Source organism: Acinetobacter sp. MD2(2019), assembly GCF_035615615.1.
GTDB lineage: Bacteria > Pseudomonadota > Gammaproteobacteria > Pseudomonadales > Moraxellaceae > Acinetobacter.
This window is the reverse complement of sequence record NZ_VTDU01000003.1, coordinates 115,343-173,013: the sequence shown is the minus strand read 5'-3', so window position 1 is coordinate 173,013 and position 57,671 is coordinate 115,343. Positions and strand designations below refer to the sequence as shown.

Here is a 57,671-nt window from a genome sequence, read left to right as displayed (position 1 = left end):
TATGCTATACCGTAATTGTCGGTAAAATTCAGCGCTTTCAACTTAAAACCACGGTTTAACATTTAAACGTCAAATAAGATGCTCGCCGAATAGACTTGATCTGTTCGGCGAGTATCTATTTCCATTTAGAATAAACTCGGTATATTTTTTGCTTATCTCTCAAGCACAATGGAGAGTTCGCATGTCAGTTTCAATTTGGATTAAAAATCCCCAAGCTCTTTTTACCGCCAATGATTGTGATGCTCGCAGCAAAATGTTATTCATGGCGCTTTGCTCTGCATTAGTGACCATTTAATTCGATAATCGATTCACGTGTCATTTATAAAAATGGAGCTGATGCAAAATAACTTATCAGCGCAGAGCACTATTTTCTTATTTTTCAATCTTTTTAATTAATTTTAAATGCCCTTTTTCTAAGATATAAAATCTGACTATGGTTTTTACAAGCCGCCCATTGTTCTCAAAATCGTGAACATCCTGTGCCGTCACTAGCAGCTTACTATTGGCTTTTGCATCAATCACATCCTCTTGGTTTCCTTCTCCACCAAAGACTTCTTCCAAGAGTTTTCCGGTACGTTTACTCACAAATGTATAAGAACGGCACATTGCGCCACATCCCCACATCGTCACCACATATTCACCGGCAAAATTTACAGGGGTTTTTAATGCGTCTGATAATCGTGTACGAAACATCCGTGCATTCGGATCAGTTAAATCTAATGCTGCAGTTGAACCGTTATACACTTTGACCGGAAATTGAGAAAATTGTGGAACTGTGCTTGCGGCATGACTTAATGACATACACAGACTCAATCCCAATATCGAACTCATCCATATTCGCTTAGGCATTTGTGACTCCTTTTTTTTAATTTTTTAAATAATTTAATATTGTTTATTTAAAGCATCAATTTAGATATTTTTTTATAAAATACGTTCAACTGTCTGATGTGCATTCAAAATCATATTAGCAAAAAATTCAAATGTAATATACACAGATTGAAAGCTTTTCAGACCAAAAACTGTTCTGCAAGAAAAATGAATTCGGGTATCATTGCAACGATAAAACCTGAGAGAAAAATAAAATATATTTACCATAAAATACATATAGTTACATCAAAACCAGCGAACAATGTAGAAGGTTTTAATTTTTAAAACCCCAATTACAGAACTGGAGTTTTTCTTAGCTTAGTTGTCAATAAATCAATTAAACCTCCCCCAACGTTGCCTCTAAACATAGAGTCACAACTTGGAGGAGGTTTAATCGTTTAACAGCTATGCGAGCACGCCATTAATATTGTAACTGACCAGGCACCCAATTAGTTCCTGCCAATGGCACACGCGCCATTGCTGCAGCTTCAACAGTTAACGCAACCAAATCTTCCGGATCAAGATTATGCAAATGTGACTTACCACAAGCACGTGCCATCGTTTGCGCTTCTAAGACCAACACACGTAAGTAGTTCGCCAAGTGACGACCACCTTCAACAGGGTCTAAGTTTTTTGCCAGTTCTGGATCTTGCGTGGTAATTCCAGCCGGATCACGGCCATTTTGCCAATCATCATAATAACCTGACGCAGAACCGATTTTTTTCAATTCATCGTTTAAACGTGGATGGTTATCACCTAATGCAATGAGGGCTGCTGTACCAATCGCAACAGCATCTGCACCTAAAGCCATGGCTTTTGCCACATCTGCTCCAGTACGAATACCGCCCGATACAATCAGTTGTACTTTACGGTGCATGCCCATTTCTTGGAGTGCCTGAATCGCTTGTGGAATGGCAGACAAAATGGGAATACCGACATGCTCGATAAAGACTTCTTGGGTTGCTGCTGTACCGCCTTGCATGCCATCCAGTACGATGACATCTGCCCCGGCTTTCACCGCGAGTTTCACGTCATAGTATGGACGGCTTGCACCAATTTTCACGTAAATTGGTTTTTCCCAATCGGTGATTTCACGGATTTCTGCAATTTTAATAGCTAAATCGTCTGGACCAGTCCAGTCAGGATGACGACACGCACTACGTTGATCGACACCGACCGGTAAGGTACGCATGCCCGCAACACGTTCAGTGACTTTCATCCCGAGTAGCATACCGCCACCACCTGGTTTTGCACCTTGACCTAAGACAATTTCAATCGCATCGGCTTTGCGTAGATCGTCTGGATTCATACCATAACGTGATGGTAAGTATTGATACACCAACGTTTCAGAATGACCACGTTCTTCAGGTGTCATCCCGCCATCACCGGTTGTGGTTGAAGTACCAACGATACTTGCACCACGACCCAAAGACTCTTTGGCATTGGCAGACAATGCACCAAAGCTCATGCCGGCAATGGTCACTGGAATTTTTAAATGAATCGGTTTTTTGGCAAAACGTGTACCTAGTACCACATCAGTACCGCATTTTTCACGATAACCTTCAAGCGGGTAACGTGACATACTTGCACCAAGTAGAAGCAAGTCGTCAAAATGAGGAAGATGACGCTTGGTTCCACCACCACGGATATCATAAATACCTGTTGCAGCGGCACGTTGAATTTCTTGAATGGTTAAACGATCAAACGTAGCTGATTCGCGTAGTACTGGATCGAATTGAGTAGTTGCTTGTGTCATGGTTATTTCTCCGGTCTACGTTTGATCTTAGTAAGCAGATGCATTGTCTACTTTGAAGTTATAAAGTTGGCGGGCTGAGCCATAGCGTTTGAACGAGGTTGGGGATTCGTCAAAACCAGCTTTGGCAAGCAGCTCCGCCAATTCGGCGAGGTGTTCTTCACGCATTTCTTTTTCGATGCAGTCTGAACCTAAAGATTTCACTGTTCCTTTGACATAAATACGGGTTTCATACAACGAGTCGCCCAGTGCATCGCCTGCATCGCCACACACCACTAAACGTCCAGCTTGTCCCATAAAGCAGCTCATGTGACCAATGCTACCGCCAACCACAATATCGACGCCTTTCATGGAAATACCACAACGTGCGCCGGCATCACCATCAATCACCAATAAACCGCCATGTGCTGTAGCACCCGCCGCTTGTGAGGCATTGCCTTTGATGCGAACAGAACCAGACATCATATTTTCAGCCACACCGACACCAACATTACCATTCACCACAATATCGGCTTCTTGGTTCATGCCTGCGCAGTAATAACCTGCGTGACCGTCAATGGTGACTGAGACTGGTGCTTTAATACCCACGGCAATATTGTGTGCGCCAGCTGGATTTTTAACAGTCCAGTTTGTGACCGCATCTACGACTTCTTTGCTATGTAAGGCCTGATTCAGATCACGCACGCTATCTACGGTTAAATCGTAAGTATCTTTTAATAATGTTTGATTCACTTTATCTGCTAATACAGTGCTGTTCATTGTGTGACTCCTTAATCTTAAACCGTATACTTATGCTGCTTTGCCAGTTTTGGCATTTGAACGTTCCCAGACATATAACGTCGCTGGTTCTGGTTCCCATACTTTGGCTTTGTCGATGTTTGGTAATGATGCTAAGGCTTGATATTCTGACGCCATCGCAACATAGTCATCTGTTTCTGCCAATACTGCAGGCTTGCAGGCAATTGGATCACGAATCACCGCAAAACCATCTCGTGTGCCAATGGCAAAGGTAAAGAAGCCATCTAAATCATCTAAGGCATGATTCAGTGCTTGCTCAAGGTTGTCACCTTGTTGTAAACGCCAAGTCAGGTAACCTGCTGCAACTTCGGTATCATTTTCAGTTTCAAAGCTGATGCCTTCGCGTTTCAATTCTTGACGTAAACGTGCGTGATTCGATAAAGAACCGTTATGTACTAAGCAAAGATCTGCACCAGTTGAAAATGGATGACTTCCTTCCATAGTCACAGCACTTTCGGTTGCCATACGGGTATGCCCGATAATGTGACTGCCTTTCATGTTGGCAAGGCCAAAACGCTCTGAAATTTCAACCGGTAAGCCCATACCTTTTAAAATTTCGATGCTTTGTCCAACGCTCATGATTCTAAGTTCAGGCGCAAGTTCACTAATCGCCGCACGGACTGTATCTTCATCTGCTTCAACTTTAATAACGGCAGCAGTTGCGTTTTGAAACCAGTCAAAACCTGTGTTCAATTTAGCTTGCAGTTTTTCTGCAAAGCCTTGCCAGTTAAAGCTTTCATCAGTAGATTGTAAGGTTAATTTTACCCAACCATCTTTCACTTCATCGCCATAAATCGCAAAGCCTGCGCTGTCAGGGCCACGACCTGTCATAGCTTCTAGCATCGGTTCAAATAATTTGCCAAGCTGAGATTCAAGCGCAGGATTTTTAAGATATAAACCAACGATTCCACACATAGGATGCTCCAAAATTTAATATTTAATCTGTCATTAGCTCAATATTTTAGAAAAATTCGGTATAACGCTGAATTTCCCAGTCCGATACATGGCGGCAGTATTCCACCCACTCCATGCTTTTTTGATCAATAAATTCATTGACGATTTCAGTGCCCATTTTTTCTGCAAATAATGGATCTGCCTTAAGTGCATCAACAGCTTCTTTAAGAGATTGAGGCAAAGTTGCAATACCACGTGCTGCAATTTCTTCCAGTTCTAGACTGTATAAGTTTTCATTACATGCTGGTGGTGGCATCAATTCGCGTTCAATGCCATCTAGCCCTGCTGCAATAATCGCAGCCGAGACCAAATAAGGGTTACAACCTGCATCGGGTAAGCGCAGTTCAATACGACCATACGGGATACGCACCATCGCAGAACGGTTGTTTGAACCATAGGCAATAAATGCAGGTGCCCATGTCGCACCAGACAGCGAACGTCCAACCACAAGACGTTTGTAAGAGTTTACGGTTGGTGCACAGAACGCGCACAGTGCTGGACCATGTTCAAGCAAACCTGCAATAAAGTGATACGCCATTTTCGATAAGCCCATACCACTTGCGTCGCTGGCATCATGGAATAAGTTCGCACTTTCATCACTACCAATGGATAAGTGGAAGTGCATACCATTGCCTGCGCGTTTTGGATCAGGCTTTGGCATAAATGAACAAATCATGCCTAAATCGTTAGCGATTTCACCTGCCGCCATACGGAAGAAAGTAAACATATCGGCAGATTCCATCGCATCTGCATAGGTATAGTTAATTTCAAACTGACCGTTCGCATCTTCGTGGTCAATTTGGTAAATATCGAATCCGACAGGAATTAACGCTTCAGTTAAGTGTTCTAAGAACTCACGTGAACGAGATAAGCCTTTATAGTCATAGCAAGGTTTATCTAGATTATCGGAGTCATCCACCATTTTGAGTTTGCCATCTTCGCTACGGCGGAATAGGCTAAATTCAGGTTCAAGCCCAGTATTGAGTGTCCAGCCTTTGGCTTTTAAACGCTCAACTTGCTGGCGTAAGACATAACGTGAATCATAAGGATGTGGCTGTCCATTCACATAACCTTCACACACCACACGCCCATACCCCGGTTGCCAAGGTACTGGTTTTAAAGTAGATAAGTCGCCTTTTACCATAAAGTCTGGTCCATGCGGCTGCATTCCCATACCCGAGATTGCAAAACCTGCAAAACCAACACCATTCGTTTCAATTGCCTTCAAGCCCGAAATTGGGACTGACTTGGTTTTGGCAGCGCCATGAATATCGACAAATTGTGCCAAAACATATTTTAAATTGTGCTGATCAATCACTTTTTGTACTTCTGGACGATACATGGGTTGATTGGTCAATTCACGATGATCAAACATCTCCTTCACGGCTTGCTGCAACATCATTGACATACTCCTAATATGGCAAAACTGTATTTGGCTTGAAAAATGCATCTAGAGTTATGAACGATTCAGTTTTCAATATAAGAAACTTTCTTTCCTATAAAGAAAGCAATTCCCTTGCCAACTTTGAATATTTTTTAATTTTTCTATGAATGAAGCTAAAAATTCAATATTCTCAATAGGAATATATATTTCATGATAGGATTTTTTTGAAATTTATCCCATCTGTTTTTTGTTTTCAGTAGAATCACCCATTCATCATCATCAAAATAGTGCAGAGTTGAACCATAATGAGACAAACCAAGAACAGCTTGAAGCTGGAACAATATATTGGTATCCAAATTAAACGACATCGCCAAGAACAAGGTCTGAAACTGTCTGAAGTGGCACAGATTGCAGAAATTAGTCAGGGCATGCTCAGCAAAATTGAAAATGCACAAGTTTCGACCAGCTTAGAAACCCTTAGCCGGCTTTGTGAAGTGTTGGGTATTCCAATGTCGACTTTATTTAGCCAATATGACCAGCAAGAAAGCCATGCCATGTTGGTGAAATCTGGTGGTGGCATGGAAGTGGTGCGTAGAGGGACCGAAAAAGGACATACCTATCGTTTATTGACGCATTCTAGAGGTCCAAAAAAAAGCTTTGAAGCGTATTTAGTCAGTATGGATGATGCCAGTGAGGAATTTCCCACCTTTGCCCACCCTGGCATTGAAATGCTGTATTTGGTTGAAGGCGAACTGATTTATCGTCATGGACAAGATGTTTTTCACATGCAACCAGGCGACTGCCTCACTTTAGAAAGTGAAATTCCGCATGGCCCAGAAAAACTCATTCAAGTGCCGATTCGCTTATTGTCGGTGATGAATTATGGAGCCAATGAAGAATAAATGAATTTACTGGTGTCGATCATCGTATTTTCTATTTCTTTTCAACATTTATCTGCTTAACCCGCAGATCAGAAATAGAGATACGACTCGCCTTTTGTCTTTCATTTGCATCAATTAAAAAATCGTGCTTAATCAAGCCAGAATCTGAAAACTTAAGCAGCTCAGCTTAGGTTAGCTCAAGCTTAGAATAAAAGTTAAAAACCTCATTCATCATATCAATGCAGCGTGCACAAAAACTGCGCGCCCCTGCAACCCAAAGAAATTACCATACCAGGTTTAAAGACGGCGCACATTTTTCGTTGTCTTCTTTTTGGTTTCATTAATTGTTCTGATTAATCGCCAACCTTATTTTATGTTTAAGAGAAAAGATCATCTGAGGTATTCAAATCCTATAAATCGGCATAATTATTAGGTTAAAAAATTATCATGGTACAAGAATTGCTTTAACCAAAGTGAAATTAATATTCTTTGAAAGAATAAAACGCTAGCTACTCAAATTCTAAATCTTTTTTTATTTTCGTTTAAGGAGCACGTTATGACCTCCGATTTGCTGAAAAAACTTGGGATCACTCTGTTCATGCTAATGCCTGCCTGTGCATTTGCAGCAGATACCCCCTTTGATGCACCATCTACTGTATGGCTGATGGTATCTGCAATTTTAGTACTGATTATGTTTATCCCTGGCCTTGCACTGTTTTATGGAGGCATGATCCGAGCAAAAAATGTGCTCTCCATCTTCTCGCAATTTTTTGCAGTGGCAGGTGTGGTCGGCATTTTATGGATTGCCGTGGTTTATAGCGTTGTGGCAGATACCACTAACATGACTGAAGGCAGCCTGAATTTTAATAGCTTTGTTGGTGGTTTAAGTAAGGCCTTTATGGCTGGCATTACCGATCAAACTTTAGTTGCGGGTGTGCCTGAGTACGTGCTTTGTATTTTTGGTTTAACCTTTGCCATGATCACGCCATGTATTGCGGTAGGTGGTTTTGCAGAACGCATGAAATTTGGTGCAGTGGTGTTATTTGCTGCCCTGTGGTTGGTTTTGGTGTATGGACCTTTAGCACATATGGTTTGGGGTGGTCCAGGCGCAATTATGCATAATTGGGGCGTACTCGACTTTGCCGGTGGTACAGCAGTTCACATTAACTCAGGTGTTGCTGCTCTGGTGGGTGCAATTGTGCTTGGTAAACGTCGTGGATGGCCAACTACACCGATGCCACCGCATAATTTAGTCTTTACCATGATGGGTGCAGCTTTATTATGGGCAGGTTGGTATGGCTTTAATGTCGGTTCAGCGTTGGCCGCCAATACCACGGCAGGCCTTGTACTCATGACCACAACCATTGCAACTTGTGGCGGTATTGTGGGCTGGATGATGATTGAAAAAATCATGACCAAACATGTTACCTCTTTGGGTCTGGCATCTGGCGTCATTGCAGGCTTGGTCGGCATTACACCGGCTGCCGCATTTGTTGGCCCGTTTGGTGCAATTGCTGTGGGTTTCATCACCAGTATCTGCTGTTTCTTTGCAGTCACTGGGCTAAAACGCAAGTTCGGCTTTGATGATGCGTTGGATGTATTTTCGCTACATGGTATTGGCGGCATGGCAGGCTGTATTTTAACTGGAATTTTCTGTATTCCTGCGCTGGGTGGTAATCAGGACATAAACTTGGTGAAGCAATTCATCGCACAAGTGGCAAGTATTGTATTAACAGTGGTTTACTGTGGTGTGTTCACTTGGATCATTATGAAACTGATTGATAAAACTATCGGATTACGCGCGACACCTGAACAAGAACAACAAGGCTTAGATGTAAGTGAGCATAATGAGCGTGCGTATAACTAAAAGTTTTAAGCCATAAAAAAAAGAGAGCGATTGCTCTCTTTTTTATGCTTCGGTTAATGCTTTGGTTTAAGCATTTTCTGCTTCGTATTCTTTGATTGCTTCTTTGGCAATACGGAAGCTATCGACTGCCGCAGGAACACCACAATAAATCGCAACTTGTAAAAGCACTTCACGAATTTTTTCTTTCGGCACGCCATTGCGTAGCGCACCTTTGACATGCAATTTTAACTCATGCGGACGATTCAGTGCAGAAATCATCGCCAGATTAATCAAGCTGCGTTCTGGTTTAGATAACTCTTCACGCCCCCACACCGCACCCCAGCAATATTCAGTGACCAGTTCTTGTAATGGCAAGTTAAACTCATCTGCATTATTGATCGAGTTATTCACGTATTCTTCGCCTAAAACCTGCTTTCGAATGGCTAAACCCTTGTCAAATTTTTCATTGCTCATTACAAGCCTCCAAATAATGTGTACTTAATTTCCAGATAATCTTCTATACCATATTTCGAGCCTTCACGCCCCAAACCAGAATGTTTAATTCCACCAAAAGGTGCCACTTCATTTGAAATTAAGCCTTTATTAATGCCGACCATGCCGTATTCTAGTTGCTCACTCATACGCCATGAGCGTCCTAAATCTCGGGTATAACAATATGCAGCCAAACCAAATTCAGTGTCATTTGCCATGTGAATGGCTTGCTCTTCAGTTTCAAATTTAAAAATGGCTGCCAATGGACCAAAGGTTTCTTGAGTTGCCACCAACATGTCGGTGGTGACATCAGCAATTAAGGTCGGTTCAAAAAATAACTCGCCTGCGCTCGCCACTTGACCACCTATCACCAGTCGACCTTGTTTAGCCAGTGCATCATCAATATGTGATTGTACTTTGCTAATGGCTTGTGCATTAATCAGCGGACCAATTTCACTACCTGCTTCAAGCCCATTGCCAATTTTTAAAGCTTCAATTTTGGCTTTAAACACCTCGATGAACTTTTCATAAATGCCAGCTTGCACTAAAAAGCGATTCACGCAAACACAGGTCTGCCCTGCATTTCTAAATTTGGCAATCATTGCACCATCAACTGCTGCTTCGACATCGGCATCATCAAATACAATAAATGGCGCATTACCACCGAGTTCCAATGAGACTTTTTTCAGGGTTTTTGCCGATTTTTCCAATAGCAACTTACCAATCGGAGTCGAACCTGTAAAGGTGAATTTGCGCACATGGTCACTGGCAAAAATAGCATCGCCAACCTGAACAGCATCACCGGTAATCACACTGAAAATTTCTGCCGGAATCCCAGCTTGCACTGCTAAATCGACCAATGCCAATGCAGTAAATGGTGTTTCAGGTGCAGGTTTCACAATACATGGACAGCCTGCTGCCAAAGCCGGTGCCACTTTACGGGTAATCATGGCCGCAGGGAAATTCCACGGTGTAATGGCTGCCACCACACCAATCGGCTGTTTATTCACAACAATGCGTGCATCGGGATAAGGACTTGGAATCACATCGCCATAAATTCGTTTTGCTTCTTCTGCAAACCATTCAATAAAGCTGGCTGCATAAACGATTTCACCTTTGGCTTCGTTCAGCGGTTTGCCTTGTTCAACGGTCAAAATCTCTGCAAGGACATCAAGATTGGCTAGAATCAGCTCATACCATTTTTTCAGTAATATTGATCTTTCTTTGGCCGTTTTTGCTTTCCACATTCCCCACGATGCATACGCGGTGTCAATCGCACGATCTGTTTCAGCACGCCCCATATTTGGGACATAGCCAATCAGTTCTTGGGTTGCAGGATTATAAATGGGCGTTTTCTGACCGTCATCAGCATCGCACCATTGTCCAGCCACAAACGCTTGCTGACGAAATAAAGGTTGTTGTTGCAGATCCATGTTTGCCAATCCTATTCAATCTTAATGTCTATACAAACCATAAAATGTTGTTTTATGGCCGTAATTGAAAATGGATACCGTACACTTCACATACGGTATACCACTTAATCAGAGAAAATTTTTTGAGCCTTTTGCTCATCCACATCGCAAATTAAAAATAGTAAAAGAAGGTCAAGTTGAGTAAACGATTTGACTTCGATGAACCATCACCTTGCGCCAGTGAATCACTATCGCCACCAATGAACGGATCATTTTTACTAATGATGTATTCAGCCACCAACGACACTTTTTTATAGTCGAACGACGCACCTAAAAAATTACGCGATGAATTTTTATAGCCATTGGCATCTTTGATATATGCGGTATAGGCAGCATACGGGGTAATATTTAGACCTTTATAGAGATCTTTAAAGCTGTAACGGACATCTGCGGTGTAAAACTGCCCTTTGTTGGCCACATAGTATTCACCATCATACGAACCCATCACAGAATAATCTGGATGTAATGCATCTTTATTCGATACATCGTTTTGACCACCGGTAAAGCTCAGTGCCAAGTCCTTATAATTCAAGCCGGTAAATAAAGCCCAGGTTTTACGATTACCATTTAAACCGGTGGTTTTATTTTTAAGATCAGAATACCAATATGAACCACCCACGTTCAGCGTCATGTCGGGTGAGAGTTGCACATCCTGAGATACCCGCGCAATCCACATATTTTTTTCATTTAATGTCGATTGAGTTGGATCACTGGTTTTGACAAAGTTTGCGGTATAACGTGCTGAATCGCGGCTATCACCCGTATAATTTCCACCATCGGTTGCGAAATAACCCACATCAAATTTGGTTGCACCGAGTTCATGATGATACGTTGCGCCCAAATTATGTGCATCTTCTAATCCCATGGTGTTGTTAATGCCACCATAGAGTGAACTTTCCCAAAAACGTCCAATCCCAAATGGAATAGGTTGTAAACCTACGGTGAGTTTTTGCTGATCGTTAAAACGATAACCGGCATACGCATCGACCAAGGTCGAGAAATCGCACAAGGTACTGTATTGATAACAGCGGTATTCGGCATGACCAAACCATTTTGGCGCATCATAATCTAATGCAATTTTGGCCGCATTAAACTGAAGTTTGTGGTCGTTGTCTGAACCGTAGTTTTTATCCTGATAATTGGCACGCACATAGCCTGAAATGGTCAGTGCACCCGTATCCGTTTTTGCATCTCCAAAAGTGAGGCCTGCAAAACATGGCCATGCCATAGAACCAGTGATCAACCCTACCCCTATTGTTAGATATTGCTTTTTCATGATTTTTTCTCACTATTTATTTCAATTTAGATTTTTTTGGCAGAGATGTTGTAATGATTGGCGCTGATTTTTGACTGGTTCAATGCGAAATAAAGAATCGCAGTCACAATCATGCCGACAATCCATGAGATATCTACATCTTGGATGACATTGGCCCATCGCCCAGTAAAAAACGAATTGGTGAGAAAAGGAATCTGAACCACAATACCGACAAAGTAAGTGATTAAGGTTTTGATATTGTACTTGCCATATTGACCGCCATTTTCATCAAAAATAGAGCTAATGTCGTACTGCATTTTGTTGATGTAATAGAAGTCCATCAGGTTAATCACCACCCAAGGTACTAAAATAAACAACAAGGCAAAAATGAAGTTGAGGAAGTAGCTAATAAAGCTGCTCGATGCCCAAAGTGCAGTACTGGTCGCAAGAATCAATACAAAAATAGAAAGAATAATTCGGGTCGATTTGGTTGGAATCCATTTGCCGGCAAAGGTTTGAATGGCGGTAATAAACGACAGTGAAGCACCATACAAGTTCATGGCATTGTGACCAATAATATTGCATAAGAACAAAATCATCAGCACCATACCAAAGCCGCCAGTGGCAGTTTTCACCGCTTCCATGGCATCATTCATCGTAAACAAGCTGACTGCTAAGGTTCCGAAACTAAATGCAATGACTGTCCCAAGTGCTGCGCCTAAGTAGGTATAAATAAATGGTTTAAAAACACCAATTTCTTTGGGCAAATAACGCGAATAGTCAGAGGTGTATGGCGAGAAACTAATCTGCCAAATTGCACACACACAGAACATCGCAAACCAGCCTTTTAAGTTAAAAGAGCCTTTTGCTAAGACTTCTGTGGTGATATGTGGAATCATCAAGATAAAGCCAATCAGCAAGGCACTGCCCATAAACCAAGTCCCAATCTTGTTAAATTTATGGATAAAGTGATAACCAATAATGCCAATTAGGGTTGCAGTAATTGCACCAATCACAGTCGCTGTAGGTACTGGTATCGATGGAATGACGGTGTGCAAGGTTTTGCCCGACAAAATAATATTTGAAGTAAAAAAGCCCAAATAAATAAAGGTGGTGAAGATCACAACCAATAAAGCACCATAGCGTCCAAACTGCGCACGACTTTGAATCATTTGTGGAATGCCGACTTGTGGCCCCTGTGCAGAGGTTAACGCCAAAATGGAGGCGCCAAAGAAATGACCAAGAATAATCGCGGTCAATGCACTCATGATATTCAAATGAAAGGTTTGTACCGACATCGCGCCAGTAATCACCGCTAAAGGTGCAATATTGGTACAAAACCAGAGCGTAAATAAATCTTTGACATGACCATTACGTTGAGAAGCATCAACATAATCGATACTGTTACTTTCTATTTCAAAAGTTTTGTTTGATGTTGCATTTTGATTCATATCCTTAGTCTCACTTTTAAGACAACTGACCCAGATGACAATCCCAATCATTCTTGATAGGAATTTTTTATTCCTTTAATTCAAAGCAATTTTTAGACCATTTTTATACAAAGTTAAAAATTATTTAAATAAAAGTCGTCATCCACACGCTTCCGTTCTCATCACAAAAAATAGGGATTAAATTAAAATGGATTTTCAATATTTTGTTTTTAAATACTTTTTAAAAATAAAATGCAGCCAAACCGATCTCGACATCGAGTTCAGCCCAAGAAAATCCATTTTCTTGCGTTAATCCGTTTGTTTAAATTACTTAAACAATCAAGTAATTTTTATTTTTTCAAATTCATCCTATTTTGATGTATTACCTCATCACAAAAGGATCATCGATTGGCTGATCTGACATTCTCAGCCACACAGTTTTGGTGGTGGTATATTCAAGTGCAGCACTCATACCGCCCTCACGACCATGTCCTGACAATCCATAGCCCCCAAACGGTGCTAACGGTGAAACCACTCGATAAGTATTAATCCAAACAATGCCCGCGCGAATGGCGCGTGTCATACGATGCGCACGGGTCAAATTACTGGTAAAAACCCCAGAAGCCAAGCCATACGGTGTGCTGTTGGCTTTTTCAATGGCTTCTGCTTCTGTGCTAAAGGTATCGACAGACAACACAGGGCCGAACAACTCAGTCTGGATACTTTCTGCATGCGAAACACCGCTGCAATCCAAAATCGTTGGTGGATAGTAATAGCCTGCGCCTTCAGGCACTTGCCCACCCGTAATGAGTTTTGCACCTTGCTCGACTGAACGTTCAACCACGTGTTGAATTTTTTCACGTTGTTTGAGCGTACATAACGGGCCATATTCAGTTTGCATATCGTCCGGCAAGCCCATTTTGATGCTTTTGACACGTTCAGCCAAACGCTGCAAAAATTCATCTTTGATACTTTCTTCAATCAAAAGACGTGAACCCGCCACACAGCTTTGCCCTGTTGCTGCAAAAATTGCGGCAATTTGGGCATTGAGTGCACTGTTGATATCGGTGTCGGCAAACACGATAAATGGAGATTTACCGCCCAACTCAAGTGATACTTTGGCTAGATTTTCAGCACTGTTACGTACAATATGTTTTGCCGTTTCTGGTCCACCAGTAAAGGCAATATGTGCAACTTTTGGATGTGCACTGAGCACGGCACCACACTCTGGGCCAAAGCCAGTAATCACATTGACCACACCTGCTGGAAAGCCTGCTTCATCAATCAGTTTGGCAAACTCAAGTAACGGTGCAGGTGCTTCTTCAGACGCTTTAAGCACCACGGTACACCCTGCTGCTAATGCTGGCCCGACTTTGACCGCAGACAAAAATAATTGACTGTTCCACGGCACAATTGCAGCGACCACACCTACCGGTTCACGCACCAACCATGCTTGCATATCCGGTTTATCTACCGGAATAAAACTGCCTTCAAGCTTGTCTGCCAATCCTGCATAATAACGATAATACTCAGCCACATAGGCAATTTGGCTTGAAGTTTCACGAATAATTTTACCGGTATCTGCAGTTTCTAAAGCAGCCAGTCGCGGTGCTGCTTTTTCCACCAAATCAGCCAATTTATACAGTAATTTGCCACGTTGTGATGCCGTTAAACCGGACCAACTTGGCGCATAAAAGGCGTGTTCAGCAGCATCTACCGCTCGATTGACTTGCTCAGTGCGTGCTTCTGGCATTTTTGCCCAGACTTCACCTGTGGCAGGATTAATGCTGTCAAATTGCGCAGCACCATCCTCAAATTTGCCATTAATATATAACTGAAATTGTTGCATGACGGCGATCCACTTTATTTAGAAAATGCTGGCATGACTTCATTAATCATACGTTCAAGAGAAGCTTTTTTACGCTCAAAACTCATACCGGTATCAATCCAGAATGAATATTCGTCATAACCCATTGCTTCATAGGCTTTAAGTCGATCAATAACTTCTTGTGCTTGACCAATCACATTGTTTTTACGCATTGCTTCAGCGGTATAAAATGGATGTGCTGCAATTTCTTCATCAGACAGTGGCGCAATCAAACCTTGGTTGATGTCACGTTCATTTTTGAACCATGCCCCAAAATAGTTGTAGAACACATTCATTTCATTGGCAGCAACTTGTGCATCTTCTTCGCTGTCTGCCACATAGGTATGACGCAATAACATGATTTCTGGGCGTTGCACGTCTTGGAATTTTTCACAAGCGCTGTTGAAATGCCCCATCAGTTTTTCAACTTCTTCGTCACCTAAATGCAGTGGCGTCACTTGCACATTACAGCCATTTTGTACGGCAAATTCGTGGCTATTTGGATCACGCGCAGCCACCCAAATTGGCGGATTCGGCTGTTGTAGCGGTTGTGGCGCAGAGGTGGTTTTTGGGAATTGCCAAAACTCGCCATTGTGTTCGTAGTCGCCTTTCCACAGGTTTTTAATCGCTGGAATCATTTCACGTAAACGTTGACCTGCACTCCAAGCATCCATACCTGGGACCATGCGCTCATACTCAAATGAATATGCGCCACGGGCAATCCCCAGTTCTAAACGACCATCGGTGATGATATCAGTCATGGCCGCTTCACCAGCCAATTTAATAGGATGCCAAAATGGTGCTACCACCGTGCCTGTCCCTAAGCGAACATTTTTCGTCTTATTTGCCAAATCGACCAAATTCAGAAATGGATTCGGCGCAATGGTAAAGTTCATTGCATGGTGCTCACCCGTCCAAATCGTGTGCATCCCACCGCGGTCTGCAATCTGACACAGCTCAATCATCTCTTCATAAAGCTGTTTTTGTGTCTCTTGATCTGAAACTCGTTCCATATGTACAAATAATGAAAAACGCATGACTAAATTCCCTCTTTAACAATTTGACGAACTGTGCCGGTGGAGTGATTACCGTAATAAACACCATAGCTTTGAAGTTGGTTTTCTTTGCGATAGCGCATCAACATGCTTTGTAAAGCATTATCAATAAAGGTCAGTTTTTCAAGATCATTTAAATCGACAAACTGGCCTTTATGCGCTGTTGGTTCAGGGGTGTTACATAAAAATGCAATGTATTGTTGCTGGGTGGTGACATCATCATAAACAGAATAAATAAAGCTAGGTGATGCTTCTGGCTGATACGCAGCAAAGATCTTTTCAAGTGCTTTTTCCGCACCCTCTTTTTCAACCATCAAATGTGGTAATGTCCACTTCTGATCTGCATTTTGTTCAAGCAAAATCTGATTTTCATGCCCAATCACTGCCATCATCATGACTTTCATGCTAGAAATAACATCGGTTGATGATTTAGCTGGCGTAAAGTAAGCACCACGATAATAGCCAAGCCCAGCAAAACCAGAAGAATAAAAATTTTCAACTTTACCTATCAAGATGGCATGGTCGCCTGCATCCACCACTTGATGCGTGGTACAGTCAAACCAAGCACTGACACCATCAATCAATGGATTTTGATATTCACTTTTTGACCATGCCAACTGAGCAAAACGATCATCGCTTGGGCGGGCAAAGGTATTGGATACATCTTTTTGTTCTTCAGCCAAAATATTAATGGCAAAGTGTGATGCATCTGCAAAGTTATTATAATTGCTCGATGTCTTGGCAATGCTCACTAAGAGCAAGGCTGGGTCCAAAGACACCGAAGCAAAAGAGTTGGCGGTAAAGCCCAATGGCGTTCCATCATCTTTACACGTGGTCACCACAGTGACACCTGTCATGAATGATCCAAAAGCATCCCGTAATTCACGGATTTTATTCACTGCGTCCATTTCGCTCATTTCAATACTCCTTCAATCTCTGGAACACGTTAGGGGGTCGTTTGCAACCACGCTTGCATGGCCTGATTTACTTTTTCAGGGGCGGTGAGATTCACCATATGCCGTTCATTTTCAATGACGATTGCTGTTCCATGTTGCGCTTGATTTGCCATTTGAATGGTCATTTCAGCGGTTGAGTTTGGATCATCCGTTCCAGTTAAAACTAATGCTGGACATTTAATGTCTGGCCAATGATCTGCATAAACCAAGTCACCGCGTGCAAAGGCACTGTAAGCTGTGGTGTATCCAGACATATTTACCTGTTCAAGCCACGATTTGACTCGTTCAGATGCGATTTTTTCAATTTCACTTTCACCAAACCAGCGTTGTAATGGCGTTTCGATATCCAGATGACCACCTTTTAAGGCTTCTGCACGCTGAATCACAGCGTTTCTTGCAGCATCGGTACGTTTATATACACCATTTAAAACTGCCATACGTTTGATTAAATCTGGTCGAGTGACACTGACACCGGTGGTAATCAGTGATCCCATTGAATGTCCAGCCAAATTCACTGGCCCAAGATTCAACGCAGTAATGCACTCAATCGCCCAATCCACAAAATCTTGCAACTGTGCATCTGGTGCAAGCGCAGTACTTTGCCCATGACCTGGCATATCCAGTGAAATGACATGATAGTGTTTGGAAAAATATTCAATTTGAGGATACCAAGCTTCAGCCTGCATCCCCACACCGTGAATGAGAACCAAAGGTTCTCCTTCACCTTGCTCAAAATAATGAGCTGTACGATTATTTGACAGCTGCAGGGTTTGCGAGATCATGACCTAATTCCTTTAAATCTTGATAACGGTCACCAATACGATGGTGAGGACGACCTGCAGTAGACGCAGCAATCACAACCACTAATTCATCTGCTGCTGGTGCATCAGGAATCGCAAACTGAACGGTTAGATAATGTGAACGACGACCTTCATCATTTTTGTCCATCATCGGCACTAAGATCGGCGCATTGGCTGGACCACGTGTGTTGTTAAATGCCAAATAAGATTTCGCACCTACTGCACTACGGTAGGTATTACCAAAATGTAAGGTGTGAATCAATGCAGATGCATGTTCGAGTTCGCCATCTAGACCAACCACCGCAGATTTACCAAATGCTTCAACTGCTTCGCCAGAACCAATTTCGTCAATGATCATTTTGGTTAAGTGCTTGCTGAGTTCAGGCGCAATGCGGCGGATTTCAGGTGAAAGATCTTCAACATATCCTTGTCCTGCCCATGGGTTTTTAAGCACCGCAGCAGCAGCAACCATCTTTAATGGTGTTGGGGCATCTTTGCCACCATCGACATAAATTGTTTCTACATGCAGTACTGTTTTTCGAATTAGGCTCATGGATTTTCCTCCCTTGTTTTCATTCAATATAGAACACAATATTATGGTATACAATACTACCAACTACTCATTTACGCTTTTTTTTGCTAAAATTGGCTGCTATAAATGTAACCAAAAATTATATAAATACAGTTTGAGTGAGTAATGAATCTTGAATCTAAAAATTGAGCAACCTCCAATTACCCTCAGGGAAATGGCATTGACCAACCTGCGTAATGCCATCATTACCGGCTATTTTCCTGCGGGGAAACGTTTAGTTGAACGGGTACTGTGTGAAGAGTTAGGGGTAAGTCGCACCGTGGTTCGTGAAGCCATTCGCTATTTAGAAGCAGAAGGATTGGTCGAAACCCTTGCCAATAAAGGCCCAATTGTTTCAGTACTGAACTGGCACGTGGCACAGCAAATTTATGATATCCGCTTGTTGTTAGAACAAAGTGCGGTCGCTGACTGTACCCAAAAACTCGATGATACGCACAGTCAAACTCTGCGAGCGCATTTGCAAAAACTGCACGATGCTTTTGAAGATGGAAAAATGCAGGACTTACTCAGTGTATCGCGAGAGTTGTACCGCTTTATTTTTGAAGTAGCCAACCACGATATCGCATGGGAAGTGGTTGAGCGCTTGAACGGTCGTATTAGTCGACTTCGTGCCATGACCATCAATTCACCACATCGTGCAGTGACGGGTTATCAACGTATTTGCACCATTGTCGAAGCGATTTTAGAAAAAGATGTTCGTGCTGCGAAAGCGGCTGTTGCGGCACATCTGCATGAAGCATCTAGCATTGCTCAACACATTCTTGAAAGCCAATCGCAAGACGCATAAGTCTAAGGAGTTAGATATGACCGCTTACTGGATCGCACATGTGACCGTACATGATATGCAACAATATCAAGAATATATGAAACTTGCCCCTGCGGCATTTCAAAAATACGGCGCAAAATTTCTGGCGCGTGGCGGTGAGTCTATGTGTATTGAAGGACAAGCCTATCAACGTCATGTCATTATTGAGTTTCCAGATTTGGCAACCGCACACCAATGCTATGACTCTGAAGAATACAAACAAGCGCGTTTGGCCCGCGAAGGCTGTGCCGAGGTGATGATTAGTTTTGTTGAAGGTTTGCCTACCCTCTAAGCCAATTCTTCATTTCAATGCATAAAAAAGGACAAATATCGTGAATGATATTTGTCCTTTTCAGTTGATCTATCCATGCTTTTAAAGCATGGATAGATCGATTGATACGCCCGCAAAACTACAACAAGCCGTCTATCCCCACAATTTTGCCATCAAACTCTTGAATCGCATCCTGTAGCACCTCCCACAGATACAATGCTGCAGCACGATCGCACAAAATATTAAACTTTGTCGCCTGTTGATCGCTGACATTAGTAACCATGGCATTGATCCGTGCCACAGAAGTCTGTGCAATTTGTCCCACTGGAAATACTTCTGGGCGCAAATCCACCGCACACAACTTTGCCATGATTTCGGCAATATGCGCACTACTAACCAGAATCCATGCGTGGCTGTCTTGTCTTGTCAGTAAATAATTGGCACGTTCATCCATCTGCCAAGCTTGTTCCAATTGACTGACGCGCTCGCCAAAATCTTTGAGCGATCCGAGCACACAGTATTCGGTCAATGACAAACGCATCACCCAACAACCATCGTCTTGTTGTACTGCTTGATTGGGTTGCTGTGGTAATTCAAAGCCATGCGCGCTGAGATAAGCCGCAGCGTCTTGCCCTCGAAAGCCAACGCGGGATAAATTGGTCAAATCGACCATACGACACGCGGCTGTTGTGTCATTTGCAGCAGAACCGCCTTGCAAAAAACGTTTCCCCGAAGCAAAGGTTTGATACGCAACTTGTGATCCACCGATTTCAATCGGACTGCGTTCAGCCTGATATAATGCTTGCATGCTTAAATCTCCTGACGTTGGTTTTGTGGATCATAGAATGGGGCTTTGACAACCGTCGCCTGAACCACGGCACCTTTTTCCACACGGATCGGAAACTGTTGTCCCACTTCGCTTTGTCCAATGCCGACATAAGCCATACCAATAATCTTGTCGAGCGTTGGTGAATATTCACATGAGGTAATGTTTCCAGAAATATCACTTCCTTCCAGAACAATATGTCCCTCCAGTGGTTTTTCCTGTGTTTTATCCAACACGAAGGACACCAATTTACGTTTTAACGGTTGTTGTTCGAGGATGGCAATTGAGCGTTTCCCAACAAACCAAGGCTTGCTACGTGCGACCGCCCAACCTAAATCTACTTCTTGTGGATGGGTCATGCCATCGGTATCTTGACTAATAATGATGTGACCTTTTTCCAAACGTAATAACCGCTGGCTTTCAACACCAAATGGCTTGAGATCGAATGCTTGACCTGCTTGCATTAAATGATCCCACATAAATTGACCATAGCGTGCCGGAAAGTGGATTTCATAACCCAACTCACCGACAAACCCCACCCGTAGCATACGCACAGGAATCCCTTGAATTGTTCCTTCTCTAACGCCTAAATACGGAAAGGCTTCATTTGAAAGATCAATATCGTGACAAATCGTCTGCATTAGCGCACGTGATTTTGGTCCTGCAATGTTGACGGCTGCAAGTGCCGTGGTCACATTGGCAATATCAATACTTAAACGCCATTGGGCATTCCATTTCAGCATTTGTTGGTAAATACGGTCGACACCACCGGTGGTTGCAGTCACATAAAAATGGTTGTCACTGAGTCGAGCCGCAACACCATCATCAATGACGACACCATGTTCATTCGACATTACCGCATAACGGGTTTTCCCGACTGGCAATTTGACAAAACCAAAGGTATACAAACGGTTGATAAATTCAGCACTGTCTGGCCCGCGAATATCTAAACCGCCCAGTGTCGATACATCAATGATGCCGACTTGGTTGCGCACATGTTTCACTTCATTTTCAATATGTTTTAAACGATTGGCAGCATCACCATAAAATGCTGGACGTTGCCAGTTTCCTGCAGGCATCATGCTTGCACCTGCTTTTAAATGCTGTGCATGCATTGGCGTTTGACGATACGGATCAAAACTACGCCCAGCCACATGCGCCAATTTTTCTACGGTAAACGGTGGACGTGCTGTGGTGACACCAGTTTCACTCACGCTGCGCTGGGTCGATTTTGCTACCAAACGTGCAGTCGGTAGTGCAGAATGCCGACCTTGCGATGGTCCCATGCCGACTGTGGAAAAGCGTTTGACCAATTGCACATCGCGGTAACCACTTTTCGTGGCATTGACAATATCGCGAATCTGCAAATCTTCATCATAATCGACAAATTCCTTGCCTTTAGGATGAGCAAAGATTGGCCATGGGAAATTGACGCGCATTTGTTTTTCCACAGCATCTAAATTTGGCTGCGCATCTACGGTGTGTTCTAAGGCAGATTGTGCTGCCAGCGTTCCCGTGTTTTTAGCATGTTGAATCACTTGGTTGATGTCATGCACGCCTTTGACCGAACCTGTCACGTGCAAACCTTTTGGTAATCCCGAAAGATTAAACTCAGCGCTATGGTCGTCATAGCTCAGCTTGCCACCCGCCTGACACAACAGTTGATACACTGGCATATATCCAGAAGACATACACAGCACATCGCAATCGAGTTTCTTTCTGTCTTGCGCGACCTGACCTTCAGAAACAATTTTACGAATATCAACACCGGTCACACGATGCATGGTTTTATCATGCAACGCTTCATAGACGGTACTGCCCAAATAACATGGGATGTTTTTCTCTTTTACCGCACCATAAGCCGCTTTGTTCTGTGGCACTTCACGCAAATCCACCACCGCAGCGACGTGTATACCAGCCTCTAGCAAATCTAATGCAGCCAAATAACCATCGTCATTACCGGTCAAAATGACAACTTTTTGTCCAGGTTTCACGGCATACAGCTTAATCAGACGTTGTACCGCACTGGTTAAAATCACACCCGGTAAGTCATTATTTCTAAACACAACCGGTTGATCAAAACTACCACTGGCCACGATGCATTGTTTAGCACGTACTTTGTACATGCGTTTACCTTGAATGACAGGTAAATAATGGTCGGTAAACCAAGCATTACACACCGCTTGCGTCATGACTTGAATATTTGCATGCGCATTCACCGCTTGGATAAGTTGCTCACGCAGTTGTTCAGCTTTTTTGCCTTCAACATCAAAACGTGCATAATTCAAACTGCCACCGAGCATTTTTTCTTGCTCGACCACGAGAACTTTTGCACCTTGTTCCGCTGCAGATAATGCAGATTGCAAGCCTGCAGGGCCACCGCCTACGACGACGACATCATAAAATAAATAAGCTTTATCGTAATATTCGGGTTCAAAGTTGAGATCTAAAACCCCTAAGCCTGCTTTTTTACGAATTAAAGGCTCCCACAGTTTCCACACGCCTTTCGGTTTGTAAAACGCACGGTAGTAAAAACCAACCGGCATAAATTTGGAAAATTTACCTAAGAAAGCATCAGAGTCTTTCAGCAATGAACCAGAAAAGTTTTGTCCACTGGCGCGTAGCTGAGATTTAATTTCAGTGGTATCTGCCAAAACATTGGCTTCTTCGGGTAATTGAATCAGGGTATTGGCATCTTGACCCGCCATAGTCAGCGGTGCACGAGGACGATGATATTTAAACGAACGTGACATGACCCAACGTTGATTGGCAATCAACGCACTGGCAATGCTATCACCTGCAAAACCGGTATATTTTTGTTGATCAAATTCAAATTCAATCGTTTGGCTACGATCAATCATGCTGCCATACGGAAGTGGAAGTCGTTGTAAAGCTGAATCACTCATGTTAAAGACTCCTTCACTGCTGCAGAAGATGCACGAGATTCGACTGCTGAAAATTCTACACGCTTGTTAAAAATTTCTTTGGGATCAAAGGTTCTGATGATTTCATCGGTGACAGTATGACGCTCTGCAATAAACCAATAGCTGCTTGGCGTATGCATCCACCATTCCAACACTACCCCTGCAATATTGTCGGTATTAAACACATAATCCGCCCACTCTAAATCCGTACAGCTATTCTGATCGGGCATGGTTTTAAACTCACCGCCATAGGTAAATTCGCTGATATTTCGTAGCCCATTCAAAGGACAAGGCATCATTTTCATTTCATATGCTCCTTAATGGCTTGCCGCAGTCGCGCCCATTTCATTGACTTGTTGGAAGCGACTAAAACGTGACAACTCAAATGGCTTAATTAAATCGGGAGTGCGGCCTGTCGCTACCATTTCTGCCATGGTTTTGCCGCAGATTGGTGTGGCCTTAAAGCCCCATGTGCCCCAACCGGCATCTAAGTAATAATTGTCATATGGAGATTCACCCATGATTGGACTATAGTCAGGCGTCATATCGGTCATTCCCGCCCATTGACGCATCAGCTTGGCATTGGCCATAAATGGGAACATTTCAACGGCATGTGCCAATAAACTTTCTTTTAAGTCGAGGGTCGAACGGGTGTTATACAAAGGATATGGGTCAGAACCACCGCCAAAAACAATTTCGCCACGACTGGTTTGCTGCACGTAGCAATGCAATGCAGACGAACTCACCAGAGGATCGATAAACGGTTTAAACGGTTGTGAAACCATCGCTTGTAACGGATAAGTATGAATCGGCGCACGAATATTGAGTTTATTCATTAACAATGACGATGCACCGGCAATCGCTTGCACTACGCAACCGCACTGAATTGTGCCGCGATTGGTCTTCACTGCTGTGACTTTATTGCCTTCCACCACAAAGTCTTGTACTTCAGTCAGTTGATGAATCTCCACACCACGTTTGGCTGCTTCTTTGGCATACCCCCACGCCACCGCATCGTGCCGCGCGGTGCCACCATCGATATGCCACAAACCAGCCAATACGGGTATATGCGCAGGGTCCAAATTCAAACAAGGCACCAATTCTTTAATTTGCTGACGATCGATCATTTCGGTACGTCCACCAAAATGTTTATTCACTTCAGCACGCTGACGAAAGGCACGTACAGTTGAATCGGTATGTGCAAGTGTGAGTTGTCCACGCTCGGAATACATAATGTTAAAGTCAAATTCATTCGATAAGCTTTTAAACATTTGCACCGATTCGGCATAAAACTTGACGCCTTCAGAAGTCAAATAATTGGAACGAATCACAGCGGTATTCCGTGCGGTATTGCCGCCGCCTAAATAGGCTTTTTCTAATACGGCAACATTACGAATGCCATGATATTTTGACAGATAATAGGCAATTGCCAGACCATGCCCACCGCCACCAATAATTACAACATCATAACGAGATTGAAGTTCCTTCGGCGGTGGCAAATCCACTTCCACAGGATACTCATCACTTAATCCATACTTCAGTAGACTCAAAGGCATGGTGTATTCTCCGCGGCGTGTTCGAACGCCTTGTCATCATTTATATATTTGGATACTGCAAACGGACTGCCTGCAAGGTATTTTTCATTAAGTAAGCAATGGTCATTGGGCCAACGCCACCGGGTACAGGAGTAATCGCGCTGACCATCGGTAAAGCATCTTCAAAATCGACATCGCCCACCAAACGGGTTTTTCCATTTTCAAAAATTCGATTAATACCCACATCAATCACCACTGCATCGGCTTTTAAATACGATGCATCGACCATATTGGGTTTGCCCACCGCCACAACCACAATGTCTGCCTGCTGACACACTTGTCCGATATTGCGGGTTTTGGAATGCACAACCGTCACGGTACAATTTTCTTTAAGGAGTAATGCTGCCATCGGCTTACCGACAATATTGGAACGTCCAATCACCACCGCATGCAAACCACTCAAGTCAGAACCTAAGCTATCTTTGAGCAAACGAATGCAGCCTGTTGGGGTACATGGGGTTAATACATCACGCCCCTGACTTAAGCCGCCGACATTTTCACTATGAAAACCATCAACATCTTTTTTAGGATCAATCCGCTCTAAAACACGCGTTTCGTTAATTTGGGTTGGCAATGGCAGTTGCACTAAAATGCCGTGAACACTGTCATCTGCATTTAAGGCATCAATCTTCTCAAGCAAGGCATGTTCATCCAGATCGGCCTCAAAACGAAACTCGAGTGAACGAATACCCACAAAAGCTGCTTTTTGCACTTTATTGCGTACATAGACCTGACTTGCCGGATCTTCACCCACTAAAACCACCGCTAAACACGCCTCAATGCCTTTGGCTTTAAAGTCATCCACTTCTTTTTTGACTTCTTCCAACACCGTTTGGGCAATGGCTTTACCATCAATTATTCGGGCATCGGGATGTTGTAATAAAGTTAGACTCATTTGAACACCACCGTACGACCGTCATTTAAAAACACACGATGTTCTACAAAGTATTTCACCGCTTTAGACAAGGCCACGGTTTCGGTATCACGTCCGACAGAGACCAAATCCTCTGGCATATAGGCATGATCCACACGTTGCACTTCTTGCTCAATGATTGGACCTTCATCTAAATCACTGGTCACAAAGTGTGCAGTGGCGCCAATCAATTTGACACCACGATCGAAGGCTTGGTGATACGGTTTTGCGCCTTTAAATCCAGGTAAGAATGAATGGTGAATATTGATTGCACGGCCAGACAACTGCGCACATAAATTATTTGACAAAATTTGCATGTAACGTGCCAAAATCACTAATTCGGTTTGGGTTTCATCCACAATTTTGACTAATTCTTGTTCTTGTTGTTGCTTGGTTTCTTTGCTAACTGGCAAATAAATAAAACGAATACCTTCACGCTCAGCAACCGCACGTAAATCGAGGTGGTTCGAAACAATGGCAGTAATTTGAAAATCCAGCTCACCTTTATGATGGCGATATAATAAATTTAATAAGCAATGATCAAACTTACTTACCATGATCAACACTTTCATCGGGTTTTTCTTTGCGTAAAAATCTGCAGTCATCGAGAATTGTGCTGTCACCTCAGCAAACTTCTGTTTCAATGCCTCTAAATCCCCTTTGCCGTCATTGAAACGAAATACAATACGGCTAAAAAAACGTCCTGTAATTTCGTCATCGTATTGTGCCATCTCACTGATATAGCAATTGTTGCTAGCCAGGCAACTGGACACAGCCGCCACAATACCTGAAGCGGCAGGACAAGAGATTTTTAGAACATACTGATCGACAAGGTCGTTAGCCATGATATTTCCTCAACGTAGAGATCCAAGACACTTAGCGATGTAGTGAAAGAAATCTAAAGACACCGAAAAGTTTACTATTAGGAAACTTAATTTCCTTAAAGTAATTTATATAAGAATTTGGATAATCCGTCTAGTTATTTTGAAAATATTTTTCCTCTCAGAAAACTAATTTTTATTATATTTATCAATTAATTATATTTCTTCAGATGTGACTCGACACGGGAAATAGCATTTATGGTATTTCCCGTGCTTAAATGTGGATTAGCATAAAACTTCTACTTTGTGGTACTGCTTCAACTGTAAAAGTGAGTCAAATGGATTTTTAGACTGGCACAAATGATTGAGCTGCTCGTGGAACTGATGAATAAAAACGTCATTGCAGTTAATAATCCAACCTTTTACCGAGGCTGTTTCAATATTTTCCATATACAACTCGCAGGTTCGTTGTCCAATCAAGCGTATATTTTTGACTTTAAATACACTGGTTTCAATCATCCTCGCTCTCCTCTATGCAGGGTTTGTATTTATCTATTGAGCAAAGAATGTGCCATTTTTAAAAAGTCATTTTTTTCATTTACTTATAAAATAAAACTATTAAATATTCTTTATAGGAATTTTTTTTGCTTTAAATCGGCGCAATTTTTAACAGGATTGTCTAATTTTAATGCAAGAAAAATAGTCATCGACATACGCCATATTTTTAAATGTATTTTTTGCATTGGCTAAATTTTGACTTAAACAAAAAATCCCCCAAATGCGAAGCATTTGAGGGACTAAATTTAGACAGTCGATGTATTTACGATGGCATGCATTTTATTTTTAAAACATCTGCGATCCGTTGCTTATCTTTATACATACCGACTTTAAAATGCGATTCGCCTTTAATTCATTAAATCATCTTTTTTTGTTTCGCGAATACAAGCAAAGGCCAATAAAGACAACAGTGCCGCAGCACCCAAATAATATCCCACCGCAGCAATACCGTAATTTTGCGCAAGTTTGGTCGCAATTAATGGGGCAAAGGATGCGCCTAAAATACTGGCCAAATTATAAGCCAATGCTGAACCGGTATAGCGTACGGAAGTTGGGAAAATTTCCGACAAAATTGTTCCAATCGGCCCATAGGTTAAGCCCATGATACTTAAACCCGTGCATAAGAAAATTAAGACTGACAGTGCATGGTTGGCAACAAATAAGCTTGAGAAGCCAAAACCAAATAGAATAACGACAATACAAATGGCAATTGAGGTATTTTTGCGTCCAAACTTTTCTGCCAATTGAGCCGAAATTGGAATACACACCCCAAAACATACCGTGGCAACCAACTGCATTTTTAAGAACGCATCACGGCTATACCCTAATACGGTGGTGCCCCAATTCAATGCAAATACGGTCATTAAATAAAATAACACCAAGGTACACACCGTTGCTAAAGTGCCTAAAACAACTTTTGGCAAATGATGTGAAACGACTTCTTTAAATGGCGCTTTCGCGGCTTTTTGTTTTTCCAACACTTTTTGGAAAGCCGGCGTTTCATGTAGTTTTAAGCGAATATATAAGCCCAAGAAAACCAACAATGCACTGGCAATAAATGGAATTCTCCACGCCCAACGTAAAAAATCATCATTCGAAACTAAAGCGCCCAACAATAAAAATGAACCCGCAGCCAAGATAAAGCCAATGGGTGCGCCCAATTGTGGAAACATACCATACCAAGCACGTTGACCTTCAGGGGCATTTTCTGTTGCCAGTAAAACAGCACCACTCCATTCACCGCTCAAACCTAAACCCTGTCCTAAACGGCATAACGCCAATAAAATAGGTGCAAAAACACCAATTTGTGCATAAGTTGGTAATAAACCAATACACACCGTGGAAATGCCCATTAACAATAATGCAGCAACCAGCGTGGCTTTTCGACCAATCCGATCGCCTAAATGCCCAAAAATGGCCGCGCCAATCGGGCGTGCCACAAAAGCAATCGCAAAAGTCGCTAACGATTGCAATAATGCCGCGCTTCCGCTACTGGTTGGAAAGAATAAATGCGGGAAAACCAGTACGGCGGCTGTCGCATAAATATAAAAATCAAAAAACTCAATGGTTGTACCGACTAAACTGGCAAATAAAACCCGAACCTTAGAATTCGATTGCGCGGTAGACGCGGCATATGTTGTAGAGCTCATGGAAAGTATATTTCCTAAATATTCTAAATATGGCGCTATTTATACCGAATTAACGACATGAATAAAAACGATCTTTTCTCACCACAACATGAAAGAAATTCACCCTAGTCTTTTTAGCGCGGTTTATATCAATTTCTCAAGCAAAGGATTTTTTATAAGAATTTGATTTTCAAGTAAAATATGAAATATTATTTTTTATTTATTTATATAAATCAATCCAGTAAATAAATGGCTTATACCTAGAAAATGACTGTTTGTGATGATGCATTTAATGCGGATTGATCATTTTTGGCTTGAAAATGATCACCTCAAACTATCATTAAAAAAAAATTACAAAAATGATTGTAAAAACAACATTTTTCTTTAGAATTCAGAAAACAATTTATATCACACAGCAAAAAATGTTCTCCTTTCTTTCCATCGAATTTAGCCTGCTATTTATTTTATTTTTTGCTGTGTATTGGAGCTTTCGAAGCAAGCCGCAAATTCAAAATCTGCTGATTACGCTGTTTAGCTATGGCATTGTTTATGCCATGGCGGGTGTACTTGCATGTAGCATCTTATTCGGCTTTAGTTTGTGTATTTATGCGCTTTCGCTGTGCATGAACCTTGGGCAAAAGTCTAAAAAAATAGCGCTGATTGTAGGCATTGTTGCAACCGTTTTGCAGCTTAGTCTATTTAAATATTATGACTTTTTTAAACCCGAAATTAGCCAGACATTAGATGCCTTACATTTAGACAGTGCAGGATTGGTTGCCAATTTAGTTTTGCCTTTGGGGCTGTCTTATTATTCTTTCCAAGCCATCAGTTATTTAGTCAGTCGCTATCGCAATAGCGCAGAAGTGCCAGCGTTTAATCTGTTGCAACTACTCATGCATTTTTCTTTTTTTGCAACCATTACCGCAGGGCCCATCGCCCGTGCCGAATCGGCTAAAGGTTTAACCGACATTCAAAACCAAGCCTGTGGCATGAGTGAACAAATTCGCAGTACCCGCCCGCGTCAGGTGCTTTATCCAACATGGGCATTTTTTTTGTTGGCGTTGGCGTTACTCAAAAAATGGTGGATCGCTGGTTGGCTGGCCGATAATTGGGTGAATCCTGTATTTGCCAATCCCATGCAATACCATAGTTTAGAGGTATTAACCGCCATTTACGGTTATACCTTACAGCTATTTTTAGATTTTTCTGGCTATAGCGAAATGATGATTGCATTTGGTTTGCTGCTCGGATTTCGCTTGCCCGTCAATTTCAAAGCACCTTTACTTGCACATAATATCCGCGACTTTTGGGATAAATGGCACATCAGTTTATCCACATGGATTCGTGATCATATTTATATCCCATTGGGTGGCAGCCGAGGCAGTTTTAGCCGCACTCAATTCAACTTATTGGCCGCTATGGTTTTATCTGGTATTTGGCACGGTTCGGGTTGGAACTTTTTTTTATGGGGCTTGCTGCACGGTTTGGCATTGGTGTTGCTCAATATTAGCGACAAACTGTATGCAAAAATTGCCAAAGTTAGTGCGAAAGAATCTCGCAATGCGCTTTATAACGCCGGCTTTTTAGGACGTATTGTTAGCGTATTTATCACCATTAATTTTGTTTGCATCTGCTTTGTTTTTTTCCGAGCAAAAACATTAGATGATGCGCTGATGGTTTTTCATGCTTTGTTTCATAATTATATTAACGTGCAGTGGAGCAGTAATCCGCTGTATGCGTTAACGTTATTTATCTGTGCATGGGCGATTTATCCGTTTGCACGTCAAGGCATTGAACAGTGTCAGCAACGCATCGCCAAACTACCAAAATACGCTTTTGCCCTACCGTTGTTTGTTCTTTTCATGACGATTGTCATTTGTGCGCCATCAGGTATTCCAGGATTTATCTATGCAAACTTCTAATCAACCTGATGTGCTTGCCCAACATCCCGATTATAACGATCCTTCTGAATTGTCCAAACTCGCAGACACCAATTCACATTGGTCGAACTTTACGTTTGCCTTCGGTTTATTGTGTTGCTTTGGGCTGTTGGGCATTTGGATGATGCAAAATTCAGTCAATGCCTACATTCAGCAAACTTATCATAAAGCTAGCCCACTTAGCGCGTTAGACCAATATGCCTATTGGCAAGAAGGTGGAAAAATTGGCGATGATTTATATGCAAAATACAATCATGTAAAAACACAAATTGATGATTTTAACAGCCAGATCGTTGCCAATTTCAATCATGATTATGCCTATACGCCAGAATATCAGCAGCTTTTAGCAAAAAAAGCACAGCAAGAAAAAATTCAATTGGCCAAAGAAGCTGCCAATCGCGCCCATCAAGCACTGTTAAACCAGTTTAGTTTAAGCAAAACAGATCAAGTGTTTTTTGCCGGCGACTCGATGATGCAAGGCGTTGCACCTTACGTTCAAAAATTCTTACAAGAACAATACGCCATTAACACCATCAACTTAAGCAAACAAAGTACTGGATTGACCTATCCAAAATTCTTTGACTGGCCCACCACCATTAAAGATACGCTTGCCAGTAATCCAAATATTAAAATATTGGTCATCTTTTTAGGGCCTAACGACCCTTGGGATATGTACAATCCTGCCGATGGAAAAGTGTTACATTTTAAAACACCCGCTTGGGAACAAGAATATCGCGCGCGCATTGCAGGTATTATTCAAAATGCAGAGCAGCACCATGTTAGCGTGATCTGGGTGACTCCGCCTAATATGCGTAAACCTTTATTAAATGAACAAATGATTTATTTAAATCAGCTCATTGCAGATGAAGTCAAAAAAGACAAAGCGTTTTTTATTGATGCGCGACAAATTCTTCAAACGACCAACAATATCTATAATGACTACTTAACCCAAAATGGCAATATGATAAAAATGCGTAGTGCGGATGGCACTCACTTTTCACCAGATGGACAAAAGCGTATTGCTCAGGCCATTGAAAGTCATTTAAATATCATCAATTAGGTAAATAATAATGTTCTCTCCTCAATTGCGCGCCTGTATTTTTTCAGCCAGTTCAGTTTTGGTGGCAAGCCAACACAGCCAAGCCTCGGAACTGACCAATTATAATGACCCGAACAGCAGCAAGTTAGTGCAGGCATTTCAACAACGGCATTTACATGTGGTGCAATTTGGCGATTCACATACCGCAGCAGACGTTTTTACCGATCACCTGCGTGTTCGATTACAATCTGCACTTGGCAATGGGGGTATGGGCTGGGCCATGCCGATGTATTTTTCAGGGCAACGTCTGACTCGCTTTGGTTACGACAACACCGGTTGGTCAGCCATCAGTAGTCGCACGCAAAGTAATGAAAATTATGGTTTAGGCGGCCTGATTGCCATGCCGCAATACAATGGTGCAAGCCTCACCCTGAAACCCAAATTAAGCGAACAACGGCAAACCATTACCGTGAGCCTACGCCAAGCGCCAGAAGATGGTGAATTTGTAGGTACCGATGCCGAAGGTCAATCCTTCCATATTTCCGCACCCATCAAAAATAATCACTGGCAAACCACAACCTTTAGCGCCACATTGCCCTTTACCATTAAAGCAGACAATGCCAATCACTCTGCAATTGGCGGATGGTGGGCCAAAAACAGTAATAACCAAGGCGCTGTCGTTTCAGCCTTGGGCATTAATGGCGCAGAACTGTCATATTGGAATCGCTGGAGCAACGACTGGAAAACAGAATTAGGTAACATTGCACCCGATTTAATTATTTTGGCTTATGGAACCAACGAAGCCTATAACGATCATTTAGATATTACGCGCAGCCAAACGCTGTTAACTGAAAAAATTGCCGAAATTCGTCATGCCAGCCCCAACAGCGCCATTTTAATTGTGTCTGCGCCAGAAAGTCTTAAAAAAACATCAGGACAATGTGGTGTGCGTCCGATCAAACTTGATGCCATGCAAGCCATGCAGCAACAAGTCGCGCAAACTAGTCACACCTTATATTGGGATTGGCAACAAGCCATGGGTGGCCGCTGCTCTATGCAAACATGGATTAAACGCGGAGATGGCCGTAACGATGGTGTGCATTTTACTGCCTCAGGTTATCAAAAGTTAGGCAATATGCTGGCCAATGATTTACTGAATTTTGCAGGTCAATCCAATACCAATAGCGTGAATCAAACTCAAGCCGTGACTCGCACGGCGAATCAATTCATCGCAACATCCCCTGGCTACGCACAAATTTGTAATGTAGATACCAACGATTGTAAAACCAGCTTACAGAAATAATCGGCACTCCATGCCCATTCAATAAGAATAAAAAAAGCCAATCTGTTGAGATTGGCTTTTTTGTGTCCTTGCGCAGCTTAAATACGTTTAGGTAAATTATTCAACCAGGTTAATAAGTTGGTGGCATCGCTATTGCGTGATTGTGTGCTTGGTTCACCCAATAACACCACCACTGCAGGTCGTGAATTAATGGTGGTGTGCATCACCACGCAGCGCCCGGCTTCATTAATAAAACCGGTTTTAGACAGATTAATATTCCAACCACCATTTCGCACCAAGGCATTGGTATTGTTCGAACGTAATACACGGTATCCTAAGTTAAAGTCATAATGCGGGGTCGATGAAAATTGACGAATCACGCCATATTTAGAGGCTTCGCTGACCAAAATGCTTAAATCGCGCGCTGAAGAAACATTGCGTGAATCTAAGCCCGTCGACTCATAATAACGTGTTGAATTCATACCTAACTGACGTGCTTTGGCATTCATTGCTGCAACAAATGCAGGCTTGCCACCCGGATAGGTGCGTGCAAGGGCAGCAGCAGCAGGGTTTTCAGATTTCATCAATGCCACCAACAAGACTTCAGCACGATTCATCTTATCGCCTACGCGCAAACTTGAACTGGCTTTTTTTGGCCCATCAAAATCAATTTGCTGTAAGGTAATTTCTTCTGACATATTCAAACGTGCATCGGCAGTCACCACCGCAGTCATCAGCTTAGTAATTGATGCAATAGGACGCGCCATATTACTATTTTTACTATAAAGCACTTCGCCCGTGTGTGCATCCATCACCAAAGCCGAACCTGCACTAATGGCAGGCGCATTACTGGAATAATGCGTATCGAAGACCTGACCACTGGCAGCCCCAGACTGAGCAGAACCTGAGCGAATTGAAGTGTTAATATGAGTACTGCCCTTTGGAGAGGGTTCCAAGTCATCATCATCTTCATTAAAATATTGTTTTGCATCGGCAGTGGACCATGTTTTCGTTTGGGATGTTGCCCCAGAACCATGATTCACAACCAATTCGGCAAAACTATTCGTACTCAAACCAATGAGCATTGACATGCTTAGGGCATGTACTAAAGATTTTTTTAAACTTTTCACGATATTACACTCAACTCAAGGGCGATAAGATACATTTGCGTCTGACCACGAATATGCCTTACATTTGCACAATAATGTAACTTATAGGATGGTTAGGTTATTGCACATAACTTTTAAGTTATATTTTAGAGTAGCATTGCTAATTTTGTGGTTTGATTGCAAGTCTAATTTGCGTTATGTAACAAAAAAACCAATTTCTTTAGGAAAGGTATAATGGCGATTTCAGTTTTAGTGGTAGATGATCATGAGTTAGTGCGTACCGGAATTTGCCGTATGCTTGCCGATCATAGCGATCTTCATATCATCGGTCAGGCCGAATCTGGAGAAGAAGCACTGACAATCGCGCGCATTCATCATCCCAATATTGTGTTGCTCGATGTGAATATGCCGGGCATTGGCGGGGTGGAAACCACGCGCCGTTTACTGCAAATTAGCCCAGATATCCGCGTAATTGCTGTGAGTGGTTTAGCCGAAGAACCCTATCCTTCATTATTATTAAAAGCTGGGGCAAAAGGCTATATCACCAAAGGCGCACCAATTGAAGAAATGGTTCGTGCAATCCATAAAGTCATGCAAGGTGGTAAATATTTCAGTGCGGATATTGCCGAACAACTGGCCAGCTCATATCTTTCAGAAGCGCAACAATCGCCTTTTGATTTATTATCTGAACGTGAAATGCAAGTCGCCATGATGGTGGTGAATTGTAATAGCGCCCAAGCCATTGCAGATAAACTGTTTGTGAGCGTGAAAACTGTGAATACCTATCGCTATCGTATCTTTGAAAAATTAGACATTGATAGCGATGTAAAATTAACGCATTTGGCCATGCGTTACGGTCTGATTAAGCCGTAATATTGAATATGCCAATTCCTAAAACGCATCAACAATCGCCATTAACCCATTATCGCCTTGGCATTTGGTATGGCATTTATCGATTGGTGATTGCTTTTAGCTTGCTGCTGATTTTCTTCTTAACCTACGAACGAATTCGAGACAGTTACGAATACCAAGATTTATATTTTTTTACTTTGGTCTTTTATTGTCTGTTCGGAATTGTCCAACTCGTCACACTACAACTTTTTCAAACCCAAATTACTCGACAACTGATTTTATTCTGTGCTGTCGATATTTTGTGTTTTACTAGCCTCAATTTCGCGATTGGTTTTCCAAGCCTTCATATTAGCTTATTGTTTGTCATTACCATTTTTATGGCAAGCTTGCTGCTCAGCCAACGACAATGCTTGGCGCTAACCTTGTGCTCAACCATTGCAGTGGTCTATTCACAGTTTTTTGGCACATGGTTTAAATTTACAGACTTAAGCAATATTGGCAATAGTGCATTACTGGCATTTTTATTTTTGGTGGTGCATTTCATTTCGCAATTAACCGTACAGCGTTTTCGCTTATTAGAGCATCTTAATTCAGAACAATCTCAAGAACTGCTGCGCTTGCAAAATATTAATCGTTATATTTTAGAACAAATTGACATGGGTTATTTGGTCTTAAATGAACAACAAGAGGTGGTTTTAAGTAATCCTGCGGCACAACAACTCCTTGGCATTCCCAGCACATTTAAGCAATTACCGTTACAAGATTTACACCCTCAATTCGCCGATTATTTACAGCAAATACACGCACAACAAGGCGAACGCTTTGTTTTTGATAGCAGCAAAAATAGCGTTTTAATTCGGGTACAAAAACTCAAATTGCCGCAATCGATTTTAACCCTGCTGATTATGCAAGATGCGCAGCGACTCAATCAGCATGTACAGCAACTAAAACTGGCCGCCTTGGGGCAACTTTCGGCGAGTATTGCGCATGAAATCCGTAATCCTTTGGCCAGTATTGTTCAAGCCAACAGTTTAATTGTAGAGGCAGACGCTGAACAAACGAACATGCTGCATCACATGATTCAACGCCAAGCACAGCGCATCGACCATATTATTCACTCGACTTTAAATATGGCGCATCATCAGGCCACTCTTCCCATCAGTATTCATTTGAATGATTTTTTACCCCGACTGATCAAAGAAGATTTGCCCCTCTTTCAAGCACAGATTAAGGTGCATCTACAGGATGAAATACAACTCTCCTTTGATGAAGCGCAACTGCGCCAAGTCCTCATCAATTTGATTCAAAATGCTTTACGCCATAACGCACCAGACCGCGAATATATTGAAATTTTCGCCTATTTACAGCATGACTTGGTCTATATCGATATCATTGATTTTGGCCAAGGGGTGCCTGAACAGCAGCTTTCACAACTTTTTTCACCTTTTTTTACCACCGAAGTCAAAGGAACGGGGTTAGGTTTATATCTTTCACATAGTTTTTGTGAAGCAAATCAGGCAAAATTAAGCTATAGCAAATTACAAGATGGAACGTGTTTCCGCATTGAATGTATTGCCATTCAAATACAATAAGTTTTTTGGGGAATTATGAATACACAGCCGAATCGTGTCCTGTTGGTCGATGATGAAATCGATCTATGCCTACTCATGCAAATGACACTGAAACGAATGGGGATTGAATCTGAGCTTGCGCATACCGTCAGCGACGCCAAAAAGAAATTGCGATTACAACATTTTAATGCCTGCCTGACCGACCTTAATCTCCCCGATGCAGATGGCATCAGCTTGGTTGAGCATATGAATCAGCATTACCCGAACACGCCTATTGCGGTGATTAGTGCCTATGGCAATATGGAAATTGCCATTAATGCCCTAAAAGCTGGCGCCTTTGATTTTATCAGTAAACCCATTTTACCCGAGGCTTTACAGCAATTATTAGAAAAAGCCATTGTTCCACATGAAACCTCCAACTTGAACCAACCAGAAATTGAGGATCGGTGCTTGATTGGCCATTCGGCGCCCATGCACCAACTCAAACAAACGCTGCGTAAAATATCTAGAACCCAAGCCCCAATTTTTATTACCGGTGAATCAGGCACAGGCAAAGAAGTGGTAGCCAATTTGGTTCATCAACTCAGCAATCGAAAAAATGGGCCTTTTATTGCCATTAACTGCGGCGCCATTCCGGCCGAGTTAATGGAAAGTGAGCTTTTCGGGCACAAAAAAGGTAGCTTTACCAATGCCACACACGACAAACAAGGCCTAATTCAAAGCGCACATGGCGGCAGCTTATTTTTAGATGAAATTGCTGAATTGCCTTTAAACATGCAAGTTAAACTCCTGCGTGCGGTGCAAGAAAAGAAAATTCGCCCGATTGGTAGTGATACTGAACATGCGGTTGATTTTCGAATTATCAGCGCGACCCATCAGAATCTTGAACAACTGATTCAGCAAGGAAAATTCCGCCAAGATTTATTCTTTCGCTTACATGTCATGAATATTGAATTACCGCCACTGCGTGAACGAGGCGAAGATATTATTGAACTTGCACGCCATTTTATTCAGCAAATTTGTCAGGAATGGGGACTTGCAAATAAGCAACTCACCGCAAATGCACATGCTTTTCTTATGCAGCACGCATTTACAGGTAATGTCCGCGAACTTCGAAATATGATTGAACGCGCCATCACCTTATGTGATGACAAGCAGATTGATGCCGTGCAGTTACAAGGTCATGTTAGTCCAGCTCATAGCGTGGCTGAAAATTTGGCAACTCATCCAGATATTGCGCTTTCAAATTCGAAAATTCCAGATATACAAATGAGTGCACCAAAACAACTGCCAGAACAAGGGCTTGAAGCGTATTTAGAACAGGTCGAAAAAGATATTTTATTAAATGCGCTGGAACTGACTCATTGGAATCGCACCTTGGCCGCTAAAAAATTAGGCATGTCTTTTCGTTCACTGCGTTACCGACTGAAAAAATTTGGCCTTGATGATGAACCAGCTTTAGAATAAATGCTGAATGCACCCGAAACCATTCGGGTGCGTTATTTATGTTTTAGCAATACATCTGCGACATTGTCTACATAAATATCGTCTTTCATTTCAATCGGTAAGCTGTAAATTTGATTGGGCTGAATTCCCTGCCCATCAATCATATTACCTTTGGGCGTATAGTAATGCGACACCGTCATTTGTATGGCGGCACCACTGGGTAAAGGAAAAAGTTTTTGTACCACGCCTTTACCATAACTTTTATCCCCAATCACCCATGCGCGATTATGCTCTTTTAATGCCGCAGTGAAGACCTCAGCCGCAGAAGCCGAACGGTTATTAATTAATAAACCGAGTTTCATTTTAAAAAATTCATTACCGGGTAAGGCCTGAAACGTTTGACTGCCTTCAGAACGACTTTTGGTACTGACAATAATGCCATTGTTCATAAATAAATCGGCTGTTTCAACGGCAGATGAAAGCAATCCACCCGGATTATTACGTAAATCGATTAAAACGGCTTTGATCTTTTTTTCAGGATATTGTTCGATAATACTTTTAATTTCACTGGCTGTTTCTTGTTGAAAGACAGGAACTTTTATCACCAAAACTTGGTTATGCAATAATACCGAGGAAACTTCAACTTCAACTTTTCTATTTCTGACCACCGTTGTGGGCTGACCAATTAAACTGGTTTGTACCGTCAGCACCGTGCCGACTGAACCATAAAGCAAATTGCGCACTTGTTCGTGGTTTAAATCTTTTAATTCCTGATTATCAATTTTATAAACCGTCATGCCATTATGTAGGCCAAGCTTTAGCGAATCTGCATCGTCCTTCATGCCACTAATTAACCACTGGCGATGCGGTCGGTCAAAACTTAAGTCGAAATCTACCGAGGCAACATCTCCTTCGGTGTATTGCACTAATTGTCGATAATCTTCAGGCGATAAATAACGAGAATAACGATCTAACCCCCCCACTAAACCTTTAATGGATTGCTCAAATAAGGCATCGTCCGACTTTTCACTGACGTAATTGTCTTTAACAATCGTATAAATTTGTACAAATTTTTGAATGGCTTCGATGGGAATTTCATCATTACTGTGCCCACCCGTTTCTTCGCCATCATCATCTAAAGCAGTAGGTTGGGTCGAATTTGCCGCAACAGAATGGCTCAAATAACCACAAAGCAATAATCCAACCAGTAGCTTTTTTATGATTTGAGCCATTCATTCACCTTTTATACTTTTAACGTAATGAGATTTTTACCTTGCATTTCGGCTGGAATCTCCAGTTGCATTAAGTGCAATAAGGTCGGTGCAACATCTGCCAACACGCCACCTTCTGCAATTTCGGCATCAGTTGGTCCGACATAAATGAACGGCACCAACTCAGTGGTGTGTTGGGTATGTACCTGACCACTTTCGTAATCTTGCATTTGCTCGACATTACCATGATCGGCAGTCACCAGCATATGGCCTTTTTGTGCCATAACCGCATCGTAAACTCGCCCCAAACAAGTATCTACCGCTTCAACCGCTTGCACAGCAGCATTAAAGACACCAGTATGCCCAACCATATCGCCATTGGCGTAGTTGACCACCAATAAGTCATATTCACCCGAATGAATGGCCTTCACCAACTCATCGGTGACTTCGTAAGCACTCATTTCTGGTTTTAAATCGTAAGTTGCAACATTTGGTGATGGAATTAAAATCCGTTTTTCACCGGCATATTCATCTTCGCGACCGCCACTAAAGAAGAAGGTCACATGGGCATATTTTTCTGTTTCGGCAATACGCAATTGTGTTTTGCCTAAATTAGATAAGTATTCACCAAGTGTATTGTGTAAAGCTTGTGGCATATAAGCTACAGGCGCATCAATACTGGCTTGATAACGGGTTAGCATGACAAATTTGGATAAATGCGGCAGCACTTTACGGCTAAAGCCACTGAAGTCTTTATCGACAAAAGCACGGGTAATTTCACGCGCACGATCGGCACGGAAATTCATAAATACCACACTGTCACCATCTTGAATGACTGCAGGCTCGCCAATGCGTGTGGCTTTAACAAATTCATCACTTTCATTGGCGGCATAGGCTTGTGCTAAACCGTCTTGTGCAGAAGTAGCAATATGCACCGCCTCACCTTCGGTCAACAGTCGATAGGCTTGTTCTACCCGATCCCAACGATTGTCACGATCCATTGCAAAATAACGCCCAATCATGGTGGCAATACGTCCTTGATTTGGATATTGTGCAAATAAAGCCTCTAATTTAATTAAAGATGGCTCGGCACTTTTCGGTGGGGTATCTCGCCCATCTAAAAACGCATGCAAATAAACTTTTGCACCGCGCTGTAAAGCAAGTTGGCACATGGCAACAATATGGTCTTGGTGTGAATGTACGCCGCCTTCAGACAACAAGCCCATAATATGCAACGCACCGCCCGCGGCTTTGGCTTGTTCAACCGCATCAATTAATACCGTGTGTTCAAAAAATGCGCCTGAACGAATGTCTTTGGTGATTCGGGTAAAATCTTGATAAAGCACCCGACCTGCACCCAAATTCATATGACCCACTTCAGAGTTACCCATTTGTCCATCGGGTAAGCCAACATCTTCACCAGAACCAGAAATAAGACTATGCGGATGCTTGTGTTGCATTGCTGTCAGATGCGGGGTTTTCGCTGCTAAAAAGGCATTATCTTCTAGCGCTTCACGATGACCAACACCATCCATGATAACCAAGACATGAGGAATTTTGCCTGCCTTCGTATCCGTCATTTTCCTATTCTCTTTCTGTTGTGATCTGAGTGGGAGCATTCTACCTAAATTTTGAACAATTCTCTATTGCATTTAGGCGAGCCGAATGCCCACACCTGTAAGTTGTTTATTTTGCTCGATTAAGCAAATATCCCCCAGCCATAAAGATGAGGATAATTGGCACAAAGACAAACCACACGGGCGATGGACTATAGACCAGACTCGCATAGCCCAAAAAGTCTTGCATATAATAAAAGCCGAGACCAATAAATAATGCAATCACCAAACGAAAACCCATCGATTGTTGGCGTAAGGGGCCAAAAATAAATGAACAGGCGATGACCACCAATGCCAATAATGAAAATGGCATGGCCACTTTTTTCCAAAAGGCCAATTGGTAGGTTTTAGGCACCTGACTATAATCCGATAAATAGCGCATAAACGAAACCAATTGTGTTGGCGGTAAGTCGTCAGGATCTACGGTGACCATACGTACGTATTTAGGTTGTAAAGCCAAATCTACCGGCAATTGTGCCGATTGCGTCAATGTTGCATCCGCAGTAGGTAGAATTTGGGTTTGTTGAACTTGTTTTAAATTCCACTGTGTTTTTTGTTCAAATTGCCCTTGTTCTGCCAACAAATCTTGCTTCAAACGATAATCTTGATCGAAATCTAAAATTTGGATATTGCGCAATTCACCTTGCGAGTTTGCATAATCGATATAAATAAAACGCTGACCTTCACGTGTCCAATAGCCACGAACCTCACCTAATTCAGCATGTGCTTGGTGATTTTTAATACTTTCAGCGCGTTCACTGGTATACGGAATAATCCACTGAATTAAAGCAAACGCTAAAACCACCAACAGCAAGGCTGAGCGCATTACCCAACCGACAATCCGCCACAAGCTAATCCCAACCGAACGCATGACAATCAGCTCACTATTCGATGCAAGCGTTCCAAGCCCAATCACCGCGCCAATTAAGGCTGAAATGGGTAAAATCTCATACAGATAATGCGGCGAGTTCCAAAATACGTATTCGAGTGCCTTCCATGCGGTATAGCCATTTTTTAAACTGCTTAACTCGGCCAAGTAAGTAAAAAGCGCCTGCAATAACCCAAGTACAATGGTTGTACCGAACATCGCCAAAGCTGCCGTGGTCGTGACATGTTTGGCAATTAAACGTCGTGCTAACATTTTTACGACCTCACTTATTCAATTTTAAATTCAGCTTAGCCTTTAAATTGGGCTTTCGCAGAAAAACGAGTGTAACTACAGCATAAATCAACAATATGGCGGGATAAGCCCAAATGCCCAATTCTGCACGGGTAATGCGTGTTTTGACAGCCATCAATGCCACAATTAAACTGGCAAAAATTAAAATGGCAGGCAATAAGCGATAATAGCGCCCTTGACGTGGATTCACTTCAGACAGTGCCGTGGCAAGCATTAATGCAACCACAATTGCAAATGGAACAAATAAACGCCAACCCAATTCACTTTGCACCACAGGATCGCTACGTTTTTCCCATAATTGTGAAATGCGCATTGATTCTGCTTGATCGCCGGTAACATCGGCATCTTTATTATTTTCAATTCGTAGACGATATTGCTTAAATTCGGTTAGGGTGTATCTTGGCTGCCCCGGATACAACTCATAACGGCGACCGTCAATTAAATCGACAACACTTGCGGTGTCATTTGGAATATCTACCCGTTTTGCTTCACGTGCTAAAATCACCACATTGGGTTTACCCTCTTTGTCAGCACGTTGATAAAACATAATATCTTTGAGATTTTTACGATCTTCAGATAAATCGCTGGCATAAATGGTATATGCCCCAGAACCCACAAATTCTTTCGGTCGAACCAAATCAAAGCCTGTGCGTACCGCTTGAGTGCTCGACAATTGTTCGTATTGACGCAATCCCCACGGTGAAACCCAAACCATTAAGATTAATTGAATAACAAGAAAACAAGTCGTCAGTGGCAAAAGTAATCGTGCTAAGCGGTTACGACTCAAACCACTGCTATTGAGTACAGCCATTTCATGGTCGATATATAAGCGCCCAAATACCAGCATCAAACCAATAAAGAAACCCAATGGAAAAATCAGCGTCAAAAATTCAGGCAAGCGGTAGCCAATAATGCTAAACAGCACACCTGCGTCTAAGCGACCTTGTGCTGCTATCCCAAAATATTTGATCAATCGCCCGCCCATCATAATTAATGTGAGTAACGCAATTACAACGAGTGAGGTCTCTACAACCTGTTTGACTAAATAACGCCGAATAATCAAAAGGAAACATCCTTAAAATTGAAATGCAATAAAATTTGGATGGTCACGGCAAGGTTTAAGCGCATCCATCCAGATAACTGCTTAGTTTAACCGAATATGTAGAATAAAAAAGCTATTCTAAGCTTGCACCTTGCAATCGTATCCAGTGTAATGTTTCAATCACTTTATATTTACCTACATCTACAGGCATTTATCAGCGCATGAAAATTTCTTTAAAAACCAGCCAAACCTCTGGCTCTGCCTTGATTGTTTTAACAGATGCAACACAAATTGAATCTTCACGGTTTAGCGAAGCCCTGCCACAGCTTGCAACCTTTGTAGAAGCAACACAATACAAAGCCAATCTGGCAGAGATTTTACCTCTAATTGGGCTCAATCAACATTATCCATTTTGTAGCTTTGTAGGTTTAGGTAAGGTTACTGAGCTCAAAGCCGCCAAAATGGCCAAGCTTGCACAAACGGTCATTCAAGCCGTAAACAAGAAATTCTCAAGTGTGGATGTTGATATCAGCCAATTACCAGCAGAATTCCACTATGTTTTTGCGCTGGCACTTAGCCAAGCCAATTATGTGTTTGATGAATACAAATCTAAAAAAGCAGAAGTTCAACTTGAACAACTACAATTAATTGGCTGCAATTTATCTGAAACGCAAATACAGCTTGTCAATGCCATTCAATCGGGACAAAACTTAGCCCGTGATTTAGGCAACCGCCCAGGCAACACTTGTTATCCCGAAGCGCTTGCTGAACTTGCGCTTGAACTTGCAGCAGAATTCCCAGAGCAACTCAAAGTGACCATCCTTGATGAGCAGCAAATGGCTGAATTAGGCATGAATTCCTTCCTTGCAGTTAGCCAAGGTTCTGATCGCCCAGGGCGTATTATTACCCTTGAGTATTTATCTGAACGAGAAGAAGCACCCGTTGTGTTGGTTGGCAAAGGCATCACCTTTGATACAGGCGGAATTTCACTTAAACCTGGCGCCAACATGGATGAAATGAAGTTTGATATGTGCGGTGCAGCCTCTGTATTTGGCACCATCCGCGCATTGTGCGAAGCGAAATTACCGATTCATGTGGTCGGAACCATTGCCGCGGCAGAAAATATGCCTTCAGCCAAAGCGACTCGCCCCGGCGATATTGTCACCACCATGAGCGGTCAAACGGTGGAAATTTTAAATACCGATGCCGAAGGTCGTTTGGTGTTATGCGATACCTTAACCTACGTGAAACGTTTTAATCCGGCGGTGGTGTTAGATATTGCAACTTTAACTGGTGCGTGTGTGGTTGCGCTGGGCAAAGTGGTGACGGGTTTATTCTCGGGCGATGATGCGCTTGTAGAAGAAGTTAATGCCGCAGGTGAGCAAAGTTTTGACCGTGTTTGGCGCTTACCGGTGATGGATGATTATCAAGAACTTCTTGATTCGCCTTTTGCCGATATTGCCAACATTGGTGGCCCTCAAGGTGGGGCAACAACCGCGGCTTGTTTCTTACAACGCTTCACCCGCGATTACCGTTGGGCGCATTTAGATATTGCCGGCACCGCATGGTTATCTGGAGCAAACAAAGGTTCGACCGGTCGTCCTGTACCCCTATTAATGCAATTTATTGCCAATCGTAGCCAGCATGACTGAAATTAGCTTTTATCTGTTTGAAAAAAGCCCTGAACGACAAGCCGAAAGTGCTTGTCGTTTAAGTCGTAAAATCCTCAAACAACCCAAAAAAATTTACTGGTTGTGCGATGATCCATCGCAACAAAAACAATTAGATGAGCTGTTGTGGCAGTTTGATGCCAACAGTTTTATTCCGCATGGGATTGACGATCTGCAAGCTTCGGTGTGCATCTCCGCGCATTTGCCCAAAACAGGTCAATGGATTATAGTCAATTTCACAGCAGAAGCGCTTCAACCACAAGATACGTTTGAACACATTATTGAAATTGTTGAAAATCAAGAATCGACTAAAATAATCGGCCGTGAGAAATTTAAACAGTACAAAAAACTTGGGTTCAGCCCACGTACCTTTAAACTATAAAGATCGAGTGAAATACTCAAAGGAGTAAAATTGTGGCTTTAGATGTTGGAGCAGATTTTAAAACGCGTTGGCTTAATGCCCCACAAGCGGTTCGTCAAACGTATTTGAACGACCTTGGTCGTATTTGCACCTTATTAAACCACGAAACACGCTTAGATGAATGGTTACATAGCAACAAACAGGCACAGCTTGAATCTTATGCAAGCATCGAACAAAGCTATGCCGATTTAAAAGCTGAGTTAATTGAAGCTGCACGTGTACGTAAACAGCACAAACTCGAGCAAAATTTATTAAAAAAACGTGACCAACAACAACGCTTTGCGCAAACTTTACAACAGGATGAACTGCAACAACAGCAAGCGCAAACAGCCGAACTGCAACATTTACAACAACAAGTCCTGACCGATTTTCAAGATTATGCGGCACGCTACCAAAAAACACCAAGCACCGTGAGTGTCGCCATTCCTCAGGTGCAGGCTAAAACCACAACCGTGGTGACACCAGAAATTCAAGAAGCATTAGACAACCTGAAAATTCGCTTAGAACTTGAAGCAGAAAGCTTAATTGCGCAAATTGAAAGCGCAGTGAAAAATTTTAACAGCAAATTGCAACTGGCCGCAGAAGAAGAGATTTCGTATTTAATCAAAAAAGATTAAAAGCAGATCAAAAATCTCGGAGCAACCTCCGAGATTTTTTTATTTTAAGAAGCCATTTTGAGCTAAAAAATCCATACTCAGTTTCGATTCAGGGCTAGTTTCGGCTGCACGATCGCCCAAAAGCAAGCGCTCGATATAGCGCGCTAAAATATCAACTTCTAAATTCACTTTGGTGCCGACTTTCCATGTTTGGATATTGGTGCGTTCTGCTGTATGCGGAATCAGATTTAAACTTAAAATATGCCCACGCAAATGATTAATGGTTAGACTCACACCATCAACCGTAATCGAGCCTTTTTCAGCCAAATACTTAGCCAACGCAATGGGTGCAGTCACTTCAAAATATAAAGAACGTGCATCGTGGCGAACAACACTAATTTCACCGACATCATCGACATGACCACTCACAATATGCCCACCAAAGCGCGTGGTCGGCAACATGGCCTTTTCGACATTCACTAACTGACCAACTTTCCATTGGGCCAGTGTGGTTCGATTTAAACTTTCTCGAGAAACGTCTGCGCTATACCAATCTGCACCCCAGTCAATCACTGTGAGGCAAATGCCATTGGTTGCAATCGAATCGCCTAAATGAACGTCAGATAAATCCAGCGCAGTACGAATGCGTAATCGGATATCGCCACCCAACGGTTGCACGCTCTCGACTTGCCCTACACTTTCAATAATTCCTGTAAACATTTAATTTTAATCTCTATTTTACCAAAGTGCCAATTGAGTACTTACGCCAGAGGTATCCACCCCACCCAATTCTGCATAATGGTACAATTGTCCAAGCAACTGGCGCAATGGTGGGCCCGATTTAGCATGCGTGTCGGTAATGACGATAAACTCTAAAACTCGAGCGCGTTCAGATTGCCGCTGTTTGCTGACGCGATAACGTGGAACATCTTGAGTCAGTAGCGTAACGTGGCCGCGTTCTAAATTCGCTTTGAGCAAGTCTTTTGCTTCAATGTTGCCATCGGTTGAGTAACTGGTCAAAATATAACGCGCATTAATGGTCGACAATAATTTCTCATAAGCCTCTTTGGCATATTTTGATGAATTATACGGACTTGGACGCTCTTTACGCCATGCACGGTCAATACCACTTTTAAAGCCTTTGGTATCTGGTGGCGGTAAATCGGCCTGATCCCAAAGCGTGAGCGAATTTAACACATGATAATTGCTGCTATAGGCATGTTGATTATATGGTGGATCTAAATAAGCCACATCCACTTCAAAACCACTCATCTGATTGGCCAAATGCTGTGCATCGACACACCACATTTCAGCCATTGGATGATTCAAATCGCCTATTTCACAAAAACGGCTAGGTGTTAGCCACAATAACGATTCAATCCGCTCTAATGCCGTTTGAGTTTTGCCCCCCCAACCATGGTGAAAACTTTTAAAGACGCCACTGGTATTACTGACAAAACTGGCCGAATACAATAACGGTGCGAGCAATGCACTCATTTCGACATCATCAATTGCGCCTTGCGCCTGCCATGTCGCAATTTGCTGACGAATGGCATCAATGCGCATGCCGTTACGGCGTTTAAAGAACAACCGATCACGCGCTGGATCGTATTCTTCATCGTTGCGTGGGCATAAATTATGCGTCACCCAACCTTTGCTTAAAGGCAAGCGATTTAAATAATCGATGGCTTTTTGATATCCACCCAATTCTTTAAATTTTGGTGCTTCAACACAGGATAAAATCGCGTGATTTAAAGCATGGCTATAAGGTTCCCAATCATTGGCAATCACACGATAACCATTTTGACGTGCCAAACGAGAAACCACGCCACTGCCTGCAAAAAAATCTGCAAAAATTGGTGCACGGTTTGCGGTTGTTTTTAATGTTCCTGTAAGCTCAAGCGCCTCTAAAATCAAATGCAACAAACGTCGCTTATTGCCTAAATACGGCACCAATTGATGAAAAAGGTATTCATCTGTGGTTCGTGCCGCGTGTCGACGTTTATGATAAACCGTTGTCTCTGAATTCATAGTGACTCTTGTGATGGCGTTAAGCTTAGGCGTAAGTCTTGCCCAAGTTGTACGACATTTTGAATGCGAAAACGCTGTTGCTGCGCCAAAGTTTGAAAATCTGCTTGAAACATGGCGCGGGCGGACTGACCTAATAATGTTGGTGCAATATAATGAATCAACTCATCGACCAAACCTTGCTGTAAAAATGCAGTACTCAAGGTTGCACCGGCTTCCACCAATACATCGTAAATTTGAAATTGTTGGCATAAGATTGCCAAGAGCGATGCTAAAGGCTGATCTGGCAATTGCGTGACACCAAGGTCTGCCAATGCTTGCCTAAATGTGCCCACCACAATAACCTGTTGCGGTTGAGCCAAAATTTTAGCCGTTAAAGGCAATTGACCTTGCCGATCTAAAATGATGCGTTTCGGTTGAACCACGTTCTCAAGCGCAACCTCAGGCAATGCTCGAACATTTAATTGACAATCATCGGCCAGAACCGTTTGAATACCTGTAATCACCGCGCCTGAAATTGCACGCCAATGCTGCACATCCTGACGCGCGGCTGTACCGGTAATCCACTTTGACTCGCCCGACTGCATGGCGGTACGACCATCTAAACTCGAAGCAATTTTCAAACGTACGTACGGCATTTGCGTTGCCATGGCTTTTAAAAAGCCCAAATTCAACTGGCGGGCGGCTTCATCACAAACACCCGACTCAACCTCAATGCCCGCATTTGCTAAAATGGCAATGCCTTTACCTGCAACCAACGGATTCGGATCTAAACAGGCCACAACAACACGTTTAAGTTGCGCTTTAACCAAAGCTTCGGCACAAGGTGGTGTTCGACCAAAATGGGCACATGGCTCTAAAGTAACGTAGGCCGTTGCCCCTTGGGCGCGGGCTTCGGCTTGTCTTAAAGCAAAAACTTCGGCATGCGGCTGCCCTGCTTGCGGATGAAAACCCTCACCAACAATGTGCCCATCTTTGACAATAACACAGCCAACATTGGGGTTGGGTTTAGTTGAATATTGTCCTTGTTGTGCAAGTTGAATTGCACGCTGCATATATTGAATATCAAGCGCTGACATTTTATTTATTATTCTCGTGTTGCATCGATTCGATATGTCGGCGAAAGGCATCAATGTCTTGGAAATCTTGATAAACCGAGGCAAAACGGACATACGCGACATGATCTAAAGCGAACAAAGATTGCATCACTATTTCACCAATGGTTCGTGAATTGACATCACGCTCGCCCAAACGGCGAATTTGTAATTGAATATCGCTTAATACCGCTTCAATTTGGTCTTGCGTAACGGGTCTTTTTTGCAAAGCATGCAAAAGTGAGCGGCGTAATTTAAGTTCATCAAAGGGTTCATTCTTACCATTGGATTTAATCACGCGCGGCATAACCACTTCATAGCTTTCAAAAGTGGTAAATCGTTCTCCACAACCCACACATTCTCGACGACGACGAATTTGACCGCCTTCGGCAGCCAAACGAGAGTCGATCACTTTACTGTCAGGCGCATTACAAAATGGACAATGCATTACAATTTTAATCAGCCAATCAATGTGTATCTAGTGTATCTAGTGTATCAAAAATCTTAGAGATACTAAATGTAGTGTTTAAAATAAAAAAACAGCCCCGAAGAGGAGCTGTTTTTTATAATCTAGATGGAATGATTATTCAACACGTTCGCCATGTTGACTCAAATCTAGACCCATACGTTCGTCATCATTTGTGACACGTAAGCCAATCACAACATCAATCACTTTTAAGATGATGAAGGTTAAGATGGCGCTATATGCAATTGTTGCAAGAACACCTTCTAATTGCACCCATAATTGATGCATAACATCCACTGGCGCTTTGTCGCCCATAATGAATGAGCTTGCAAATACACCTGTTAAAATTGCACCTGCCATACCACCAACGGCGTGTAAACCAAAGGCATCTAAAGAATCATCTGCTTTTAGAACACGTTTAAGACCAGTAATCCCCCAGAAACAAATTACGCCACCCAGTAAACCCATAATTAATGAGCCACCTACAGTTACGAAACCAGCTGCCGGTGTAATCACAACCAAACCTGCAACACCACCAGATACTGCGCCCAATACAGATGATTTACCACGAACCAGTTTTTCAACCACTGACCAAGAAATCGCAGCAGCGGCAGCAGCAACTTGTGTGGTAACTAAGGCATAACCTGCAGCACCATTTGCACCTAATGCAGATCCACCGTTGAAACCGAACCAACCCACCCAAAGTAAGCTTGCACCAATCACAGTCAACACAAGGTTGTGCGGCGCCATTGATTCTTTGCCAAGGCCGATACGTTTACCCACAACATAGGCTGCGACTAAACCTGCAACACCAGAGTTGATGTGAACGACTGTACCACCAGCAAAATCAAGTGCACCGTCTGTACCTAACCAGCCGCCGCCCCAAACCCAGTGCGTAATTGGCGCATAAACAACAATGACCCAAATGGTGATAAATGCGATAAATGCACCGAATTTCATACGTTCAGCGATAGAACCACTAATAATGGCAACCGTGATAATCGCGAATGTCATTTGGAAAATAACAAACAGAATTTCAGGAATTGTGCCTTGTAAGGATTCTGTTGTAATGCCAGACAGCATCAGTTTACTTAAGCCACCAACAAAGGAATTACCTGTGTCGAATGCCAAGGTATAACCAATCACAACCCAAACAATACTCACCACGGCAGCAGCCATAAAACTGTGGGCCATAGTGGCTAATACATTCTTTTTACGAACCATACCACCGTAGAACAATGCCAAACCTGGAATGGTCATTAACAGAACTAAAGCTGTTGAAATCAAGATCCAAGCGGTATCACCTGTATCTAATTTGGCAACCGGTGCAGCAGCTGTCGCTTCAGAAGCTGCGGCGGTTTCTGCAGTTGCAGGCGTACTTGCTTCAGCAGCAGATTCTGTCGCAGCTGCAGCAGCAGTATTTACCAAACTAATTTCAACGCGGCGAGCACTTTCAGTTGTTCCAGCGGTAATATCATCTGGTTTTTGTAATACAATTTTGTCTGCTGCAACACCAGCTGCAACTAAGCTATCTTTGACTTTTTCTGCACGTTCTTTGGCAATTTTTTTATTACTTTCTGCATCGCCTGTACTGTCTACAAAGCCGCTGAGCTGAAAACTCGCTTCAGGATGTGCTTTGGCATAATCAACAATACTTTTAATACCTGCATCATCCGCACTGACATTGGTTTTACCTAAAGCAAATTCAATTTGTGCAGCTTGAAAACCTGCAACCGATACAGCAGCAGGTGTAGGCGTTGTGGTTTCAGCATAGCTGGCAACCGAAGTAAATAAAGCACCAGACAAACTGAGCGCCATAATTATTTTTTTCATGTATTTCCCCCAACCTATTTTTGCGAGTTAAATTGTACTCAGCAAACTTTATGCCAAATTAAACTGCATCTGACCCAGTTTCACCGGTACGGATACGAATAACTTGCTCTAGATTGGTTACGAAAATCTTACCGTCACCAATTTTACCTGTGCTTGCAACACGGGTAATCGACTCAATGACTGAGTCGACCATTTCATCACTAATTGCAATTTCAATTTTGACTTTAGGTAAAAAATCAACAACGTACTCAGCACCACGGTAAAGTTCAGTATGGCCTTTTTGACGACCAAAACCCTTCACTTCTGTGACCGTGATACCTTGAACACCAATTTCTGATAATGCTTCACGCACATCATCTAATTTAAATGGTTTTACAATAGCAGTTACGAGCTTCATGTTTTTTTCCTTCGGCTTATTTTTCAGCTGTAAGGTTTTATGTTCAATTTCCATGCCAATATCCCTGCGGTTGGAGGAATACAGAAATATGGCATTTCTATTCATACTTATACCTTATTTTTATATTTTAGTTGAGCGCGTTAAAAAAAATCCTGTTTTTTTATTTTATTTTTTGAAAAATCAGTTTATATCAATGTCATGATAAACTAAGACCATCTTATACGTGCTGAGTTAAAGCCCATGTTAGAATCCCTATTACAAGCCATTTTGGCGCAAATTGAACAACCCAAAAAAGATGTAGAGCACAATTTAAGAGCATTATTAAATGAAGCAATCGAACAAATGGATTTGGTCTCTAAAAATGAAATTGATCGACAAAAAAACCATTTAAAACTCGCTAATGCACGCTTAGATGCCTTACAACAACAAGTCGACTTACTTGAACTTAAACTACAGCAACACACAAAAGCACTTTAATTGTGCATTAAAAACAACGATGACAAATAAAATAAGCACCAAAATGGAACATAATAATGTCTTTCGCCAAAATTTACACACGCGGTGTGTTGGGATTAAACGCACCACTGATTGAAGTAGAAGTCCATGTCAGTCAAGGTTTACCATCTTTAACCATTGTCGGCTTGCCAGAAGCAGCCGTGCGCGAAAGTAAAGACCGCGTACGTTCTGCCATCATTAATAGTGGATTTCAATTTCCAACTAAACGCCTAACCATCAATCTTGCACCGGCCGATTTACCCAAAGATGGGGCGCGACTGGACCTGCCTATTGCCTTAGGTATTTTAATTGCCTCAGGACAACTTCCCGAAACAGAAATAGATCAATTTGAATTTGTGGGTGAATTGGCCTTAGATGGTCAGCTTCGCCCCATTTCTAGTGCATTAACCATTGCCCTTGCCTGCCAAAAACAACAACGCCAATTAATGTTACCTTTGGCAAATTTAACGGAAGCCAGCCAAGTTCAACCGTTAACACTGTATCCGGCACCCAATTTACAAGCAGTTTGTGGGCATTTTTTAGGACAACAAAAACTGTCTGTGGCCACACAACAACCACTCAGCTTAGCGCAAAATTCTTTAGCCGACTTATCGGATGTTAAAGGGCAGCTTCGACCACGACGTGCCTTAGAAATTGCAGCCGCAGGTGGGCATTCACTTCTTTTTAGAGGCCCGCCGGGCACAGGCAAAACCTTATTGGCATCCCGCTTAGCCAGCATTCTGCCACCATTAAGTCAGGATGAAAGCTTGACGGTTGCAAGCATTCATTCAATTGCACAGCAGCCTTATCAATTTGGACAACGTCCCTACCGCTCACCACACCATACTGCTTCAGCAATTGCCTTGGTTGGTGGTGGATCATCTCCAAAACCTGGTGAAATTACACTGGCACACCACGGCGTATTATTTCTTGATGAGTTGCCTGAGTTTGACCGTAAAGTGCTCGAAGTATTACGCCAACCCTTAGAAAGTAAAGAAATTATTATTTCTAGAGCTGCACGTCAGATCACCTTTCCTGCAGCATTTCAACTGATTGCCGCAATGAACCCATGCCCATGCGGCTATGCGTTTAATCAAGACAGTCGCTGCCAATGCTCGGCAGAAAGTATCAAACGATATCAAAATCGTATATCTGGCCCATTGCTTGATCGGATTGATCTTCATATCGATGTTCCACCTCTATCTAATCAAGATTTACAAAGTAGCCAAATTCCAGAAAGTTCAAAGGTTGTGCGCCAACGGGTTATACAGGCCTATCAACAGCAAATGCAGCGACAAAAAGCTCCCAATCATGCTTTATCGAGCACACAACTTGAGCAGGTTGCTACTTTATCTGACAGCAGCAAAAATATGCTTGCCTTAGCACAACAACGTTTAAATTTGTCTGCGCGTGGCTATCATCGAGTTTTGCGTGTAGCGCGAACCATTGCCGATCTCGCACAAAGCGAGCATATTTCGAGTGAACATCTATCAGAGGCATTGTCTTATCGGAGTCCATTTCAAAACTAGAGACCAAATAAAAAAGACCACTTACGAAAAGTGGTCTTTTGTTTTTTATAAAACTACTTATATTTAGAATGCTTTAGTTAAAGTAAAGACTGCACCCGTGTCTACGCCACGGTTTGCTGTGTGGTCATAATTATCAATATTTGTTCCTACTGCATCAAGTTCGGCAGTTAAACCCGAAATAGATTTAACGTTATAAGTTACGCCGACTTTCCAATCAAAAAAGTCTTTATCAGTCGCATCGCCACTTGCATTATAGCTGTAAATATTTTTATCTGCTTTGCTATAACCAACACTTGCCACACCACCAAAGCCAGTATCTGCAAATGGTACTGAATAGGCTAAATTAAAGTTCCAATTTGAGACTTTTTTACCATCAACTTTACCAGCACTACCACCATATTGATTGGTATAAGAAATACTTGGAACTAAACTATCACCTTTTACCATTGCATCGGCAAAAGCAAGTTTCGCATAAAGCTCAGGCCAGTTAATATTGCCACCGCTAGGATAGTTATAGTAAACCACACCCACATCTAAATTTGGTTTCATTGAACCTAAGCTTAGTGGGGTTGTAAAACCAATTGTTGGATCTAGTTCCAAATGCGCCTTTGTTCCTGCACCAAAGTCGACATTGGATGCAAATGCAGAAAAATAAAGTCCCGAACTATGTGCAAGAGTAAATGAGCCTTGAATTGCAGGGTCATTTTCTGTTTGCGATTGTCCACGCCAACGATAGTCACTAGTTAAAGCCACATTACCGCTGAATGTTAAGCCATATGCTGCAAGCGCATTGTCTTCTGCGAAGGCTGCGGTTGACAATGTCGATACGGCGATTGCTGCTGCGATTAAATGTTTCATTATTCATCCCTCGAAGGTGATTTGTACTTGTTAAATTTGCAAATTAATAAGCATTTTTCATACCAACATATCAGTAAAATTAAGTACTCACTGATACCATTAAAGTGTAACACTATTTTATAAAGACATAAAATCAATATAAATTAATAACTTAATTAAATTTATTCAATAAAAAAGCACTTCATGTTTTATTTTGTGAAAAAAAATTTGATCAAGGTATTCTTTTTATTATAGATTAGATGTACATTTTGTTACCAATTGCACATTATCCTGCAACAAAATATTTTTTCACCTTTCAGGGGCAGCCAATGCTAAATCTACCTAAGCTACCATTAGTTCTTCTTATTCAAGCATTGCTTGTTTCTCCAGCATTTGCAAGCGAGCAAAGCGAGTCCAAAGGACTTGTAGATGATGCCTCTGCATCGGTTCTGTTACGTACGGGTTTTATCGACCGTGATAAAAAAAATGTAAATCCTGGTGATGATACTCGATCTTCAGTTCAATCGGTAATGCTTAATGCTGAAACAGGCTTTACTCAAGGTACTGTTGGTTTTGCTGCAGGTGTAGTCGGTGATTTCTCGTTTAAATTAGGCGATAACAAGCATTCTGGCAACAACATGGTTCCACGCGATTCAAATGGTAATCCATATGACCAATGGACTCGTGGTGGTGCATATGCCAAAGTACGCGCATCAAATACAACCTTAACTTATGGTACGCAAATTCTTGATATTCCAGTACTTGCAAGTAATACTGCACGTATGGTTCCTGAATATTTTACTGGTACACTTTTAACCAGCCATGAAGTCAAAGACTTAGAAGTGATTGCAGGTAAATTCACTAAAAATCAAATGTCCGACCAAATTAGCACAGACAAAGATGCTTCAGGCAACAGCCTAAAACGCGCTTATGTTTGGGGTGCAAAATATAAATTTAATGACCAATTCAATGCATCTTATTATGGTTTAGACAGCAAAGATAAATTAGACCGTCATTACGCAGATTTAAACTATAAATTACCACTTGCTGACAAAAATTCATTAACTTTTGACTTAAGTGGTTACCATACGAAATGGGATAAAGATGCAGGCGCATCATCAGCAAAAGCTGATGTAAACCCGTCTGATCGTTCAAACAATATTTGGGCTTTCTCAACAACTTATAATCAAGGACCACACAGCGTGATGTTGGCTTACCAACAAAGCACTGGCAACACTGGTTATGCGTATGGTGAAAATGCTGATGGCTTCCAAAGTATTTACCTACCAAACTCTTACCTTTCTGACTTTAACGGTCGTGGTGAAAAGTCTGCACAAGTTCAATATAGCGTAGACTTCAGTGATTATGGCGTACCTGGCTTATCTTGGACGTCTGCTTACGTTTATGGTTGGGATATCGATACCAAAACAACGAGTAATGCTAAAGAACGTGAATTCTTTAACCAAGTAAAATATACCGTTCAGTCTGGTTTTGCTAAAGGTGCAAGTCTTCGTTTACGCGAATCTATCTATCGTACAGATTCTGCATATTCAAATGATTACTATATGCCGAGCACCAATGAAACACGTATCTTCCTTGATATTCCTGTGAAATTTTTCTAATTTCAGCTAAAAATATCATGACTGTGCCTTCGTGCACTAAAAAGTCCCATCCTTGAGATGGGATTTTTTTATTTCTTTTGAACCAATACATCTAGCGTGATGCAGTACAGTCAAATGCTGTATCCAAGGAAATTTTTATGATTTACAAATATTTAAAATAAAAAAACCTACACATAGTGTAGGTTTTTTTCAGAGCAAAAAATCTTATTTTTTCGCCGCTTCAATCGCTTTTAGCACTTCGGCTTTAGCAACGTCTGCACCTTCCCAACCTGAAATTTTAACCCATTTCCCAGGCTCTAAATCTTTATAGTGCGCAAAGAAATGCTCAACTTGGTTAATGAGTAATGCAGGAAGATCGGTATATTCTTTAACATCTTTATATAAAGGTGAAAGTTTTTCGTGTGGCACAGCAATCAGTTTTGCATCAATCCCGCCATCATCTTCCATGTTCAATTTACCGACTGGACGACAACGAATCACTGAACCTGCAGCCACTGGATATGGCGTCACCACCAACACGTCTAACGGATCGCCATCTTCAGACAAAGTATTTGGTACATAGCCGTAGTTTGCTGGATAGAACATTGCTGTACCCATAAAACGGTCTACAAACAATGCATCTGAATCTTTGTCGATTTCATATTTGATTGGTGCTGCATTGGCAGGAATTTCAATGATGACATAAATGTCATTTGGTGCATCTTTACCTGCTGGAATATTGCTATAACTCATGATCGTACTCTTTTAAGTCAGCCAGTTAAAATGCTTGAAACATAATTTTATTTCAAGCAGATGGATGGAAAAGGATTATACCGATTACCGGATTACTTTCTAATAGTCTTTCAATAAATATCTTTTTTGCACCTATTTTGGGCAAAAATTTAATTTAATTTTACTGCTAAGCATAAAGATGAATAATCAACACCAGTAATAATATAGGGCAAGCCATAGACAAAAACCACACGATTGAACGTAACGTGGCCCAATTGGCCAGATAACACATCCCATAAATGATGCGTAACACAATATACGCCCAGCCAAATAGACTCACCACATGCTGATCTAGCACCATATATTCCGCCATTAAAATGGCTGCAATAAATAAAGGTAAGCTTTCAAAACTATTTTGTTGAGCTGCATTGGCGCGAGCGGCGACGCCTGTGGCTTTGGCCAAGAATTCACGCGGCTGCTGATTATCTTTTGGTTTAAAACCTGCTGTCATTTTGGCAATGAGGGTAAACGCGTAAGGGAGTAAACATGCACTTAGAATCAAATAGATAATGCCACTGATGCTTTGCATCTTATAAATCTCTTAGAGTTGCCAGACAGATATTTCATCATAGCATGGCTTTTCTTGCAATTTTTCGGTTAAATATAATGATTTGTATTCTTTTATTTTGAGACCATGATGAGCGACCAAGACCAAACAACCCTGCTAAATGCCTTAGAACAGCAAGCACGTGCTCAACGTAAAATGAATCAGATTTTAAAAATCGTACTGCCGATTACGGCATTTTTAATTAGCATGATTTGTGCAAATTTCAATTGGCAATCGACACTAGGCACATTTGTGATGCTCACTATTGCTTTTTGGGCGGTCGCTATTCGCCAATGGTCGCTTTGGATTTGGCTTGCACTGACGATTGTCTATA

At 42.1% G+C, this 57,671-nt stretch carries 54 protein-coding genes (2 of these 54 running past the window's edge); 18 read left to right on the top strand and 36 right to left on the bottom strand.

Translation table 11 applies throughout. The features are described 5' to 3' along the window. A protein-coding gene (locus I2F62_RS03135; protein WP_324625566.1) for an MFS transporter crosses the window boundary here: on the top strand, positions 1-59 show its 3' portion. The gene continues 1,294 nt to the left of window position 1, outside the view; only the last 59 of its 1,353 coding nucleotides appear in the window; its start codon lies off the left edge, out of view; its stop codon occupies positions 57-59. 313 nt (positions 60-372) lie between these two features. On the opposite strand, the gene I2F62_RS03130 is transcribed toward I2F62_RS03135, so the two are convergent. From I2F62_RS03130 to glnT, 5 genes are all read right to left on the bottom strand, one after another. Then, on the bottom strand, positions 373-849 hold the full coding sequence (locus I2F62_RS03130; protein ID WP_324625565.1) for a hypothetical protein: 477 nt from the start codon (positions 847-849) through the stop codon (positions 373-375). Between the two features lie 439 nt (positions 850-1,288). Then, positions 1,289-2,623 carry an FMN-binding glutamate synthase family protein gene (locus I2F62_RS03125; protein WP_324625564.1) on the bottom strand — a complete coding sequence of 445 codons (1,335 nt, stop codon included), beginning with the start codon at positions 2,621-2,623 and terminating at the stop codon, positions 1,289-1,291. 27 nt (positions 2,624-2,650) lie between these two features. Further along, positions 2,651-3,379 (bottom strand): protein glxC, encoded by a 729-nt coding sequence (locus I2F62_RS03120; RefSeq protein WP_324625563.1) that lies wholly within the window; start codon positions 3,377-3,379, stop codon positions 2,651-2,653. Between the two features lie 30 nt (positions 3,380-3,409). Further along, positions 3,410-4,333, bottom strand: coding sequence for a glutamine amidotransferase family protein (locus tag I2F62_RS03115; protein WP_324625562.1), 924 nt, complete (start codon positions 4,331-4,333; stop codon positions 3,410-3,412). A gap of 46 nt (positions 4,334-4,379) precedes the next feature. Continuing rightward, entirely contained in the window at positions 4,380-5,771 is a 1,392-nt protein-coding gene (glnT, locus tag I2F62_RS03110) for a type III glutamate--ammonia ligase (RefSeq protein ID WP_324625578.1), read from the bottom strand. Between the two features lie 290 nt (positions 5,772-6,061). On the opposite strand from glnT, the gene I2F62_RS03105 reads away from it, so the two are divergent. Both I2F62_RS03105 and I2F62_RS03100 read left to right on the top strand, forming a co-directional pair. Further along, a complete protein-coding gene (locus I2F62_RS03105) occupies positions 6,062-6,658 on the top strand; it encodes an XRE family transcriptional regulator (RefSeq protein WP_324625561.1) in 597 nt (198 codons plus the stop codon). A 535-nt stretch (positions 6,659-7,193) separates the two neighbouring features. Next, a complete protein-coding gene (locus tag I2F62_RS03100) occupies positions 7,194-8,504 on the top strand; it encodes an ammonium transporter (RefSeq protein WP_324625560.1) in 1,311 nt (436 codons plus the stop codon). A 66-nt stretch (positions 8,505-8,570) separates the two neighbouring features. Here the strand turns inward: I2F62_RS03100 and I2F62_RS03095 are convergent, their stop codons facing one another. From I2F62_RS03095 to I2F62_RS03055, 9 genes are all read right to left on the bottom strand, one after another. Then, positions 8,571-8,957 (bottom strand): carboxymuconolactone decarboxylase family protein, encoded by a 387-nt coding sequence (locus I2F62_RS03095; protein WP_324625559.1) that lies wholly within the window; start codon positions 8,955-8,957, stop codon positions 8,571-8,573. After that, on the bottom strand, positions 8,957-10,408 hold the full coding sequence (locus I2F62_RS03090) for an NAD-dependent succinate-semialdehyde dehydrogenase (protein ID WP_324625558.1): 1,452 nt from the start codon (positions 10,406-10,408) through the stop codon (positions 8,957-8,959). The genes I2F62_RS03095 and I2F62_RS03090 overlap by 1 nt, the downstream gene beginning before the upstream one ends. 151 nt (positions 10,409-10,559) lie before the next feature. Then, positions 10,560-11,723, bottom strand: coding sequence for a porin (locus tag I2F62_RS03085; protein WP_324625557.1), 1,164 nt, complete (start codon positions 11,721-11,723; stop codon positions 10,560-10,562). A gap of 26 nt (positions 11,724-11,749) precedes the next feature. After that, the gene (locus I2F62_RS03080; RefSeq protein ID WP_324625556.1) at positions 11,750-13,153 is read right to left on the bottom strand and encodes a purine-cytosine permease family protein; all 1,404 of its coding nucleotides are present in this window, start codon (positions 13,151-13,153) and stop codon (positions 11,750-11,752) included. A 361-nt stretch (positions 13,154-13,514) separates the two neighbouring features. Beyond that, positions 13,515-14,981 carry a (Z)-2-((N-methylformamido)methylene)-5-hydroxybutyrolactone dehydrogenase gene (gene tgnC / locus I2F62_RS03075; protein ID WP_324625555.1) on the bottom strand — a complete coding sequence of 489 codons (1,467 nt, stop codon included), beginning with the start codon at positions 14,979-14,981 and terminating at the stop codon, positions 13,515-13,517. Between the two features lie 14 nt (positions 14,982-14,995). Then, positions 14,996-16,036 carry a flavin-dependent trigonelline monooxygenase oxygenase component gene (gene tgnB / locus I2F62_RS03070; protein WP_324625554.1) on the bottom strand — a complete coding sequence of 347 codons (1,041 nt, stop codon included), beginning with the start codon at positions 16,034-16,036 and terminating at the stop codon, positions 14,996-14,998. A 2-nt stretch (positions 16,037-16,038) separates the two neighbouring features. Continuing rightward, the gene (tgnA, locus tag I2F62_RS03065; RefSeq protein ID WP_324625553.1) at positions 16,039-16,971 is read right to left on the bottom strand and encodes a flavin-dependent trigonelline monooxygenase reductase component; all 933 of its coding nucleotides are present in this window, start codon (positions 16,969-16,971) and stop codon (positions 16,039-16,041) included. Between the two features lie 29 nt (positions 16,972-17,000). Beyond that, the gene (gene tgnD, locus I2F62_RS03060) at positions 17,001-17,792 is read right to left on the bottom strand and encodes a (E)-2-((N-methylformamido)methylene)succinate hydrolase (RefSeq protein ID WP_324625552.1); all 792 of its coding nucleotides are present in this window, start codon (positions 17,790-17,792) and stop codon (positions 17,001-17,003) included. Beyond that, positions 17,761-18,363: an amino acid synthesis family protein gene (locus I2F62_RS03055; RefSeq protein WP_324625551.1), complete on the bottom strand. Its 603-nt coding sequence runs from the start codon at positions 18,361-18,363 to the stop codon at positions 17,761-17,763. Before I2F62_RS03055 ends, tgnD begins: the two co-directional genes overlap by 32 nt. A gap of 151 nt (positions 18,364-18,514) precedes the next feature. Between I2F62_RS03055 and I2F62_RS03050 the strand changes: the two genes are divergently transcribed. Further along, positions 18,515-19,189: a GntR family transcriptional regulator gene (locus I2F62_RS03050; protein ID WP_324625550.1), complete on the top strand. Its 675-nt coding sequence runs from the start codon at positions 18,515-18,517 to the stop codon at positions 19,187-19,189. Positions 19,190-19,205: 16 nt separating this feature from the next. Beyond that, on the top strand, positions 19,206-19,499 hold the full coding sequence (locus I2F62_RS03045; protein WP_324625549.1) for a DUF1330 domain-containing protein: 294 nt from the start codon (positions 19,206-19,208) through the stop codon (positions 19,497-19,499). A gap of 118 nt (positions 19,500-19,617) precedes the next feature. Here I2F62_RS03045 and I2F62_RS03040 read toward each other — a convergent pair whose 3' ends face one another. The 8 genes from I2F62_RS03040 to I2F62_RS03005 form a co-directional block, all read right to left on the bottom strand. Beyond that, positions 19,618-20,286: a sarcosine oxidase subunit gamma gene (locus I2F62_RS03040; RefSeq protein WP_324625548.1), complete on the bottom strand. Its 669-nt coding sequence runs from the start codon at positions 20,284-20,286 to the stop codon at positions 19,618-19,620. 2 nt (positions 20,287-20,288) lie between these two features. After that, positions 20,289-23,210 (bottom strand): 2Fe-2S iron-sulfur cluster-binding protein, encoded by a 2,922-nt coding sequence (locus I2F62_RS03035; RefSeq protein WP_324625547.1) that lies wholly within the window; start codon positions 23,208-23,210, stop codon positions 20,289-20,291. After that, a complete protein-coding gene (locus tag I2F62_RS03030; protein WP_324625546.1) occupies positions 23,207-23,533 on the bottom strand; it encodes a sarcosine oxidase subunit delta in 327 nt (108 codons plus the stop codon). Before I2F62_RS03030 ends, I2F62_RS03035 begins: the two co-directional genes overlap by 4 nt. A 12-nt stretch (positions 23,534-23,545) precedes the next feature. After that, positions 23,546-24,784, bottom strand: coding sequence for an FAD-dependent oxidoreductase (locus I2F62_RS03025; RefSeq protein ID WP_324625545.1), 1,239 nt, complete (start codon positions 24,782-24,784; stop codon positions 23,546-23,548). A gap of 40 nt (positions 24,785-24,824) precedes the next feature. Then, positions 24,825-25,718 (bottom strand): bifunctional methylenetetrahydrofolate dehydrogenase/methenyltetrahydrofolate cyclohydrolase FolD, encoded by an 894-nt coding sequence (gene folD / locus I2F62_RS03020; RefSeq protein WP_324625544.1) that lies wholly within the window; start codon positions 25,716-25,718, stop codon positions 24,825-24,827. After that, on the bottom strand, positions 25,715-26,581 hold the full coding sequence (purU, locus tag I2F62_RS03015) for a formyltetrahydrofolate deformylase (protein ID WP_324625543.1): 867 nt from the start codon (positions 26,579-26,581) through the stop codon (positions 25,715-25,717). The genes folD and purU overlap by 4 nt, the downstream gene beginning before the upstream one ends. A 261-nt stretch (positions 26,582-26,842) precedes the next feature. Further along, positions 26,843-27,076 (bottom strand): hypothetical protein, encoded by a 234-nt coding sequence (locus I2F62_RS03010; RefSeq protein ID WP_324625542.1) that lies wholly within the window; start codon positions 27,074-27,076, stop codon positions 26,843-26,845. A gap of 386 nt (positions 27,077-27,462) precedes the next feature. Beyond that, positions 27,463-28,764, bottom strand: a complete 1,302-nt coding sequence (locus I2F62_RS03005) for an MFS transporter (RefSeq protein ID WP_324625541.1) — start codon at positions 28,762-28,764, stop codon at positions 27,463-27,465. Positions 28,765-29,165: 401 nt separating this feature from the next. Here I2F62_RS03005 and I2F62_RS03000 point away from each other — a divergent pair, with 401 nt between their 5' ends. Genes I2F62_RS03000 through I2F62_RS02990 form a run of 3 tightly spaced genes read left to right on the top strand, consistent with a single transcriptional unit; the run spans position 29,166 to position 33,025 of the window. Then, positions 29,166-30,665, top strand: coding sequence for an MBOAT family O-acyltransferase (locus tag I2F62_RS03000; protein WP_324625540.1), 1,500 nt, complete (start codon positions 29,166-29,168; stop codon positions 30,663-30,665). Then, entirely contained in the window at positions 30,652-31,743 is a 1,092-nt protein-coding gene (locus tag I2F62_RS02995; protein WP_324625539.1) for an SGNH family hydrolase, read from the top strand. Before I2F62_RS03000 ends, I2F62_RS02995 begins: the two co-directional genes overlap by 14 nt. Positions 31,744-31,753: 10 nt before the next feature. Next, entirely contained in the window at positions 31,754-33,025 is a 1,272-nt protein-coding gene (locus I2F62_RS02990) for a GDSL-type esterase/lipase family protein (protein ID WP_324625538.1), read from the top strand. A gap of 77 nt (positions 33,026-33,102) precedes the next feature. On the opposite strand, the gene I2F62_RS02985 is transcribed toward I2F62_RS02990, so the two are convergent. Then, positions 33,103-34,134, bottom strand: coding sequence for a serine hydrolase (locus I2F62_RS02985; RefSeq protein ID WP_324625537.1), 1,032 nt, complete (start codon positions 34,132-34,134; stop codon positions 33,103-33,105). A 213-nt stretch (positions 34,135-34,347) separates the two neighbouring features. Here I2F62_RS02985 and I2F62_RS02980 point away from each other — a divergent pair, with 213 nt between their 5' ends. Genes I2F62_RS02980 through I2F62_RS02970 form a run of 3 tightly spaced genes read left to right on the top strand, consistent with a single transcriptional unit; the run spans position 34,348 to position 38,003 of the window. Then, entirely contained in the window at positions 34,348-34,986 is a 639-nt protein-coding gene (locus I2F62_RS02980; RefSeq protein ID WP_324625536.1) for a response regulator, read from the top strand. Between the two features lie 8 nt (positions 34,987-34,994). Further along, positions 34,995-36,557, top strand: coding sequence for a sensor histidine kinase (locus I2F62_RS02975; RefSeq protein WP_324625535.1), 1,563 nt, complete (start codon positions 34,995-34,997; stop codon positions 36,555-36,557). A gap of 15 nt (positions 36,558-36,572) precedes the next feature. After that, on the top strand, positions 36,573-38,003 hold the full coding sequence (locus I2F62_RS02970; protein WP_324625534.1) for a sigma-54 dependent transcriptional regulator: 1,431 nt from the start codon (positions 36,573-36,575) through the stop codon (positions 38,001-38,003). A gap of 32 nt (positions 38,004-38,035) precedes the next feature. Here the strand turns inward: I2F62_RS02970 and I2F62_RS02965 are convergent, their stop codons facing one another. The 4 genes from I2F62_RS02965 to lptF all read right to left on the bottom strand — a co-directional run bounded on the left by I2F62_RS02965 (position 38,036) and on the right by lptF (position 43,052). Further along, the gene (locus tag I2F62_RS02965) at positions 38,036-39,214 is read right to left on the bottom strand and encodes a S41 family peptidase (RefSeq protein ID WP_324625533.1); all 1,179 of its coding nucleotides are present in this window, start codon (positions 39,212-39,214) and stop codon (positions 38,036-38,038) included. An 11-nt stretch (positions 39,215-39,225) separates the two neighbouring features. After that, complete coding sequence (gene gpmI, locus I2F62_RS02960; protein ID WP_324625532.1) at positions 39,226-40,773, bottom strand: 2,3-bisphosphoglycerate-independent phosphoglycerate mutase; 1,548 nt, start codon at positions 40,771-40,773, stop codon at positions 39,226-39,228. A 106-nt stretch (positions 40,774-40,879) separates the two neighbouring features. Next, positions 40,880-41,950 (bottom strand): LPS export ABC transporter permease LptG, encoded by a 1,071-nt coding sequence (gene lptG / locus I2F62_RS02955; RefSeq protein WP_324625531.1) that lies wholly within the window; start codon positions 41,948-41,950, stop codon positions 40,880-40,882. Positions 41,951-41,960: 10 nt separating this feature from the next. Continuing rightward, complete coding sequence (gene lptF / locus I2F62_RS02950; RefSeq protein WP_324625530.1) at positions 41,961-43,052, bottom strand: LPS export ABC transporter permease LptF; 1,092 nt, start codon at positions 43,050-43,052, stop codon at positions 41,961-41,963. Between the two features lie 200 nt (positions 43,053-43,252). Between lptF and I2F62_RS02945 the strand changes: the two genes are divergently transcribed. The 3 genes from I2F62_RS02945 to I2F62_RS02935 are packed head-to-tail and all read left to right on the top strand — an operon-like array spanning position 43,253 to position 45,739. Next, complete coding sequence (locus tag I2F62_RS02945) at positions 43,253-44,683, top strand: leucyl aminopeptidase (RefSeq protein WP_324625529.1); 1,431 nt, start codon at positions 43,253-43,255, stop codon at positions 44,681-44,683. After that, positions 44,676-45,083, top strand: coding sequence for a DNA polymerase III subunit chi (locus I2F62_RS02940; protein ID WP_324625528.1), 408 nt, complete (start codon positions 44,676-44,678; stop codon positions 45,081-45,083). The genes I2F62_RS02945 and I2F62_RS02940 overlap by 8 nt, the downstream gene beginning before the upstream one ends. Before the next feature lie 32 nt (positions 45,084-45,115). After that, a complete protein-coding gene (locus tag I2F62_RS02935) occupies positions 45,116-45,739 on the top strand; it encodes a hypothetical protein (protein WP_324625527.1) in 624 nt (207 codons plus the stop codon). Positions 45,740-45,778: 39 nt separating this feature from the next. Here I2F62_RS02935 and I2F62_RS02930 read toward each other — a convergent pair whose 3' ends face one another. The 6 genes from I2F62_RS02930 to glnK form a co-directional block, all read right to left on the bottom strand. After that, complete coding sequence (locus I2F62_RS02930; protein WP_324625526.1) at positions 45,779-46,438, bottom strand: riboflavin synthase; 660 nt, start codon at positions 46,436-46,438, stop codon at positions 45,779-45,781. 18 nt (positions 46,439-46,456) lie between these two features. After that, positions 46,457-47,749 carry a DNA adenine methylase gene (locus I2F62_RS02925; protein ID WP_324625525.1) on the bottom strand — a complete coding sequence of 431 codons (1,293 nt, stop codon included), beginning with the start codon at positions 47,747-47,749 and terminating at the stop codon, positions 46,457-46,459. Beyond that, a complete protein-coding gene (gene ribD, locus I2F62_RS02920; protein WP_324625524.1) occupies positions 47,746-48,825 on the bottom strand; it encodes a bifunctional diaminohydroxyphosphoribosylaminopyrimidine deaminase/5-amino-6-(5-phosphoribosylamino)uracil reductase RibD in 1,080 nt (359 codons plus the stop codon). The genes I2F62_RS02925 and ribD overlap by 4 nt, the downstream gene beginning before the upstream one ends. Before the next feature lies 1 nt (position 48,826). Beyond that, the gene (nrdR, locus tag I2F62_RS02915; protein WP_324625523.1) at positions 48,827-49,288 is read right to left on the bottom strand and encodes a transcriptional regulator NrdR; all 462 of its coding nucleotides are present in this window, start codon (positions 49,286-49,288) and stop codon (positions 48,827-48,829) included. Between the two features lie 135 nt (positions 49,289-49,423). Continuing rightward, positions 49,424-51,139, bottom strand: coding sequence for an ammonium transporter (gene amt, locus I2F62_RS02910; RefSeq protein ID WP_420713704.1), 1,716 nt, complete (start codon positions 51,137-51,139; stop codon positions 49,424-49,426). A 58-nt stretch (positions 51,140-51,197) separates the two neighbouring features. Then, complete coding sequence (gene glnK, locus I2F62_RS02900; protein ID WP_324625522.1) at positions 51,198-51,536, bottom strand: P-II family nitrogen regulator; 339 nt, start codon at positions 51,534-51,536, stop codon at positions 51,198-51,200. 240 nt (positions 51,537-51,776) lie between these two features. Between glnK and I2F62_RS02895 the strand changes: the two genes are divergently transcribed. Both I2F62_RS02895 and I2F62_RS02890 read left to right on the top strand, forming a co-directional pair. Then, the gene (locus tag I2F62_RS02895; protein ID WP_324625521.1) at positions 51,777-52,013 is read left to right on the top strand and encodes an accessory factor UbiK family protein; all 237 of its coding nucleotides are present in this window, start codon (positions 51,777-51,779) and stop codon (positions 52,011-52,013) included. A 56-nt stretch (positions 52,014-52,069) separates the two neighbouring features. Continuing rightward, positions 52,070-53,560, top strand: a complete 1,491-nt coding sequence (locus I2F62_RS02890) for a YifB family Mg chelatase-like AAA ATPase (RefSeq protein WP_324625520.1) — start codon at positions 52,070-52,072, stop codon at positions 53,558-53,560. A gap of 63 nt (positions 53,561-53,623) precedes the next feature. Here the strand turns inward: I2F62_RS02890 and I2F62_RS02885 are convergent, their stop codons facing one another. After that, a complete protein-coding gene (locus I2F62_RS02885; protein WP_324625519.1) occupies positions 53,624-54,418 on the bottom strand; it encodes a TorF family putative porin in 795 nt (264 codons plus the stop codon). Positions 54,419-54,726: 308 nt separating this feature from the next. On the opposite strand from I2F62_RS02885, the gene I2F62_RS02880 reads away from it, so the two are divergent. Continuing rightward, positions 54,727-56,019: an OprD family outer membrane porin gene (locus I2F62_RS02880; RefSeq protein ID WP_324625518.1), complete on the top strand. Its 1,293-nt coding sequence runs from the start codon at positions 54,727-54,729 to the stop codon at positions 56,017-56,019. A 204-nt stretch (positions 56,020-56,223) separates the two neighbouring features. Here I2F62_RS02880 and ppa read toward each other — a convergent pair whose 3' ends face one another. Next, the gene (ppa, locus tag I2F62_RS02875; protein WP_324625517.1) at positions 56,224-56,751 is read right to left on the bottom strand and encodes an inorganic diphosphatase; all 528 of its coding nucleotides are present in this window, start codon (positions 56,749-56,751) and stop codon (positions 56,224-56,226) included. A gap of 166 nt (positions 56,752-56,917) precedes the next feature. Then, positions 56,918-57,319, bottom strand: coding sequence for an MAPEG family protein (locus I2F62_RS02870; RefSeq protein ID WP_324625516.1), 402 nt, complete (start codon positions 57,317-57,319; stop codon positions 56,918-56,920). Between the two features lie 108 nt (positions 57,320-57,427). On the opposite strand from I2F62_RS02870, the gene I2F62_RS02865 reads away from it, so the two are divergent. Next, positions 57,428-57,671: the 5' portion of a hypothetical protein gene (locus I2F62_RS02865; RefSeq protein ID WP_324625515.1), read on the top strand. 146 nt of this gene lie beyond the right edge of the window; the window shows 244 of its 390 coding nt (coding positions 1-244); its start codon is at positions 57,428-57,430; its stop codon lies beyond the right edge, outside the window.

Coding starts and splice junctions, on each gene's coding strand:
- I2F62_RS03130 (WP_324625565.1), bottom strand. CDS start 849: ATGCCTAAGCGAATATGGATGAGTTCGATATTGGGATTGAGTCTGTGT.
- I2F62_RS03100 (WP_324625560.1), top strand. CDS start 7,194: ATGACCTCCGATTTGCTGAAAAAACTTGGGATCACTCTGTTCATGCTA.
- I2F62_RS03090 (WP_324625558.1), bottom strand. CDS start 10,408: ATGGATCTGCAACAACAACCTTTATTTCGTCAGCAAGCGTTTGTGGCT.
- gpmI (WP_324625532.1), bottom strand. CDS start 40,773: ATGACGGATACGAAGGCAGGCAAAATTCCTCATGTCTTGGTTATCATG.
- I2F62_RS03010 (WP_324625542.1), bottom strand. CDS start 27,076: ATGATTGAAACCAGTGTATTTAAAGTCAAAAATATACGCTTGATTGGA.
- I2F62_RS03005 (WP_324625541.1), bottom strand. CDS start 28,764: ATGAGCTCTACAACATATGCCGCGTCTACCGCGCAATCGAATTCTAAG.
- I2F62_RS03080 (WP_324625556.1), bottom strand. CDS start 13,153: ATGAATCAAAATGCAACATCAAACAAAACTTTTGAAATAGAAAGTAAC.
- I2F62_RS03040 (WP_324625548.1), bottom strand. CDS start 20,286: ATGCAAGCATTATATCAGGCTGAACGCAGTCCGATTGAAATCGGTGGA.
- I2F62_RS03045 (WP_324625549.1), top strand. CDS start 19,206: ATGACCGCTTACTGGATCGCACATGTGACCGTACATGATATGCAACAA.
- purU (WP_324625543.1), bottom strand. CDS start 26,581: ATGGCTAACGACCTTGTCGATCAGTATGTTCTAAAAATCTCTTGTCCT.
- tgnC (WP_324625555.1), bottom strand. CDS start 14,981: ATGCAACAATTTCAGTTATATATTAATGGCAAATTTGAGGATGGTGCT.
- I2F62_RS02945 (WP_324625529.1), top strand. CDS start 43,253: ATGAAAATTTCTTTAAAAACCAGCCAAACCTCTGGCTCTGCCTTGATT.
- I2F62_RS02890 (WP_324625520.1), top strand. CDS start 52,070: ATGTCTTTCGCCAAAATTTACACACGCGGTGTGTTGGGATTAAACGCA.
- I2F62_RS03000 (WP_324625540.1), top strand. CDS start 29,166: ATGTTCTCCTTTCTTTCCATCGAATTTAGCCTGCTATTTATTTTATTT.
- glnT (WP_324625578.1), bottom strand. CDS start 5,771: ATGTTGCAGCAAGCCGTGAAGGAGATGTTTGATCATCGTGAATTGACC.
- I2F62_RS03095 (WP_324625559.1), bottom strand. CDS start 8,957: ATGAGCAATGAAAAATTTGACAAGGGTTTAGCCATTCGAAAGCAGGTT.
- I2F62_RS03035 (WP_324625547.1), bottom strand. CDS start 23,210: ATGAGTGATTCAGCTTTACAACGACTTCCACTTCCGTATGGCAGCATG.
- ribD (WP_324625524.1), bottom strand. CDS start 48,825: ATGTCAGCGCTTGATATTCAATATATGCAGCGTGCAATTCAACTTGCA.
- folD (WP_324625544.1), bottom strand. CDS start 25,718: ATGAGTCTAACTTTATTACAACATCCCGATGCCCGAATAATTGATGGT.
- I2F62_RS03125 (WP_324625564.1), bottom strand. CDS start 2,623: ATGACACAAGCAACTACTCAATTCGATCCAGTACTACGCGAATCAGCT.
- I2F62_RS03115 (WP_324625562.1), bottom strand. CDS start 4,333: ATGTGTGGAATCGTTGGTTTATATCTTAAAAATCCTGCGCTTGAATCT.
- I2F62_RS02930 (WP_324625526.1), bottom strand. CDS start 46,438: ATGTTTACAGGAATTATTGAAAGTGTAGGGCAAGTCGAGAGCGTGCAA.
- I2F62_RS02880 (WP_324625518.1), top strand. CDS start 54,727: ATGCTAAATCTACCTAAGCTACCATTAGTTCTTCTTATTCAAGCATTG.
- I2F62_RS02895 (WP_324625521.1), top strand. CDS start 51,777: ATGTTAGAATCCCTATTACAAGCCATTTTGGCGCAAATTGAACAACCC.
- I2F62_RS03025 (WP_324625545.1), bottom strand. CDS start 24,784: ATGCCTTTGAGTCTACTGAAGTATGGATTAAGTGATGAGTATCCTGTG.
- I2F62_RS02870 (WP_324625516.1), bottom strand. CDS start 57,319: ATGCAAAGCATCAGTGGCATTATCTATTTGATTCTAAGTGCATGTTTA.
- tgnD (WP_324625552.1), bottom strand. CDS start 17,792: ATGATCTCGCAAACCCTGCAGCTGTCAAATAATCGTACAGCTCATTAT.
- I2F62_RS03055 (WP_324625551.1), bottom strand. CDS start 18,363: ATGAGCCTAATTCGAAAAACAGTACTGCATGTAGAAACAATTTATGTC.
- I2F62_RS02925 (WP_324625525.1), bottom strand. CDS start 47,749: ATGAATTCAGAGACAACGGTTTATCATAAACGTCGACACGCGGCACGA.
- I2F62_RS03120 (WP_324625563.1), bottom strand. CDS start 3,379: ATGAACAGCACTGTATTAGCAGATAAAGTGAATCAAACATTATTAAAA.
- lptG (WP_324625531.1), bottom strand. CDS start 41,950: ATGTTAGCACGACGTTTAATTGCCAAACATGTCACGACCACGGCAGCT.
- I2F62_RS03105 (WP_324625561.1), top strand. CDS start 6,062: ATGAGACAAACCAAGAACAGCTTGAAGCTGGAACAATATATTGGTATC.
- I2F62_RS02885 (WP_324625519.1), bottom strand. CDS start 54,418: ATGAAACATTTAATCGCAGCAGCAATCGCCGTATCGACATTGTCAACC.
- glnK (WP_324625522.1), bottom strand. CDS start 51,536: ATGAAGCTCGTAACTGCTATTGTAAAACCATTTAAATTAGATGATGTG.
- I2F62_RS02975 (WP_324625535.1), top strand. CDS start 34,995: ATGCCAATTCCTAAAACGCATCAACAATCGCCATTAACCCATTATCGC.
- I2F62_RS03085 (WP_324625557.1), bottom strand. CDS start 11,723: ATGAAAAAGCAATATCTAACAATAGGGGTAGGGTTGATCACTGGTTCT.
- I2F62_RS02940 (WP_324625528.1), top strand. CDS start 44,676: ATGACTGAAATTAGCTTTTATCTGTTTGAAAAAAGCCCTGAACGACAA.
- tgnA (WP_324625553.1), bottom strand. CDS start 16,971: ATGAGCGAAATGGACGCAGTGAATAAAATCCGTGAATTACGGGATGCT.
- I2F62_RS02965 (WP_324625533.1), bottom strand. CDS start 39,214: ATGGCTCAAATCATAAAAAAGCTACTGGTTGGATTATTGCTTTGTGGT.
- nrdR (WP_324625523.1), bottom strand. CDS start 49,288: ATGCATTGTCCATTTTGTAATGCGCCTGACAGTAAAGTGATCGACTCT.
- tgnB (WP_324625554.1), bottom strand. CDS start 16,036: ATGCGTTTTTCATTATTTGTACATATGGAACGAGTTTCAGATCAAGAG.
- I2F62_RS02970 (WP_324625534.1), top strand. CDS start 36,573: ATGAATACACAGCCGAATCGTGTCCTGTTGGTCGATGATGAAATCGAT.
- I2F62_RS03030 (WP_324625546.1), bottom strand. CDS start 23,533: ATGAAAATGATGCCTTGTCCTTTGAATGGGCTACGAAATATCAGCGAA.
- ppa (WP_324625517.1), bottom strand. CDS start 56,751: ATGAGTTATAGCAATATTCCAGCAGGTAAAGATGCACCAAATGACATT.
- amt (WP_420713704.1), bottom strand. CDS start 51,139: ATGAAAAAAATAATTATGGCGCTCAGTTTGTCTGGTGCTTTATTTACT.
- I2F62_RS02990 (WP_324625538.1), top strand. CDS start 31,754: ATGTTCTCTCCTCAATTGCGCGCCTGTATTTTTTCAGCCAGTTCAGTT.
- I2F62_RS02995 (WP_324625539.1), top strand. CDS start 30,652: ATGCAAACTTCTAATCAACCTGATGTGCTTGCCCAACATCCCGATTAT.
- I2F62_RS02980 (WP_324625536.1), top strand. CDS start 34,348: ATGGCGATTTCAGTTTTAGTGGTAGATGATCATGAGTTAGTGCGTACC.